At 61.8% G+C, this 57671-nt stretch carries 46 protein-coding genes, 2 tRNA genes, 1 pseudogene and 1 riboswitch (2 of these 50 running past the window's edge); of the genes and pseudogenes, 19 read left to right on the top strand and 30 right to left on the bottom strand.

All coding sequences use genetic code 11. The features are described 5' to 3' along the window. From ACFQ2F_RS12730 to ACFQ2F_RS12740, 3 genes are all read left to right on the top strand, one after another. Positions 1–318: the 3' portion of a glutamine synthetase family protein gene (locus tag ACFQ2F_RS12730; RefSeq protein WP_379090430.1), read on the top strand. Its footprint begins 1029 nt before the window's first position; 318 of the gene's 1347 nt are visible here — the last part of the coding sequence; the start codon falls outside the window, past its left edge; its stop codon occupies positions 316–318. Further along, positions 318–1625, top strand: coding sequence for an NAD(P)/FAD-dependent oxidoreductase (locus ACFQ2F_RS12735; protein ID WP_379090432.1), 1308 nt, complete (start codon positions 318–320; stop codon positions 1623–1625). Before ACFQ2F_RS12730 ends, ACFQ2F_RS12735 begins: the two co-directional genes overlap by 1 nt. A 119-nt stretch (positions 1626–1744) precedes the next feature. Further along, positions 1745–2455 (top strand): type 1 glutamine amidotransferase, encoded by a 711-nt coding sequence (locus ACFQ2F_RS12740; RefSeq protein ID WP_379090434.1) that lies wholly within the window; start codon positions 1745–1747, stop codon positions 2453–2455. Positions 2456–2463: 8 nt separating this feature from the next. Here the strand turns inward: ACFQ2F_RS12740 and ACFQ2F_RS12745 are convergent, their stop codons facing one another. From ACFQ2F_RS12745 to ACFQ2F_RS12765, 5 genes are all read right to left on the bottom strand, one after another. Continuing rightward, positions 2464–3894 (bottom strand): aldehyde dehydrogenase family protein, encoded by a 1431-nt coding sequence (locus ACFQ2F_RS12745; protein ID WP_379090436.1) that lies wholly within the window; start codon positions 3892–3894, stop codon positions 2464–2466. Between the two features lie 32 nt (positions 3895–3926). Then, complete coding sequence (locus ACFQ2F_RS12750) at positions 3927–5228, bottom strand: NAD(P)/FAD-dependent oxidoreductase (RefSeq protein WP_379090438.1); 1302 nt, start codon at positions 5226–5228, stop codon at positions 3927–3929. A gap of 23 nt (positions 5229–5251) precedes the next feature. Then, the gene (locus ACFQ2F_RS12755; protein ID WP_379090440.1) at positions 5252–6667 is read right to left on the bottom strand and encodes an aspartate aminotransferase family protein; all 1416 of its coding nucleotides are present in this window, start codon (positions 6665–6667) and stop codon (positions 5252–5254) included. Next, positions 6667–8043, bottom strand: coding sequence for a glutamine synthetase family protein (locus ACFQ2F_RS12760; RefSeq protein ID WP_379090442.1), 1377 nt, complete (start codon positions 8041–8043; stop codon positions 6667–6669). Before ACFQ2F_RS12760 ends, ACFQ2F_RS12755 begins: the two co-directional genes overlap by 1 nt. 133 nt (positions 8044–8176) lie before the next feature. After that, on the bottom strand, positions 8177–8863 hold the full coding sequence (locus ACFQ2F_RS12765) for a GntR family transcriptional regulator (RefSeq protein WP_379090444.1): 687 nt from the start codon (positions 8861–8863) through the stop codon (positions 8177–8179). Positions 8864–9026: 163 nt separating this feature from the next. On the opposite strand from ACFQ2F_RS12765, the gene ACFQ2F_RS12770 reads away from it, so the two are divergent. From ACFQ2F_RS12770 to ACFQ2F_RS12785, 4 genes are all read left to right on the top strand, one after another. Next, a complete protein-coding gene (locus ACFQ2F_RS12770; RefSeq protein ID WP_379090446.1) occupies positions 9027–10130 on the top strand; it encodes a polyamine ABC transporter substrate-binding protein in 1104 nt (367 codons plus the stop codon). Positions 10131–10205: 75 nt separating this feature from the next. Then, a complete protein-coding gene (locus ACFQ2F_RS12775) occupies positions 10206–11351 on the top strand; it encodes an ABC transporter ATP-binding protein (RefSeq protein ID WP_379090448.1) in 1146 nt (381 codons plus the stop codon). Positions 11352–11357: 6 nt separating this feature from the next. Continuing rightward, positions 11358–12254 carry an ABC transporter permease subunit gene (locus ACFQ2F_RS12780; protein WP_379090450.1) on the top strand — a complete coding sequence of 299 codons (897 nt, stop codon included), beginning with the start codon at positions 11358–11360 and terminating at the stop codon, positions 12252–12254. Further along, positions 12251–13165, top strand: coding sequence for an ABC transporter permease (locus tag ACFQ2F_RS12785; protein WP_379090452.1), 915 nt, complete (start codon positions 12251–12253; stop codon positions 13163–13165). The genes ACFQ2F_RS12780 and ACFQ2F_RS12785 overlap by 4 nt, the downstream gene beginning before the upstream one ends. Here the strand turns inward: ACFQ2F_RS12785 and ACFQ2F_RS12790 are convergent. The 3 genes from ACFQ2F_RS12790 to ACFQ2F_RS12800 form a co-directional block, all read right to left on the bottom strand. Beyond that, the gene (locus tag ACFQ2F_RS12790) at positions 13162–14103 is read right to left on the bottom strand and encodes a DMT family transporter (RefSeq protein WP_379090454.1); all 942 of its coding nucleotides are present in this window, start codon (positions 14101–14103) and stop codon (positions 13162–13164) included. The two genes, ACFQ2F_RS12785 and ACFQ2F_RS12790, sit on opposite strands and share 4 nt — an antisense overlap. Before the next feature lie 284 nt (positions 14104–14387). Beyond that, a complete protein-coding gene (locus ACFQ2F_RS12795; RefSeq protein ID WP_379090456.1) occupies positions 14388–15086 on the bottom strand; it encodes a sulfite exporter TauE/SafE family protein in 699 nt (232 codons plus the stop codon). Between the two features lie 67 nt (positions 15087–15153). Then, positions 15154–17094, bottom strand: coding sequence for a primary-amine oxidase (locus ACFQ2F_RS12800; protein ID WP_379090458.1), 1941 nt, complete (start codon positions 17092–17094; stop codon positions 15154–15156). Between the two features lie 475 nt (positions 17095–17569). On the opposite strand from ACFQ2F_RS12800, the gene ACFQ2F_RS12805 reads away from it, so the two are divergent. Beyond that, a complete protein-coding gene (locus ACFQ2F_RS12805; RefSeq protein ID WP_379090460.1) occupies positions 17570–18658 on the top strand; it encodes an AraC family transcriptional regulator in 1089 nt (362 codons plus the stop codon). A gap of 54 nt (positions 18659–18712) precedes the next feature. Here the strand turns inward: ACFQ2F_RS12805 and ACFQ2F_RS12810 are convergent, their stop codons facing one another. The 12 genes from ACFQ2F_RS12810 to ACFQ2F_RS12865 all read right to left on the bottom strand — a co-directional run bounded on the left by ACFQ2F_RS12810 (position 18713) and on the right by ACFQ2F_RS12865 (position 33176). Further along, positions 18713–19537 (bottom strand): ABC transporter permease, encoded by an 825-nt coding sequence (locus ACFQ2F_RS12810; RefSeq protein ID WP_379090462.1) that lies wholly within the window; start codon positions 19535–19537, stop codon positions 18713–18715. A gap of 13 nt (positions 19538–19550) precedes the next feature. Next, positions 19551–20471 (bottom strand): ABC transporter permease, encoded by a 921-nt coding sequence (locus ACFQ2F_RS12815; protein WP_379090464.1) that lies wholly within the window; start codon positions 20469–20471, stop codon positions 19551–19553. Between the two features lie 4 nt (positions 20472–20475). Beyond that, on the bottom strand, positions 20476–21552 hold the full coding sequence (locus tag ACFQ2F_RS12820; RefSeq protein WP_379090467.1) for an ABC transporter ATP-binding protein: 1077 nt from the start codon (positions 21550–21552) through the stop codon (positions 20476–20478). A 90-nt stretch (positions 21553–21642) separates the two neighbouring features. Further along, positions 21643–22653 (bottom strand): ABC transporter substrate-binding protein, encoded by a 1011-nt coding sequence (locus ACFQ2F_RS12825; protein ID WP_379090469.1) that lies wholly within the window; start codon positions 22651–22653, stop codon positions 21643–21645. A gap of 339 nt (positions 22654–22992) precedes the next feature. Next, positions 22993–24795: an allophanate hydrolase gene (gene atzF, locus ACFQ2F_RS12830; protein ID WP_379090470.1), complete on the bottom strand. Its 1803-nt coding sequence runs from the start codon at positions 24793–24795 to the stop codon at positions 22993–22995. Further along, positions 24792–28394, bottom strand: coding sequence for an urea carboxylase (uca, locus tag ACFQ2F_RS12835; protein ID WP_379090472.1), 3603 nt, complete (start codon positions 28392–28394; stop codon positions 24792–24794). The genes atzF and uca overlap by 4 nt, the downstream gene beginning before the upstream one ends. 10 nt (positions 28395–28404) lie before the next feature. Then, positions 28405–29037, bottom strand: coding sequence for an urea amidolyase associated protein UAAP2 (locus ACFQ2F_RS12840; protein WP_379090474.1), 633 nt, complete (start codon positions 29035–29037; stop codon positions 28405–28407). 11 nt (positions 29038–29048) lie between these two features. Continuing rightward, positions 29049–29864 (bottom strand): urea amidolyase associated protein UAAP1, encoded by an 816-nt coding sequence (locus ACFQ2F_RS12845; protein WP_379090476.1) that lies wholly within the window; start codon positions 29862–29864, stop codon positions 29049–29051. A 136-nt stretch (positions 29865–30000) separates the two neighbouring features. Further along, positions 30001–30771: an ABC transporter ATP-binding protein gene (locus tag ACFQ2F_RS12850; protein ID WP_379090478.1), complete on the bottom strand. Its 771-nt coding sequence runs from the start codon at positions 30769–30771 to the stop codon at positions 30001–30003. A gap of 2 nt (positions 30772–30773) precedes the next feature. After that, positions 30774–31592: an ABC transporter permease gene (locus ACFQ2F_RS12855; RefSeq protein ID WP_379090481.1), complete on the bottom strand. Its 819-nt coding sequence runs from the start codon at positions 31590–31592 to the stop codon at positions 30774–30776. A gap of 20 nt (positions 31593–31612) precedes the next feature. Then, the gene (locus tag ACFQ2F_RS12860) at positions 31613–32698 is read right to left on the bottom strand and encodes a putative urea ABC transporter substrate-binding protein (protein ID WP_379090483.1); all 1086 of its coding nucleotides are present in this window, start codon (positions 32696–32698) and stop codon (positions 31613–31615) included. Positions 32699–32784: 86 nt separating this feature from the next. Further along, a riboswitch (guanidine-I (ykkC/yxkD leader) is annotated at positions 32785–32893 on the bottom strand. A 206-nt stretch (positions 32894–33099) separates the two neighbouring features. Continuing rightward, positions 33100–33176, bottom strand: a tRNA-Pro gene (locus ACFQ2F_RS12865). A gap of 238 nt (positions 33177–33414) precedes the next feature. Between ACFQ2F_RS12865 and ACFQ2F_RS12870 the strand changes: the two genes are divergently transcribed. The 4 genes from ACFQ2F_RS12870 (at position 33415) to ACFQ2F_RS12885 (ending at position 36428) form a co-directional block, all read left to right on the top strand. Further along, positions 33415–33488: transfer RNA gene (locus tag ACFQ2F_RS12870), tRNA-Gln, on the top strand. Positions 33489–34663: 1175 nt separating this feature from the next. Further along, positions 34664–35413: a cytochrome b/b6 domain-containing protein gene (locus tag ACFQ2F_RS12875; protein WP_379090485.1), complete on the top strand. Its 750-nt coding sequence runs from the start codon at positions 34664–34666 to the stop codon at positions 35411–35413. A gap of 63 nt (positions 35414–35476) precedes the next feature. Next, complete coding sequence (locus tag ACFQ2F_RS12880; protein ID WP_379090487.1) at positions 35477–35863, top strand: DUF302 domain-containing protein; 387 nt, start codon at positions 35477–35479, stop codon at positions 35861–35863. 328 nt (positions 35864–36191) lie between these two features. Beyond that, entirely contained in the window at positions 36192–36428 is a 237-nt protein-coding gene (locus ACFQ2F_RS12885) for a hypothetical protein (protein ID WP_379090726.1), read from the top strand. A gap of 1041 nt (positions 36429–37469) precedes the next feature. On the opposite strand, the gene ACFQ2F_RS12890 is transcribed toward ACFQ2F_RS12885, so the two are convergent. The 4 genes from ACFQ2F_RS12890 to ACFQ2F_RS12905 form a co-directional block, all read right to left on the bottom strand. After that, a complete protein-coding gene (locus ACFQ2F_RS12890; protein WP_379090489.1) occupies positions 37470–37904 on the bottom strand; it encodes a PIN-like domain-containing protein in 435 nt (144 codons plus the stop codon). Next, positions 37901–38590, bottom strand: a complete 690-nt coding sequence (locus ACFQ2F_RS12895; protein WP_379090491.1) for a hypothetical protein — start codon at positions 38588–38590, stop codon at positions 37901–37903. Before ACFQ2F_RS12895 ends, ACFQ2F_RS12890 begins: the two co-directional genes overlap by 4 nt. Positions 38591–38785: 195 nt before the next feature. Further along, complete coding sequence (locus ACFQ2F_RS12900; protein ID WP_379090493.1) at positions 38786–39676, bottom strand: IS1595 family transposase; 891 nt, start codon at positions 39674–39676, stop codon at positions 38786–38788. Between the two features lie 511 nt (positions 39677–40187). After that, positions 40188–40511, bottom strand: a complete 324-nt coding sequence (locus ACFQ2F_RS12905; protein WP_379090495.1) for a hypothetical protein — start codon at positions 40509–40511, stop codon at positions 40188–40190. A 1260-nt stretch (positions 40512–41771) separates the two neighbouring features. On the opposite strand from ACFQ2F_RS12905, the pseudogene ACFQ2F_RS12910 reads away from it, so the two are divergent. Together ACFQ2F_RS12910 and ACFQ2F_RS12915 are read left to right on the top strand one after the other, a co-directional pair. Beyond that, positions 41772–42101 (top strand): annotated as a pseudogene (locus tag ACFQ2F_RS12910) (toxin-activating lysine-acyltransferase); the annotation flags it as partial. Between the two features lie 9 nt (positions 42102–42110). After that, positions 42111–42461: a hypothetical protein gene (locus ACFQ2F_RS12915; protein ID WP_379090497.1), complete on the top strand. Its 351-nt coding sequence runs from the start codon at positions 42111–42113 to the stop codon at positions 42459–42461. An 80-nt stretch (positions 42462–42541) separates the two neighbouring features. On the opposite strand, the gene ACFQ2F_RS12920 is transcribed toward ACFQ2F_RS12915, so the two are convergent. Next, positions 42542–43408, bottom strand: coding sequence for an aldo/keto reductase (locus ACFQ2F_RS12920; RefSeq protein WP_379090720.1), 867 nt, complete (start codon positions 43406–43408; stop codon positions 42542–42544). Positions 43409–43635: 227 nt separating this feature from the next. Between ACFQ2F_RS12920 and ACFQ2F_RS12925 the strand changes: the two genes are divergently transcribed. The 3 genes from ACFQ2F_RS12925 to ACFQ2F_RS12935 all read left to right on the top strand — a co-directional run bounded on the left by ACFQ2F_RS12925 (position 43636) and on the right by ACFQ2F_RS12935 (position 49146). Beyond that, on the top strand, positions 43636–44049 hold the full coding sequence (locus ACFQ2F_RS12925; RefSeq protein WP_379090499.1) for a hypothetical protein: 414 nt from the start codon (positions 43636–43638) through the stop codon (positions 44047–44049). Between the two features lie 109 nt (positions 44050–44158). Next, a complete protein-coding gene (locus ACFQ2F_RS12930; RefSeq protein ID WP_379090501.1) occupies positions 44159–45967 on the top strand; it encodes an efflux RND transporter periplasmic adaptor subunit in 1809 nt (602 codons plus the stop codon). Beyond that, on the top strand, positions 45964–49146 hold the full coding sequence (locus tag ACFQ2F_RS12935; RefSeq protein ID WP_379090503.1) for an efflux RND transporter permease subunit: 3183 nt from the start codon (positions 45964–45966) through the stop codon (positions 49144–49146). Before ACFQ2F_RS12930 ends, ACFQ2F_RS12935 begins: the two co-directional genes overlap by 4 nt. Here the strand turns inward: ACFQ2F_RS12935 and ACFQ2F_RS12940 are convergent. The 4 genes from ACFQ2F_RS12940 to ACFQ2F_RS12955 form a co-directional block, all read right to left on the bottom strand. Further along, entirely contained in the window at positions 49086–49628 is a 543-nt protein-coding gene (locus ACFQ2F_RS12940) for a tyrosine-protein phosphatase (protein ID WP_379090505.1), read from the bottom strand. The genes ACFQ2F_RS12935 and ACFQ2F_RS12940 overlap by 61 nt on opposite strands. A gap of 86 nt (positions 49629–49714) precedes the next feature. After that, on the bottom strand, positions 49715–50053 hold the full coding sequence (locus tag ACFQ2F_RS12945) for a DUF3240 family protein (RefSeq protein WP_379090507.1): 339 nt from the start codon (positions 50051–50053) through the stop codon (positions 49715–49717). Beyond that, positions 49984–53148, bottom strand: coding sequence for an efflux RND transporter permease subunit (locus ACFQ2F_RS12950; protein WP_379090509.1), 3165 nt, complete (start codon positions 53146–53148; stop codon positions 49984–49986). The genes ACFQ2F_RS12945 and ACFQ2F_RS12950 overlap by 70 nt, the downstream gene beginning before the upstream one ends. A 3-nt stretch (positions 53149–53151) precedes the next feature. Then, on the bottom strand, positions 53152–54231 hold the full coding sequence (locus tag ACFQ2F_RS12955; RefSeq protein ID WP_379090511.1) for an efflux RND transporter periplasmic adaptor subunit: 1080 nt from the start codon (positions 54229–54231) through the stop codon (positions 53152–53154). A 148-nt stretch (positions 54232–54379) separates the two neighbouring features. On the opposite strand from ACFQ2F_RS12955, the gene ACFQ2F_RS12960 reads away from it, so the two are divergent. Then, positions 54380–55033: a response regulator transcription factor gene (locus tag ACFQ2F_RS12960; RefSeq protein ID WP_379090513.1), complete on the top strand. Its 654-nt coding sequence runs from the start codon at positions 54380–54382 to the stop codon at positions 55031–55033. 1 nt (position 55034) lies between these two features. Beyond that, positions 55035–56393, top strand: a complete 1359-nt coding sequence (locus tag ACFQ2F_RS12965) for a sensor histidine kinase (protein ID WP_379090515.1) — start codon at positions 55035–55037, stop codon at positions 56391–56393. Between the two features lie 20 nt (positions 56394–56413). Here the strand turns inward: ACFQ2F_RS12965 and ACFQ2F_RS12970 are convergent, their stop codons facing one another. Beyond that, positions 56414–57671, bottom strand: partial view of a Glu/Leu/Phe/Val family dehydrogenase gene (locus ACFQ2F_RS12970; RefSeq protein ID WP_379090517.1) — the 3' portion only. 176 nt of this gene lie beyond the right edge of the window; 1258 of the gene's 1434 nt are visible here — the last part of the coding sequence; the start codon falls outside the window, past its right edge; it ends in the stop codon at positions 56414–56416.

The raw sequence follows: 57671 nt of genomic DNA on the forward strand, positions 1-57671 counted from the left end.
TTCGAACATCGCGTGGCCGGTGCGGACGCCAATCCCTATCTCGTGCTCGCAAGCATTCTGGGCGGCGCGCTTCTCGGCATCGAGCGCAAGCTAACCCCGCCGCCGCCCGTCGACGGCAACGCCTACGACGCCGATCTCCCACCCCTGGCCCAGGAGTGGGGGGCCGCGATCGAGGCGTTCAACGCAGGTTCCCATGTCATCGATATCTTCTCGCCGACCCTGCAGCGCATGTTCGTCGACTGCAAACGCCAGGAGCTGCACCGCTTCCGGCGAACGGTGACCGAGTTCGAACATCAGACCTATCTGGAAGTCGTGTAGTGGCGAAGCAGACGACATATGCCGGCGACGGCGAATATGTGGATAGCTATTACGCATATTCAGCGAATCCCGCCCCTGAGCGGCCTCCTCTGAAGGAAGAGGTGCACGCGCAAGTGTGCGTGGTCGGCGCGGGCTATTCGGGGCTGTCTGCCGCTATCACGCTCGCCGAGAAGGGCTACCAGGTGCGTCTCCTGGAAGGCGCAAAAGTCGGCTGGGGCGCCTCGGGCCGCAATGGCGGTCAGATCGTCAACGGGCTGAACGCCGGCCTGCAATCCTTCCGGAAACGCTATGGCGAGGACACGGCGAAATTCGTCGCCAGCGTCGTGCAGGAAGGCGGCGAGATCATCCGAGACCGGGTGAAGCGTTACGAGATCGCCTGCGACCTGAAGGACGACAACGTCTTCGCTGCGCTGAATTCGCGGCATATGCAGGAGCTCGAAGAGCGGGTCGCGGTCTGGGAGAGCTACGGGCTGCACCATCAGGAGCTGCTGTCCCGGGAGCAGATGCAGGAGTATGTGCGCTCCGACCTCTATGTGGGTGGCGTGGTCGACCGGTCCGGCGGCCACATGCATCCCCTCAACCTCGCGCTGGGCGAGGCGGCAGCCCTTGAGAGCCTCGGCGGCGTCATCCACGAGCACACCCCGGCGGTCCGCATCGACGACAGCGGCCCGAAGCCTGTCGTCATCACGCCCGACGGCAAGGTGACCTGCGATACACTGGTGCTGTGCGGGAATGCCTATCTCGGCTCCGTTGTGCCGACGCTCTCCTGGCGTGTCATGCCGGTCTCCACCCAGATCATGGCAACAAAGCCGCTGGGGGATGCGCTTGCCCACTCGCTGATCCCCTCGGACGCCTGCGTCGAGGACGTCCGCTATGTTCTGGACTACTACCGCCTATCGGCGGACAAGCGGCTCTTGTTCGGTGGCGGCACGGTCTATGGCGGCTCCGACCCGAGCGACATCAAAGCGAAGCTGATGAGCAACATGCTCAAGGTCTTTCCGCAGTTGAAGGATGTTCCGATCGATTTTGCCTGGAGCGGCAACTTCGCCCTGTCCTTCACCCGGGTGCCTCAGCTCGGCCGGCTCGGCGACAACACATATTTCGCGCAAGGTTATAGCGGCCACGGCGTGGTCGGCTCCCATCTCTTCGGGCGCATCCTTGGCGAGGCGATCGACGGGGACCGCTCGCGGTTTGACGTCTTCGCCAAAATGCCGTGGGTGCCCTTCCCCGGCGGGCGGCTCTTCCGGGTTCCCTATTCGACCGTGGGCTCCTGGTGGTATGCGCTCCGGGACAAGCTCGGAATCTGACGGGGACTTCCAGCCGCGGCATCAGGGGGGATTGTCGAGACGCCTCGCTTTCCCCAGATAGGCTGGAGCCCTTCGCCGCCAACCCATTCCGAAATACTCTGACTTATTGGATTACGCTTATGAAGATCGGCATTCTGGAGACCGGACACACGCCCGACGAAATTCGGGGATCCCAGGGCGACTACGACGATCTCTTCCGTGCCTTCCTGGCGGACAAGGGGCTCGAATTCGAAACCTATCCGGTGGTCGACGGCGTGTTTCCCGACAGCCCGAACGAGGCGGATGGCTGGCTGATCACCGGCTCCAAACATGGCGCCTATGAGGACCATCCCTGGATCCCGCCGCTGGAGGAATTCATCCGCGCGGCTTACGCGGACTCCATTCCCGTGGTCGGCATCTGCTTCGGCCATCAGATCGTGGCGCAGGCGCTGGGCGGCAAGGTCGTGAAGTTCGACGGCGGGTGGTCCGTCGGCGCGACGGAATATCATCTCAAAGGTGGCGAGGAGGCCCGGCTGATCGCCTGGCATCAGGACCAGGTCGTCGAGCTGCCGCCGGAAGCAGAGGTCGAAGGCTATTCGGAGTTCTGCCGCTATGCGGTGCTGCGCTACGGCGACAAGGCCCTGACCATCCAGCCCCATCCGGAGTTCACGCCGACATTCTCACGGGCGCTGCTCGAGGCGCGGGGGTCGACCCTGCCCTACGACATCGCGGAGAATGCCGCGGCGAGCTTCGACCTCCCGCTCGACCGGGAAGCGTTCTCCGAACAGATCGCCGATTTCTTCCGCGCATCCGTCGACCGGCTCAAAGTGCCGGCGAACGAAGAAGGCTGAGTAGCGGCTTACGGCATCGAGACGGCTTTGATCTCGCAGTAGTCTTCGAGGCCGAACACGCCGCCTTCGCGGCCGTTGCCCGACATCTTGTAGCCGCCGAAGGGCGAGCCGAAGCCGATATCGGTGCCGTTGATGCGCACCATGCCGGCACGCAGACGGCGCATGACTTTCTTTGCGCGCTCCGGATCGGCTGACTGGACGAAGGCGCAGAGGCCGTAGGGCGTGTCATTGGCGATTTGGATCGCCTCCTCGTCGTCACCGTATGAGATCATCACCAGGACGGGACCGAACACCTCTTCCTGGGCGATGGTCATGTCGTTGGTGACGTCGCCGAACACGGTGGGACGCACGAAGTAACCGCGATTGAATCCGCCTGGCAGACCCGGTCCGCCGGCAAGCAGCTTGGCGCCCTCGCCCATGGCCGTCTCGATCAGTCCCTGGACCTTATCGAACTGAACCTTTGAGACGAGGGGGCCGATATGGGGTCCCCGCTCCGTGGGTTGGCCGACTTCGAAGGTCTCCGCCATCTCGCCCGCCTTGGCCATGGCATCGGCGTACTGGCTTTCATGGACGAGCATACGGGTCGGGGCGTTGCAGCTCTGACCGGAGTTCATGAAGCATTGCGCGAGCCCCTGCTTGATAGATTTCTCCAGGTCGGCATCGTCGAGGATGACGTTGGGCGACTTGCCGCCCAGCTCCAGGGTCACGCGCTTGACGGTCTCTGCCGCATCCTTGGTGATCAGGCGGCCGGCGCGCGTGGAGCCCGTGAAGGACATCATCTGGATGTCCGGATGCTTGGAAAGCGCGGAGCCCACGGTGGGGCCGTCGCCGTTCACCAGGTTGAAGACCCCGGGAGGGACCCCGGCCTCGTCGAGAATCTCGGCGAAGAGCAGCGCGTTGAGGGGCGTCACCTCCGACGGCTTCAGGACCACGGTGCAGCCCACCGCCATAGCGGGGAAGACCTTCAGGGCGATCTGATTGATCGGCCAGTTCCACGGCGTGATCATGCCGCAGACGCCGATGGGCTCGCGGCGGATGAGATCGCCCTCGGTGTTGATGTGCTCGAACTCGAAAGCCTCCAGCGCGTCGATGGTCGCCTTGAGATGGCCGACACCGACAGCGGTCTGGGCCTTGTCGCAAAGGTCGATGGGCGCGCCGAGCTCTGAGCAGATGACGGCCGACATCTCGTCGTAGCGCCGCTCGTAGATTTCCAGGATCTTCTTCAGAAGCGCGATGCGCTCCTCCCGGCTCGTCTCGGAAAAGGTTGCGAAGGCGCGATTGGCGGCGGCGACCGCATCGTCGACATCCTCCGCCGTCCCCATGGCGATGGTCGCGATGACTTCCTCGTTCGCCGGGTTGATGACGTCTTCCGTCGTGCCGCCCTTAGGCGAGACCCAGGCGCCGTCGATATAGAACTTGTCGGTCTTGAGATCGGTCATAAAGCTATAGCGCTCCCGGAGAGGAGCGCCTCCTAGAGTTTGTCGCGCAGGGAGTACCAAGTCATGGCGACCGCCAGGAGCGGCAGGCGCATGGCCGGTCCTCCGGGGAAGGACGCGTTTGGGATGTCACTCATGATGTCGAAGCGGCCGGCCTGATTGGCAATGGCATCGGCGGCAATTTTTCCCGCCATGGTCGCCATCCCCACCCCGTGGCCTGAGAAGCCCGAGACCGACAGGATGTTGCGGTCGACACGATAGAAATACGGCAGGCGAGACCGGGTGATGGCCAGCGTCCCGCCCCAGGCGTAGTCGATGCGCGTCTCTGCGAGCTGCGGGAAGATCTCCAGCATGGGCTTGCGCACCGTGGCGGCAATATCTTCGGGGAAGCGATAGTTGTAGGTCTCCCCGCCGCCAAACAGCATGCGCTGGTCTTCGGTGAGGCGGAAGTAATTGACCACGAAGCGGCTGTCCGCGACGGCGTAGTCATTCTTGATGAGGGACTTGGCGAAGTTGTCGCCCAGCGGCTCGGTGACCACGATGTAGTTGTTGATCGGCATCACCTTCGCCGCGGCGCTCGGTTCGATATTGTTGTGATAGCCGTTCAGGCCGAGCACCAGATGCTTGGCGCTCACCACGGCCTCGTCCGTGCGCACCTTGACCGTCTCGCCGTGATCGAAGCCCGTCATGCGGCTCGTCTCGAAGATCCGCACGCCGGCGGCTTCGGCCATCTTCGCCAGGCCGAATGCGTAGCGGAGCGGATGGAGATGGACGGCACCCATGTTCAAGGAACCGGAGTGATAATCCGGCGAGCCGACTTCTTCGCGGATCGCGTGGCTGTCGAGGAAGCTGATCTCATCGTCACCGTAGATGGTGCGCATATGCTCGACATATGCCTTGGTGTCATCCGTGAAGCGCGCCCGGTGGTCGGCATGGATGATGCCAGGCTTGAGGCCGCAATCGATCTTGCCGCGCTCGATCAGCCCCTTCGCAAGGGCTACGGAGTCCTGGCCGATCTCCCATAGGATCTTGGCCTTCTCCAAACCGAACTCCTTCTCGAGCTCAGGCTGCTCGACCCGCTGGCCGCCACTGAGCTGGCCGCCGTTCCGGCCCGAGGCACCGAACCCGACACGGCTCGCTTCCAGCAGAACGACATCGAGGCCCTGCTCGGCGAGATGCAGCGCGCTGGAGAGGCCGGTGAAGCCGCCGCCGACCACACAGACATCCGCCGAGATCTCGCCTTCGGCTTGGCGGTACGGGCCGGGCGGCGTCGCGGTCGCGGCGTAGTAGGAGTCCGGATACTCTCCCGGACGGTCGTTGATGGTCAGAATGTCCATGGGTCGCGTTGCGCAAGCGCTTGTTAGGCGGCCTGCAGCAGACCTTCGCTTTGGATGCGGTCGTAGGTTTGATCGAGAGACTTCCAGACCCGTTCCATCAGCAAGTCGATCTCGTCCTCCGAGATGACAAGCGGCGGCGCGATGATCATGCGGTCGCCGACGGCGCGCATCACCAGTTGGTTCGCCATGCACATATCTCGGCACAGGAGCCCGACCGTGCCTTCTTCGGCGGCGAATTTTGCGCGGGATTCCTTGTCCGGCGTCAGGGCGATGGACGCGATCAGCCCCTTGATCTTGGCCTCGCCCACCAGGGGGTGCCCGGCCAGCGCCTCCCACTTCTCCTTGATGTAGGGGCCGGTCGTCTCCTTGACCCGGTCGACGATGCCTTCCTCTGAGAGGATGCGCAGATTCTCAAGTGCGACGGCCGCTGCCACGGGGTGGGCGGAATAGGTGAAGCCGTGATTGAACTCGCCGCTGTCGTTGATCACCGCGGCGACCTCGTCACTCACGAGCGAGCCGCCGATGGGCATGTAGCCTGAGGACAAGGCCTTGGCGATGGTGACGATGTCCGGGTCGATGCCATAGTGCTGGAAGCCGAACCACTCGCCGGTGCGCCCGAAGCCGCAGATCACCTCGTCGGCGATCATGAGGATGTCGTACTTCTTCAGGATGCGGTTCATCTCGGGCCAGTAGCTGTCCGGCGGGATGATGACGCCGCCGGCCCCTTGGATCGGCTCGGCGATGAAGGCCGCGACCTTGTCCTCGCCAAGCTCCAGAATCTTCTCTTCCAGCTCGCGGGCCCGGGCCAACCCGAACTCTTCCGGGCTCATTTCGCCGCCTTCGGACCACCAGTCGGGCTGATTGATATGCACGATGCCGGGAATGGGAAGACCGCCCTGCTCGTGCATGAGCTTCATGCCGCCGAAGGAGGCCGCGCCCACGGTCGAGCCGTGATAGCCGTTCCAGCGTGCGATGATGGTCTGCTTCTCAGGCTTGCCCTTGGCGGCCCAGTAATGGCGCACCAGACGGAGATTGGTGTCGTTCGCCTCCGACCCCGAGGTTGAGAAGAAGACATGGTTCAGATCACCCGGCGCCAGCTCGGCGAGACGCGTGGCCAGACGGATGGCCGGCACGTGGGATGTCTGGAAGAAGGTGTTGTAGTAGGGAAGCTGCTTCATCTGCGCAGCGGCGACGTCGGCAAGCTCATCGCGCCCGTAGCCGATCGCGACGCACCAGAGCCCCGCCATCCCGTCCAGGATCTCGTTACCCAGGCTGTCGCGCAGGAACACGCCGTCGGCCTCGGTGATGATGCGGACGCCCTTGGCGCCGAGCTCGCTACCATGGGTGAAAGGATGCAGGTGATGGGCCGCATCCATGCGCTGCAGCTGCTCGGTCGAATAGTTCAAGGTTGTGTTCACGGTCTTGGCCCCGTCCCTCATTACACGTTGAGCATCAGATGCTCGCGCTCCCACGGAGAAATCTCCTGCCGGAACTCGATGAGCTCGGCGTTCTTGATGGCTTCGAAGACGGTGCAGAACGGCTCGCCGAGAACGGCCCGGATGTCCTTTGCCGCCTCGAAACCCACTAGGGCCGCCGCCAGCCCGTCGGGCAGCACGCTGCCTTCACCCCAGACCTCACGGGTGGCCTCGGGGGTCGGCGCGGTCTCGTTCACCATTCCCAGATAACCGGCCGCCAGGCTGGCGGCGATGGCGAGATAGGGGTTCGTGTCGATGCCGATGATCCTGTTCTCGACGCGGCGGGATTCCGCATCGCAGATCGGAATCCGCAAGCCCGTGGTGCGATTGTCCTTCGACCACTCGACGTTGTCCGGCGCGCTCATGCGGCCGTTCAGGCGGCGATAGCTGTTGGCGTAGGGCGCGAGCAGCGGCATCACCTCCACGAGGTGCTTCTGGGAGCCGCCGATGAAGTGCAGGAACTCCGGCGACACCTCCCCCTTCTTGTCGGAAAAGATGTTCGCACCGGTCTTGATGTCCACCACGCTCTGATGGATGTGCATGGCCGAGCCCGGCTCGTCGCGCATGGGCTTCGCCATGAAGGTGGCGAAGGTGTTGTGCTTCAGGGCGGCCTCGCGGATGGCACGCTTGAAATAGAAGACCTCGTCGGCCAGCCGGAGCGGATCGCCGTGCAGCAGATTCAGCTCGATCTGCCCCGCCCCACCTTCCTGGATCATCGTGTCGATGTTCAGGCCTTGCGCTTCGGCGAAGTCGTAGATCGTGTCGATGACCGGGCCGTACTCGTCGACGGCGACCATGGAGAAGGACTGACGTCCGGAGGCCGCACGTCCGGTTCGCCCGATGGGCGGTTCGATGGGCTCGTTGGGGTCGACATTGGGCTTGGTGAGATAGAATTCCAGCTCGGGCGCCACAACCGGGCGCCAGCCGCGCTTCTCATAGAGGCCCACGACCCGCTTCAGAACGTTGCGGGGGGCGACCTCGATCGGTTCGCCACCACGGGTCTGCAGATCGCAGATGACCTGAAGGGTCACATCATCCGCCCAGGCCGCCGCGCAGGCCGTGCTCATGTCGGGAATCAGCGCGATATCCCTCTCCATCCACTGGTTCTCGATCTGATCGATCTCGACATAGTCGCCGGTGATCGTCTGATAGAAGAGGGAGTCAGGCAGATAGTAGATGGTGTTTGGCGAGAACTTCTCCGACGGCATGGCCTTGCCGCGGGACATCCCCACCATGTCGGGGATGATGCACTGAACCTCCTCCACCCGCTCGTCGCCGCGGAATTGATGGAAGGTCTCAGGAAGTAGGTCGAACCAGTCTGGCTTTGTAAAGCGGGTCACGCTGCACACACATCATAAAGGCATGAAAGATAAGGGCGCGGACACATGTCCGAACGCCGGGATATTGCTCGGCCGGCACCGCTTCGCCAATTGTGGATTGTTGCCATGCATAAATCTGATCAAAAAATTCCCGTCAAGAAATTTTGATCAAATCCTCCTTTTGCGCATCCCCCTCGAACAACCCGCTGCGGATGGTGTCGATCCCCTGGAGGATATCCTCCCGCATGGCGTCCTCGACCTTGTCGGGCCGGTTGTCCCTCAGCGCGGCCAGCGCCTGCTCGTGCATGTCGATCAGATTGAAGGTGCCGAAGCGACCGAACATCACGCGCAAGGAGGGGCCGGTCTTCAGCCAGAGCCGCTCCACGATGTTGATTAGCTCGCGCTTTCCCGATGCCTGATAGATGGCCATGTGGAAGCGATAGTTCTGGATCAGGTACTCGCGCACATTGCCGTGCTCGATCGCCGAGTTCAGGGCCTGGTCGATCATGTCGAGCTCATAGACCTTGCTAACGCCGATCTTCTCGGCCCCCCAACGCGCCAGCTTCGGCTCGATAGCCAAGCGCGCGAAGGCGAATTCCTCAAGCTTCGCTTCCGTCATGACCGGTACGCAGACCCGGCGATTGCCCATGAATTCGAGCGCGCCTTCGCTGGTGAGACGGCGGATCGCCTCGCGCACGGGGGTCATCCCGGCACCCAGAACATTGGTGAGGCCCTGGATGGTCACCGCTTGCCCGGGAGCCAGCTCGCCGTAGAGGATCATGTCCCGAATGAGCTTGTAGACCCGAAGATGTGCCGGCTGTTTCAGGTTACCGACCTCCAACTGCCCTTGCCATTTTGCGAAATAACCGCTCTGATTTCCTGGGTTTAGCCTCGGCCGTCAGCGTCGAAGCGGCACGACAGCCGTTTCGTCTTGCCACGCCAAACCAAATTTGATCAAATAATTTAGCGTAACTCGAAATCCAAGTCACGGAGTAGAGCACGACATGAGGTACATCTGGGTCATCTGCACCTGCCTGTTGGCATTCGCCGCCATGGTTCCCGCCAACAGCTCGCCCGCTTCTGCCGAAGAAGTCCACGTCTACAACTGGTCGGACTACATCGACGAGTCCCTGTTGAAGAAGTTCGAGGACGAGACCGGCATCAAGCTGGTCTATGACGTCTTCGACAGCAACGAAGTGCTTGAAACCAAGCTGCTCGCAGGCTCCTCGGGTTACGACGTCGTTGTCCCGTCCGCCACCTTCCTGGAGCGCCAGATTGAGGCGGGGGTGTTCCAACCGCTGGACTTTTCCAAGCTGCCGAACGCCGACAATCGCTGGGATGTGGTGATGGAGCGGCTCGAACCCTACGACCCGGGCAACAAGTATTCCGTCAACTACATGTGGGGCACCACCGGCATCGGCTATAACGTCGAGAAGGTGAAGGAGGCCCTTGGCGAGGATGCGCCGGTCAACAGCCTCGACCTGATCTTCAAGCCGGAGAATATGGAGAAGCTCTCCAAATGCGGCGTGATGTTCCTCGATGCCCCGACGGAGGTCATTCCGGCGGCGCTGAAATACATCGGCGAGGATCCCAATTCGAAGGATCCCGAGGTCATCGCCAAGGCCGAACCGGTGATCGCAGCGGTCCGCCCCTACATCCGCAAGTTCCACAGCTCCGAGTACATCAATGCCCTCGCGAACGGGAATATCTGCGTTGCGTTCGGCTGGTCGGGCGATGTCTTCCAGGCTCGCGACCGGGCTGCGGAAGCCGATAACGGTGTGGAAATCGGCTACAGCATTCCGAAGGAAGGTGCGCTGATGTGGTTCGACCAGATGGCCATCCCGAAGGATGCGCCCAATCCGGATGCCGCGCACAAGTTCATCAACTTCATGATGGACGCCCAGAACATGGCCGACGCCTCCAACTACGTCTATTACGCGAACGGCAACAAAGCCTCGCAGGAACTGCTCGAAGAGGACGTGATCGGCGACCCGGCCATCTATCCCGACGAGGAGACGATGGACAGCCTCTTCACCGTCTCCGCATACGACCCGAAGGTCCAGCGCGTGGTGACGCGGATGTGGACCCGGGTGAAGTCCGGAACATAGAGCAAGACATCAATTGCGCGGGACCCTTCGTCCCGCGCAATTCGTATTTGGGGTGGGGCTGCAAAAAAGAAGACGGTGATGGCTCAGAATGCTGCGACTGAAGGCTTCGCGCCTTGGAAAGATCCTGACGCAAATCCTCTAATCCGCTTTGAGAATGTTACGAAACGGTTCGGCGACTTTACCGCCGTCAACAATCTCAACCTGACGATCTACGAGCGGGAGTTCTTCGCGCTTCTCGGAGCATCGGGCTGCGGCAAGACGACGTTGCTGCGGATGCTGGCAGGCTTCGAAACGCCGACCGAGGGGTTCATCGTGTTGGACGGCCAGCGCATCAACGATGTGCCGCCCAACAAGCGGGCGGTGAACATGATGTTCCAGAGCTATGCGCTGTTTCCGCATCTCAGCGTCTGGGACAACATCGCCTTCGGCCTGCGCCGCACGAAGATGGAAAAGGACGCCATCGGCGACCGGGTTCAGGAGATGCTGCGGCTGACCCAGCTCGACACCTTCGCCCGGCGCAAGCCGCATCAGCTCTCCGGCGGCCAGCGTCAGCGCGTGGCGCTCGCCCGTTCTCTCGCCAAGGCGCCGAAGCTGCTGCTGCTCGACGAGCCGCTCGCAGCGCTCGACAAGAAGCTGCGCCAGGAAACCCAGTTCGAACTGATGGATATCCAGGAGAAGACGGGCACCACCTTCGTGATCGTGACCCACGATCAGGAAGAGGCGATGACCGTCGCGTCCAGGGTGGCCGTCATGAACAAGGGCGATGTCCTGCAGGTCGCAACGCCCGGCGAGATCTATGAAGCGCCAAAGTCGGTCTACGTCGCCGACTTCATCGGCGAGGTCAACATCATCGATGGGACCGTGAAGATTACGGGCCCCGAAGAGATCGCCATCCAGTACTCGGAAACGTCGCCGCCCATCCAGGCGACGGTCGATACGGAGGGCTTCAGCGACGGACAGAAGGTCTCGTACGCGATCCGACCGGAGAAGATCGGCGTCTCCTTGAACAAGGACGATCCGAGGCCGAACAAGGTCAAGGGCACGGTGGTCGACATCGCCTATCTGGGCAGCACCTCGACCTATCACGTGCGTCTTGATTGCGGCCAGATGGTATCCGCTCAGATGACCAATGTGCGGCGGATCGAGCACCGCGAGATCACCTGGGAAGACACGGTCTGGCTCAGCTGGAGCAAAACCGCCGGCCTCGTCTTGGTGAAGTAGCAGATCATGAACCTCCGCCGTCTGCTCATCGTCATCATTCCCTACGCCTGGCTGGTCGGCCTTTTCCTCGTCCCGTTCCTGATCATCCTGAAGATCTCGCTATCGGACACGGCGATCGCCATTCCGCCCTACACGCCGACGCTCGATCTCTCGGCGGGATGGCAGGGGCTGAAGGATTTCTTCTCCGAGCTCGATCTGGAGAACTACTACTTCCTGTGGACCGATAGCCTCTACTGGAAGTCGTTTGTCTCCTCCATCACCATCGCGACGATCTCGACCCTCCTCACGCTGCTGGTCGGCTTTCCCATCGCCTACGCCATGGCGCGCGCGCCTTCGGCCTGGCGGCCAACGCTCATGATGCTGGTGATCCTGCCGTTTTGGACGTCCTTCCTGATCCGCGTCTATTCGTGGATGGGGATCCTCTCGACCAACGGCGTACTCAACAATTTCCTGATGTGGACGGGGCTTATCGACTCCCCATTCCAGATCCTGAACACGCCCACGGCGGTCTATATCGGCATCGTCTACACCTATCTGCCGTTCATGATCCTGCCGATCTACTCCACCCTGGAGAAGATGGACATGTCCTTGCTGGAAGCGGCGGAGGATCTGGGCTGCACGAGCTTTTCCGCATTCTGGCTGGTGACCGTACCGCTCGCTCGCTACGGCATCATCGCTGGCTGTTTCCTGGTCTTCATTCCGGTGAATGGCGAATTCGTCATTCCCTCGCTGCTCGGCGGCTCGCGCACCATGATGATCGGCAAGGTGCTGTGGGATGAGTTCTTTAATAATCGCGACTGGCCGGTGGCGTCGGCGGTGGCCATCGTGCTGCTGCTGCTCCTGGTGGTGCCCATCGTGCTGTTCCAACGAGTGCAGCAGAAGCAAGAGGAGGCCGGGATATGAACAGGCCCCTTAGCTGGTTCAACATCACATCCCTGACACTGGGCTTTACGTTCCTCTACCTGCCCATGGTCATCCTGGTCATCTACAGCTTCAACGCCTCGAAGCTGGTGACCGTCTGGGCCGGTTTCTCGACCAAGTGGTATGTCCGGCTGCTGCATGACGAGCAGTTTCTAGACGCGGCATGGGTGACCCTGAAGGTCGCGGTCTTCTCCTCCACCCTGGCGGTCATCCTCGGCACCATGGCGGCCTATACGCTGGTGCGGATGCGGCGTTTCCCCGGACGTACGATGTTTTCGGGCATGGTCTATGCGCCGCTCGTCATGCCTGACGTGATCATCGGTCTGTCGCTGCTTCTGCTCTTCATCGCAATCGGCCTGGACCGCGGTGTCTTCACCATCGTGCTGGCCCATACGACCTTCGCCATGTGCTACGTGGCCATCGTCGTTTCCTCGCGCCTGACGAGCTTCGACGAGTCCCTCGAAGAGGCGGCGCTCGATCTGGGCTGCACGCCGTTCGATGCCTTCAAATCCGTGACCCTGCCGATCATCGCACCGGCGGTGATCTCGGGCTGGCTGCTCTCCTTCACCCTGTCGCTCGACGATCTGGTGATCGCTTCCTTCGTGACCGGTCCCTCCTCCACCACGCTGCCGATCAAGATCTTCTCCTCGATCCGGCTGGGCGTGAATCCGGAGATCAACGCGCTCTCCACCATCATGATCGGCCTCGTAACGGTCGGCGTGCTTGCCGCCTCGCTGGTGTCGCGGCACACCATCGCCCGGCGCGAGCGGGAAGCGCTGGAAGCCAATCTCGCCCCCGTCACAGAACCTGCGCTCGCCAGCGCGACCGAAGGCGTGGTTCGGGACGAGGAAGAAGAGGAAGCCGAGAAGAAAGCGAGCGAGGCGCGGGCCTAGAGCGGTGGCCGATCGCGTTTCATGATCATCTTCCGGTCGAAGCTCGCCGCCAGCAGGGCGACGACGATCAGAGCGCTGCCGGCCATCTGCATCGTGCTGATCGGCTCCCCCAAAAACGCCACCGCGCCACTGACGCCGAACACCGGGATGAGCGTCAGATAGAGGGCGGCCTTCTGCACCGGAATGGTTCTCACCGCATAGAGGTAGAGCCAGAAGGGCAGCGTGTGCTGCGCCAAACCCGAGAAGACCACGAACAGCCATTCGCCGGCCGTGGGCCAATCCGGCAGGCTTTCCCATCCGGCCCCAAGCGCGACCACGGTTACTGTGAGGATGATCACCAGACCGACGCTCTGCTGGAGGCCCGCCAGGAGCAGCGGCGGCGCGTGATTGGCCAACCGGCTGGAGAGCACCACATAGAGCGCGGCGAACAGCGTCGAGCAGACGATCAGCAGATCGCCGGCGGTGTGGACACCCCCTTCCCCGAAGCCGGTCGCGGTCACAAGCCCTGCGCCGATCACCGCCAGGACGATAGCCACGATATCGCGGCGGCGGCTCCGTTCTCGAAACACCAGGAAGAGGAGCGCCAGAGAGAGGACGGGCTCGGTGGCGCCAATGAGGGATGCGTTCGCGGCCGTGGTGAGCGCCAGGCCCTGCATGCCGACCACGTAGGAGAGGCCCGGCTCGAGCAGCCCGTTGAGCGCGGCGATGCGCATGGGGCGGCCGATCTTCGGCACGCCCTGGAGCCCCAGGACAATTGCCCAGATCACCGCGATGCTGGCGCAGAGCTGAACGGTAAGCAGAGAGAAGGGCGGCAGGATCGCCAGCGCGCCCTTGCTCATGACGGTCGCCAGGCCCCAGCAGGCGGCCGAGGCGATCATGGCAAAGGTGGCCACGCCGATGCTGGGCGCCGGCGGCAATTCAAGCGCACGCGTTGTCATGATCTGAAGTGCTTTTTTGGTCTGAGCTGCTCGCGCAGGTTCGGCGCAAGGCCGCCGAAATCGGTCCTGATCATTTCAACATCCGAAGGGAGGTCGCTTCGGCTTCTGCCGATGAAGGACCGCGCCTCAACTCCATCTTAGGGTGATCCGGCCGCCGAACTCCTATGCTGGTCCGCGGCCGATAAACTGATGCCCGGCAATCTAGCATCTGACGGGGCATTCGGCGCGCGGCAATGCGCGCTTTTTCGGGAATTGTCGCCGATCTCGACCGGCCCGCACCGCGATCAGTTCACGGCGCAGAAAGCCGTTCCGGCGCTCTGGAAGACGCTGAATGCAGCGAACGCGACCACGCCACCGCCGACGGCCATGCGGAGCCATTGCCTGTGCTGCAGAAGACCGCCTGCGCGGGCGAGGCTGCTGGCGCCGAAGGTGGTGGCGAGGATGGAAGGCATGGTGCCGACGGCGAAGCCAGCCATGAACTGGGCGCCCGCCTGCGCCGAACCGCCGGCCATGGCCATGAGCAGCGCGTTATAGACCATGCCGCAGGGGACGAAGCCCCAGACCATGCCCGCCACGAGGGGCGATGCGTCATAGAAGAGGCGCGAGGCTCCGGCGAGCCTGGCGGCCGCACCGGCCAGGTAAGTGTCGAACTGAAAGCGCCGGGGCAGCAGGCCGATGATCGAGAGCCCGACCCAGGCCAGCATGATGGCCGCGACGACCTGGAGCCACGCCTGGGCGCCGGCCAGGGCGGCAAGCTGGGCGAAGGCGCCGCCGATCGCGCCCACGGCAGCCCCGGCGATGACGTAACTCAGGGCACGGCCGGTCTGGATCAGGGTCATGGCGGAAAGCCGCGCGGCGACGCCCTCACCTGCCGGCGCCGTGGCCATGAGCAGGGAGGTGGAGATGCAGCCGCAGATAGCCGCGCAATGAGCGCTGCCGGCAAAGCCGATCAGAAGTCCGGTCAGAATAGCGATGCTATCCATCGGTTCTCTTCGTGGCTTCAGGAGACGGATCTCGGAAGACCCGCCTCCCTCCGCTCAGTCCCTGCCCTTAAACCTTGGCGTTGCAGCTGCCCTCGTTCACGTCCGGCGGCAGATTGATCAGCGGGTTGCCGTCGAAGAAGCCTGTCGGCATCAGCATGAAGCCCGCGGAGATGCAGGGCTGCACCGGGAAATCCTCGATCCGCACCGAGTGATGCAGGCCGAAGACGTGCCACAGCACGATGTCGGTGTTCTCGATGGACCGGCCCTTGGCGCTGAACTCGCCGAGGTCGTTGGTTCCGTCGGAATGGTTCATGAACTCGCCCGCCGGATAGCGCTCTTCGGAATCGAAGGCGGTGCACCAGACGTGGTTCTGGACGAAGTTCGCCCGCTTGCCCGAATGGGAGTCGGGATAGACGAAAGGTGTCACGCAGCTGGACGGCTCCAGCTTGTAGGCCGTCGGCGTGCCGGTGAAGTTCTTCTTGTTCGGATTGATGACCTTCCAGTAGCGCTGGGTCGGCGTGTTGATGCGCCGCCCCGCCTCGTTCTCCGTCTTCAGGACGGTCTCTTCCTCATAGAAGGCATTGCCCCACGGGTTCTGCGGTCCTTGCGGCTCGGCGTAGGTGTTGCACTCGACGAAGCTGTTCTCGTCGCCGTCGATCGCCATATCGAGCCGGGCGCAAAAGATATGCTGATGGATCTGGCCGACCACGCCGGGCATGACCTCGCGGCCGTATTTCGGCGGCTCGCCCGGCACGCAGGCGACCGTGTTGATGACGCCGGTGGCCTTGACCTCGAACTCCACCCGGCCGTCGGTGTGGAGATACCAGTAAAGGCCATAGTCGTAGTTGCCGACGGTGCAGATCGAAGAGATCACCAGCTTCGCGGCGCGGCGCACCTCGACCCGCTCGGTGCGGAAATCGGTGTGCTTCCAGGCAATGCCGGCATCCTCCTCGTGGATGCAGATGGCTTTCGGGATCGACCAGGGCTCGCCGTCCATGGTGTTCATGTGGACGTCGAGATATTTGATCACGCCGAGGCAGTCGCAGCCGAGCTCCAGGGAGTTGGCGAGTTTGCCGATGCCGTATTCGCCGACATCGAAGACATGCTTGCGGAAATGGCCGTTATCCGGCGAGCCGTAAGGCACCGTCATCTCCACCAGCGAGGCGCGATGGATGACGGGGCGGCCGTCGAACTGGATGTCGTGCAAGGTCACCGCCTCGCGGGCATTGAAGCCGATCACCAACGACCAGTCCCGCCAGACGAGCTTGCCGTCCTCGAACTTGAAGTTCACCCCTTCGGGCTGCTCCACGTTGATGGGCTTCGGCTTGGGCTTCAGCTCGTCAAGAAACTGCGGCTCGTAGTTCGCCTCCGTCATGGGGATTGGCGTGACGCCGTAATCGTCGACACGGATCACCTCGCTAGAGATGAGATCGACGACCGCATTCAGCCCTTCGATGGGATGGGCGTAGAAGTTCTCGTTCTCGCGCAGCCGCACCCAGGAGAAGACGTGGCAGAGATGGCGGTCCTCCTCGCCTTCGATGTCGAAATTGCCGGCCGACCACGGGTCGACGCAGACCTTCGACATGTCGTCGATGCCGCGCTTCTTGCAGCCTTCGATGAAGCGGGGATCGGAGCGGACGATGTCCTCGATAGCGAGGAACTGCTCGAGTTGGATCATGGGACGGCGTCCGGGCTGCGGCTCGGAGAAGAGGACCTCCTCGTTGTCGAGGGAGACGATCATCTTCGTCACATCGACCTTCGCGGCGCTGAAGACATTGACCCGCGCCTTGCGCTCGAAGGGCATGCCCGGCTTGAAATCCCGCACGACGCTCTTTTCGGGCTCCATCAGTTCGATGGTCTCGAAGCGGGTGTCGTCGCCGTAGGGCGCAGCTTTCTGCACGATCTCGGCGGCCTTGGCGATCTCCGCCGTGGTCAGAGGCTGCAGCGGATGCACCACCTTCCCCGGCTCGCTCGGCTTCACATCTGAATTGCAGCATGTCTCCAGCATCGGCTTGTCCCCTCTCGACTTGCAAGTAGCGGCCTTAGGAAGGCGGCGCGGACTAAGCCGCCATTAGCGATGCCCCGCGGGGGACACGCCCTTCGCGTCCCGGCGAGGCCCATCTGCCGCTGATCTTTGGCCAAGTATCTGAAAGGGTGCGGGCGCTGTAATTGACATTGCATGCCAAACGGGAGGCGCGCCCGCGACGCAACGGACAGCTCGCATTTCCTGCAGCGGACTCGCCGCTTCCGCTGCCTGATTTCGCGCCAAGGTCTGCTCAATCCTTGGAGAGGATGCGCTGTCCGCCACTGTCAGGTGAGCGCTCGAAGCGGCCTCGGCCGTAATGAAGGCGCGCTCGCAATGTCTCGGTTTCTAACGGCTTGCGGACCTTGCACGAGCCGCCTGTCCTCATCCCATCGCCCTCTGGCACGAGACTTGCGATTTCCCTTGGAGATATTGGCACGATGCTTCGGGACGTTCGGCCATGGAAACGTCAGGCGTGATCTCGAGTGCCATCCTCGATGGCATCCTTTCGACGATCGATACGCGGGGCATCGACCCTGCGGAAGTCTCGGCCCGGGCCGGGCTGGGCAACAGCTCGCTCTACGGCCAGTCGCATTTTCTGCCGCTCGTCTCCTTCACCTCGATCCTGGAGATGATGTCGGAGTTCAAGCACGATCCGGTGCTCGGCGCGCGGCTCGGCAAGAGCTTCGATTTCGGCACGCTGGGCGCGGTCAGCAAGGTCTTCCTCACCGCCCCGAGCCTGGGCGACGGCATCACCCAATTCATCCGCTATTTCCCGACGCTTCAGAGCAACACAGCCTGCGCGCTTGTTGTGAATGGCGATATCGCGCGGTTCTCCTATTCGATCGTCGACAACACCGTGAAGCACAAGGCTCAGGATGCGAACTTCACGGAAGCGACGCTCTGCTCGATGGTCGAAGCGGTGCTGGGAAAGGGGTGGAAGCCGAGCTACGTGGACCTGGCTCATGCCCCCGGCGACGACGCCTCGCTCTATGCCGAGACTTTCGCCTGCCCGATGCGTTTCCAGCGCCGGGACAACGCGATCCTGTTGCCGGCGAGCTGTCTGGACACGCCGAGCCCCCATCGCGATCCGGTGCTCAACCGCCGTCTGATCGCGGAGCTGGAGGACACGTTGCACCGAAAGGCGCTGCATGCGGATTTCGCCACCAGCGTGAAGGCCTGGATCACCTCGGCGCTCTGCCAGTCGGACAGCACGGACATTCATATCGCGGCGGCCGATTTCGGCATGAGCCAGCGGAACTTCCAGCGGCGCCTCGCGGATCTCGGCGTGAACTATGTGGGGTTGCGCAATACGGTCCGGGTGGAGATCGCCAAATGCATGCTGGCGCTGACGAACCTGCCGATCCCTGAAATCTCGGCTCATCTCGGCTATAGCGAGACCAGCGCATTCGCGCGCAGCTTCAGGAAGCTCGCCGACGAGACGCCGGCGCGGTTCCGGGAGGTCGCCCGGGCGGACCTGCATGCGAAGTCGGACGAGTCGGAGCAGCTGTTCCAGCTCCTCGACAACTGGCCCTTCACCCAACACTAAAGCTTTCAGGAGAGTCGCGTAGCAGGCGTTTCCGTCCTGCTCACACCGCTTCGCCTAGAGCGCGGCCTCGCCGGTGTCGGCGGCCGCGCCCTGACCCAAGGCGTTCTTGGTCCGGGAGATGATAATCCCGAGCACGATGAGCACCACCGAGAGCACGACGACCAGGGTGGCGATGGCGTTGACCTCCGGTGTGGCCTCGCGGCGCAGCAGGGACCACAAGGTCATGGGAAGGGTATTCTGGCGCCCGGTCAGGAGATAGGTCACGGCGATCTCATCGAAGGAGATGGAGAACGCGATGAGCATGGCGCCGTAGAGCGCCGTCTTGACGTTCGGCAGGGTCACCTTCCGGAACACCTCGAACTCGCTGGCGCCAAGATTGATCGCCGCCTCGCTCTGGCTTCGCCCGACCTGCTGCAGCCGTGCGAACACTTCCGTCGCAGTGATGCAGATGAGCGCGGTGCCCTGCCCCAGCATGATCGTATAGAGCGAGAGCTGGAAGCCGACGGTGACGTAGAAGCTGAGCAGCGCCACGCCGGTGATCACCCCGGGGAGCACGATGGGCAGCATGACGACGCGGCGGAACCAGGCCTTGCCCGGAAAGTCGTAGCGATCGAGCGCAATGGCCGCCGGCAGCCCTAGGGTCACGCTCAAGACCACCACGCCGGCCGCGACGAAGACGGACGCCCATAAGGAATCGATGACCTGCTGGTTGGCGAACACCTTGGCGTACCATTCCAGGGTGAAGCCATTGAACGGCAGGCCCGTATAGTTGCTGTCGTTGAAGGAGAACACCGCCATGGTGATGAGCGGTGCGTAGAGGAACAGCAGCACCGCGAGCGCGAGGCCTAGGACGAGGGCTTTATTTCCGAATGCGCGCATGGCTCCTATTCCCTCACAGCCTGATCTGGAACCGGTGCTCCAGGTAATGAGCGACCGAGATGAGGGCGAGGCCGAGAGTGATGACGACCAGCCCGATCGCCGCCGCCATGGGCCAGTCGAAGGCCACGCCCAGAAGATTGATGACGATGTTGGAGATCATCAGCGAGCTCGGGCCGCCCACCAGGATGGGCGCGACGAAGTCGCCGAAGCCGAGGGAGAAGGTGATCACGGCCCCCGCAAGTATGCCCGGCACGCTCAACGGAAACACCACCTTGCGGAAGACCTCCCACCGTGTCGCGCCGGCATTCAGAGCCGCATCGATGAGGGAGGTGGGGATGCGCTCCAGCTGCGCGTAGATCGACAGGACCGCGAAGGGCGTGAAGATGTAGACCAGGGTCAGGGTCACGCTGAACTGATTGTAGAGAAAGATCTTCAGGGGCTCGTCGATCAGACCTGCCCCCATCAGCAGCTTGTTGAGGATGCCGCCGGTGCCCAGGATGGTCTTCCAGGCATAGGCCTTCACAAGGTAGGAGGCCCACCACGGCACAATGACCAGCAGATAGACGAAGCGTTTCAGACCGTCCGGCGCATGAAAGGCCAGATAGAAGGCCAGCGGATAGCCGATGATGGAGGAGAAGACCGCCGTCAGCAGGCCGAACTTGGCCGAGCGCAGCAGCACGCTCAAATAGGGCTCGGTAGTGAAGACCTTGATGAAATTGTCCGCCGAGAAGCCCGGCACGAAGGTGACGTAGTCGACCGAGCCGAGGCTGTAATAGAAGAGCATCCCGTAGGGGATGATCATGAAGACGAAGAACCAGAGCGTCGGCGGCAGCACCCAGAAGAGCATGCGGCGACGGTCGATGCGCTTGGCTTTCGCGAGGCCGGATTCGCCCTCTTCCGGCACGTAGCTGTCGTTATAGGCCAGGTCGGTCACCGGGCTACTCCGGAAGCAGCCGGACGTCGTCGGGGGAGATGAACATCTCGATCTCGCCGCCAATGCCGTCCGGCACGTCCTGCTGGAACACGTTGATCTCGCCGGCCTCCCCACCAAGCTCAACGACGAACTCGTGCTTCGCGCCGAGGAAGAGGCGCTCGCCCAGAACGCCTTTCAGGGCGTTGGCGCCGTTTGTGGGCTTCCCGCCGATGGTGATGCGGTCGGCGCGCATCATGACGCCCACTGCGGCACCGGGCGCGATGCCATTGCTGCTGCACCGCAGCGTTTGGCCGTTTGCGAGTTGCACCTCGGACTTGCCGTCGGCTGCACTGAGCACGGTGCCGGGAACCACGTTGGCCCGGTCGATGAAGCGCGCGACGAACTGGCAGTTGGGCGCCGAGTAGATCTCCTCCGGCGAGGCGGCCTGCATGACCCGGCCGCCATTCATGACGACGATGCGGTCGCTCATGGCCATGGCCTCTTCCTGGTCGTGGGTCACGTAGATGAAGGTCTTGCCGAGGTGGCGATGGATGCGCTTGATCTCGACCTGCATGGTCTTGCGCAAATTCGCATCCAACGATCCCAAGGGTTCGTCGAAGAGCACGATATCCGGCTCGGTGATCAAGGCACGGGCGAGCGCTGCGCGTTGCTTTTGACCGCCGGAAAGCTGATGGGGCTTCTTCGCGCCGTGATCAGCGAGATGGACGAGATCGAGATACTCGCCTACGCGCCGCTTGATCTCGGCGGCGTTGTATTTGTGGCGATGACGCTTGAGATGAAGTGCGAAGGCGACGTTGTCGGCGATGGTGAGGTTGGGGAACAGGGCGTAATCCTGAAACACCATGCGCATGTCGCGCTCGGCCGGCTGGTCGTAGGTGATGTCGGCGCCGTCGCGCAGAATCTCGCCGCTATCGGGGCGCTCCAGCCCGGCAATGCAGCGCAAGGTCGTGGTCTTGCCGCAGCCGGAGGAGCCCAGAAGGGTAAGAAACTCACCCCGAGCGATGGAGAGATCGATGCCGTCGATGGCGGGCTTGCCGCCACCGTAGGTCTTCCTGAGCTTGCGAATTTCGATATAGGACATGAGCCGCTTCCGCCGAAAAGGAGGGGCGGGCGCGAAGGAAGGCGGGGTGCCGATACCGGACGTCCGCCTCGCCTTCGACCCTAGAGAAACCTATTGGGCCGCTTTGACCTGGTTCCAGATCTCCAGGTACTTCGCCCGCTGCTTGACCGGCTGCCACCAGCTCACGGTCTTCAGGGTTTCCGGATCGCTCATGCCCAGCGCTTCGAAGGAGTCCGTCTCCTCCGGCGTCAGCTCATCGATCAGTTTCGTGTTGGCATAGCCGAAGCCGGTGACCTTGTGGCCGAGGGCCTGAGCCTCCGGCGAGGACACGTAGTCCAGCCATTTGTAGACACACTCATTGTCCGAGGCGCCCTTGGCGATCATCCAGCTATCGCTCCAGCCGCCGCGGCCTTCCTTGGGCTCGACATCGATGATGTCGCGGCCTTCCTCGTTGAGCTTCACCAGGGTTTCTTCCCAGGAATTGCCAGCCACGACCTCCTTGCCCTGCATCAAGGTGCCCATCTCGGAGGTGGTGAACCAATATTTGCGGATGTTGGGCTTCAGCTCGAGCAGCGCTTCTTTGACCTTCGCGAGCTCCTCGTCGTTCATGTCGTAGATGTCTTCGATGCCGAGATAGCGGCCAGCCGTGTAGACGGTCTCGATATCGTCCCACATGGCGATCTTGCCCTTGAATTTCGGATCCCAGAGGAAGCCGAGACTCTCCGGCGGGCTATCGACCGCATCGGCGTCGACAAGGATGCGGATCACACCCCAGGCGTATGGCACGCCGTAGATCTCATCGTCCTTGGTCAGCCAGGCGGGCGACTCGAAGGCCGGGAAGAAGTCCTTCGAATTGGGCACCTTGCTCATGTCGACGGGATCGACGAGGCCCGCATCGATGAGCTTCATGGTGGTGTCGTTGGAGGGCGAGATCAGATCGTACTGACCGCCGCCGGCCATCAGCTTGGCGAAGAACTCGTCGTTGGAGCCGACATAGACGGCGCTGACCTCGCAGCCCGTGTCTTCCGTGAACGGCTTCACGAAGCTGTCGTCGGCATAGCCTTCCCAGGCCAGCATGTTCAGGGTTTGGGCGTGGGCGGACGCCACACCGACAACGCTCATGAAAACGCTCGCCAAAACCGCTTTTGCGGTATTTTTCTTTCCTAGCACAGACACTATCCCTCTTATTTCGCGCAACCTGCAGTAAACATCCCGACCTTCCGTCAAGACGACTTGCAATCGCGCTTCATTTCACGCACGAAAACTTGGACCGAACAAAGCTTCGGCGACGATCCAGCCCTTTTTTGCTGAACCTGTTTCCGTCATTGTTAGAGAGAGTACAGGCCGGTAGCGCTGTGTAATTGACAATTCATGCCAAATCGCGCCGAGGCGCTGCCCTACGTGAAGGGCAGTCCAGAGAAATGGGAGGTGGCGGGTGGGCGGGCGCTCCGGAGAGACGCCTTACGCGTCGGACGCTTTCAGGTAGTTGCGCCAGCCGCCGTATTCGGTGATCTCGCGCGCACCGTCGAGGCCGGATGGCTCGCAGATGAAGCCGCTCACGTCCGTCCCGTCGGAGAGCGCGACCTTTCCGATCCCGAGCGGGGCCGGGATCGCGAAGGTGAAATTGGCGAACCCGTCCGGCGGCACGGCCCAGATTTCGACCTCAATCCCCTCTCCCTCAAAGGCGGTATCGCGGGCGAGGCCCGGCTTCGGAGGCTTGGTGTTCGCCAACGCATAGAACCGGTAATTGGGCCCGGTCTTGGTCTGGCGCAGGAACCGGCCCTTCAGATCGGTGAGCTGGTGATTGAGGGGCTGGCCCCTCAGATGGGCGCCGACCACGGCGATCTCCATCCAGCCCTCAGGCTTCTTGGGCGCCAGTGCCGTCTCCGGCGGCAGGGTCATGCGGTCCGCGCCCGTCTCGGGAAGAAGCGCGCGATGCAGCCGGTCGCCGAGATAGGCCAGATCACTGTCGCTGAAAGCCGGACCGACGAGGGTCACGCCGAAGGGCATGCCTGAGGGGCGGAAGCCGGCCGGCACCGAGACGGCGGCGCAATCGAGCAGGTTCACGAAATTGGTGTAGGTGCCGAGCTTCGCCGTCAGAGCCACGGGATCGTCGAGCAGATCCACAATTGTGGGCGCGATGGGAGCGGTGGGCAGCAGGATGGCATCCATCTTCTCCCAGCGTTCGGCCATCTCGCGCCGGGCGGCCGAAAGAGTCTCGAGCCCATCGAAGAGATCGGCCGCGCTCCAGCTCTTGGCATCACGGATGATCTTACCGACCACGGGATGCACGTCGTCTTCGTGATCGTCGCAAAACGCGCCGACCGCCGCATAGCGCTCCGCCACGAAGGGGCCGCCATAGAGAAGCTGGGCGATGTCGCCGAGGGGCGTGTAATCGATCTCGACGACCTTCCAGCCGAGGCCGGTCAGAGCATCGACCGCCTTCTCGTAGAGTGCAGCAGCCTCGTCGTCGCCATGGAACAGGCGGCTCTCTTCCGACGGCACACCGATGACCGGCCGCTCCACCTCGAGCCCGGTCTCCTGCATGCGACGGCTGAAGGGATCGCCCGCGTCGTAGCCTTGGGCGATGCGCCGGACGAGATCGGCATCGCTCATGTCGCGTGCGAAGACGCTGATGCAGTCGATGCTCTGGCAGGCCGGCACGGCGCCGCTGCCTGAGATCAGGCCGCGGGAAGGCTTCACACCGACGATGTTGTTCATGGCGGCGGGCACCCTGCCCGAGCCTGCCGTGTCGGTGCCGAGGGAGAACGCCACCAGACCGGCCGCAACGGCGACCGCCGAACCGGAGCTCGAGCCGCCGGAAATGTGCTCTTCGCTAAAGACCGAATGAGGGATCGTATGGGGCGTCCGCGTGCCGGAAAGCCCGGTCGCGAACTGATCCATATTCGTCTTGCCGATGGGGATCGCGCCCGCCTGCTTCAGTCGCGCGACGCAGAATGCATCCCCCTCAGGCTCGTAAGAGTAGGCCGGGCAGCCCGCCGTGGTGGGGAGCCCCGACACATCGATATTGTCCTTCACCGCGAAGGGGACGCCCAGCAGCGGCAGGTCCTCGCCGGCTTCCGCCCGGGCGAGATGAACCTTCAGTTGCGCCAGGGCCTCATCCAATGGCGTGAGCGCAATCCAAACGCCGTCGTCGCCGCGCGCGTCTATCGCCTCATAGGCTTCGCGGAGTGTGTCTTCAGGCGCGACCTCGCCGGAGCGGTGGGACGCGGCCAGGGCTGTGATCGAAATGGGCGGCATCACTCTTTATCCATCAGCACGACCAGCACCTCGCCTTGGGCGGCCGGGCTTCCCTTCTTCGCGCGCACCTCGTGTACCACGCCATCGCGGTCGGCATGAACCGGCACTTCCATCTTCATGGATTCCAGGACCAGCAGAAGGTCGCCCTCCTTAACCTCCGAGCCGTCCTCCACCTTCACCTCCCAGACATTGCCGGGCATCGGGCTATAGGCGGCGGTGGCGCCTTCGGGCAGCGGCTCTTCGACATCCGGTGTCGCGGCGAGCTCCGGCTCTGGCTGATGGGTATCGAGGCCTGCCGCTTTCCAGCGTTCGCGCTCCTCGGCGAAGGCGGTCTGCTGCTGCTCCCGGAATGCGGCGATGCTGTCGGCATTCTCGTCCAGGAAGCGGCTGTGCTCCGCCAGGCTGAACTCGGCGTCCTCGATCTGAAGCTCGGCCTTGCCGGCCCGCATGTCCTCCCGCCGCTTCATGAGCTCGTCATGGCTGACGGGGAAGAAGCGCACCTGATCGAAGAAGCGAAGCAGCCAGGGTTTGCCGGGCTCGAACACGCCCGTCTGGCGATAGGTTCGCCACACCGGCACGGTACGCCCGAAGAGCTGATACCCGCCGGGGCCTTCCATGCCGTAGATGCACATATAGGCGCCGCCGATGCCGACCACGTTGTCGAGGGTCCAGGTGCGAGCCGGATTGTATTTCGTGGTCACCAGCCGGTGCCGGGGATCCAGCGGCGTGGCGAGCGGCGCACCGAGATAGACGTCGCCCAGCCCCAGCACGAGATACGAGGCTTCGAAGACGATGCGCTTCACCTCCTCGATTGAGGAGAGGCCATTGATGCGCCGGATGAACTCGATATTGGACGGGCACCACGGCGCGTCGGGGCGGACCAGCTCCTGGTAGCGCTCGATGATCCGGTGGATCGCCTCGTCGTCCCAGGAGAGCGGCATGTGCACGATCCGGGTCGGCACAGTGATCTCGTCGATGGGCGGGAGCGAGGCCTCAAGCGCCGTCAGCTCCTTCAGCATGTCGGGCAGCGCGATGACCCGCGGATCGAAATGGACCTGGAGGGAGCGCACGCCCGGCGTCAGATCGATGATGCCGGGAAGCTTCGCATCGGCGATGGCCTGCATCAGCACGTGGACCCGGAAGCGCAAGGCGATGTCGAGCACCGGCGGGCCGTATTCGATGAGAATGTTGTCGTCGCCGGTCCGCCGGTAGACGGCCGGGATCTCCTGATCCTCGATGCGCTGGAGCACCGGCTCGCCACGTTCAGCGCTGCCGCCGGCAGCCACGGCCGGGGCAGAGACCGCGCCGAGGGTTTCCACCGCACGCTCCTGGGCCTTCAAGAGGTCCGCGGCGTGGCTCTCGCTGATGGGATAGAATCGGACCGTATCGCCGGCGCGAAGCTGACCGATCTTCCAGAGCTCGGCGCGGGCCACCACGGCGGGGCAGACGAACCCGCCGAGGCTCGGCCCGTCCGGGCCCAGAATGATCGGCATGTCGCCGGTGAAATCGATGGCGCCGACCGCATAGGCGTTGTCGTGGATGTTAGAGGGGTGCAGCCCCGCCTCGCCGCCGTCGTCCCGGGCCCATTCGGGCTTCGGCCCGATCAGCCGCACGCCGGTCCGGTCGGAATTGAAGTGGACCTCGTAGGGCTCGCTGAACAGGGTTTCGATGTCGCCTTCGGTGAAGAAATCCGGGGCGCCGTGGGGGCCGTAGAGAACGCCGATCTCCCAGGAATTGACAACGTCTGGCTGGAGGTCTGAGGGAACGGGAGTCGGCTCCTCGCCCGAGACATCGTCACCAATGTGCAGCACATCGCCGGCGCGCAGGACGCGGCCCGAGTGACCGCCGAACTGACCCAGGCGGAAGGTCGATTTGCTGCCGAGATAGGGCGGCACATCAATGCCGCCGCGCACGGCGAGATAGGCCCGTTGTCCGGCATCCGTGATGGTCCCGAAAGAGAGCGTCTGGCCGGCTTTCACTTCGACCGGCTGCCAGGGCGCGATGTCCTCATCGTCGAGGGTGGCAGGGATCGCGGCGCCGCCGAACGCGATCACCGTATCGGTGCCGAAGCGCAAGGTCGGCCCGTTGACCGTGATCTCGAGGGTTGCGGCATCCGAGGCATTCCCCAGTGCGCGGTTGAGCAGCCGATGGGAGAAATCGTCCATGGGCCCGCTGGGCGGGACGCCGATATGCCAGTAGCGCAAGCGGCCCGGGTAATCCTGCACGGTGGTCTGAGCGCCCGGCGCGGTGACGTCGATGCGCGGCGATTGCAGGGTGAAGTCGGCCAGATATTTGGTCGTCACCTCGCCCGCATCGAAGTTGGGATCGGCGAGGATACCGCGCAGGTAATCCAGGTTGGTCTGGATGCCGCCGATGCGGGTTTCTTCCAGCGCCGCTTGGAGGGTCTTGAGAGCTTCCTCTCGGGTCTCGCCATAAGCGATCAGCTTGGCGAGCATGGGATCGTAGAAGGCCGGAACATCCGTGCCCGGCTCGATCCAGCCATCCACCCGGATCGTCTCGGGGAAGATCGCCTCGCTGATCTCGCCGGCGCTCGGCTGGAAATCCTTGCCAGGATCCTCGGCATAGACGCGCACCTCGATGGCCGCGCCTTCCGGCGTGCGCTCCAGGGTCTCAAGCGGCGGCAGCTCGCCCGCGGCCTGTTGGATCATCATCTCGACGAGGTCGAGGCCTGTGACGAGCTCTGTCACCGGATGCTCTACCTGGAGCCGCGTGTTCACCTCCAGGAAGTAGAACTCTTCCGTCTTCGCGTCGTAGATGAATTCCACCGTTCCGGCGGACGCATAGCTCACGGTCTCGCCGAGCTGCTTGGCGGCCGCATAGAGGCTCTGGCGCACCGCGTCGGAGAGGTTGGGCGCCGGCGTCTCCTCGACCACCTTCTGATTGCGCCGCTGGAGCGAGCAGTCGCGCTCGCCGAGCGTAATCACATTGCCCTTTCCATCGCCGAAGATCTGCACCTCGATATGGCGGGCCGAGGCGATGTACTTCTCCAGGAAGACGTCCGCATCGCCGAAGTTGTTTGCGCCGACGCGGCGCACGGCTTCCAGGTTCTTTGTCAGCTCCTCATCGCTATTGCAGAGCATCATGCCAATGCCGCCGCCGCCCGCCGTGCTCTTGAGCATGATGGGATAGCCGATCTCGTTCGCCGCTTCTTTGGCCTCTTCAGGCGACTTGAGAAGATCGCTGCCCGGCACGAGCGGCACGTTCGCCTCGGCTGCGATGGCCCGCGCCTCGTGCTTCAGGCCGAAGCGCCGGAGCGTATCGGGCGACGGGCCGATGAAGGTAATGCCCTCCTTGGCCAGCGCCTCGGCAAAGCCGGCATTCTCGCTCAGGAAGCCGTATCCCGGATGCACCGCATCGGCGCCGGTTTCGCGGCAAGCGGCAAGTACCTTCTCGACGTCGAGATAGCTCTCCGATGCGGCCGGCGGGCCGACGCAGATAGCCTCGTCCGCCATGCGGGTGTGGAGCGCATGGGCATCGGCTTCGGAATAGACCGCGACGGATGCGATGCCCATCCGCCGTAGAGTGCGGACGATACGGCAGGCGATCTCGCCGCGGTTGGCGATGAGGACCTTCTTGAACACGGCTACCGCCCTACTCGTCCCAGACGATGAGCCGGATGGGCGTGGGGTTGTAGCCGTTGCAGGGATTGTTCACCTGCGGGCAGTTGGAGATCATCACCAGCACATCCCGCTCCGCCTTCAGGTCAATATGACTTCCCGGATCGGAGACCCCGTCCACGATGGCCAGATGGCCGTTGGGCTCCACCGGCACGTTCATGAACAGGTTGATGTTGCAGGTGATGTCGGCCTTGTGCATACCGTTCTCGGCTGCCGCGTGGAGGAAGTTGTCGCGGCAATTGTGCATGTGCTTCTTGTCGTGGCCGAAGCGCACGGTGTTGCTCTCCGCGCTGCAGGCACCACCAAGCGTGTCGTGATTGCCGACGGTGTCCTCGATCACCGTCATCAGAGGCTCGCCCTCAGTCGAATAGAGCTTCGTGCCGGTGGTGATGAAGATGTTCTTCTGGGCGAGGATCGTCTGCTGATGGTCGTAGCGATCCTCGTGGTCGTAGGCGTCGTAGATCAGCGTATCGACAGCCTGGCAGCCGCCCAGATCGACAATGCGCAGCACCTCGCCCTTCTTGACGATGTGCCACCAGGGCATGCGCTCAGGATGGGTAACGTCGTATTTGGCCGTCGATGGATCGCGGGGCATTGCTTCAGTCATCTGTCGCCTCCTTACCGTCCGAGCTGCGCCATGAAGCTGCGCGTATTGTCGAAGGCGCGCTCCGCTTCCACGGTCTCGTTGTCGAGGGGGAGATCCCCATCCTGCTGCCACACACTCAAGCTCATGGGCGGCGGGTTGAACTCGCTGTCGGGGTTGAGCGGGTGGGGGCAGTTGGACAGCGCCACCAGCACGTTCATCTCCGCCCGGAGATCGATGAAGTCGCCCGGCCGGCCGGAGCCTTCGACGAAGCTCAAGGACCCGTCCTCCGCCACATCGACGCCGGCGAAGAAGGCGATGGAGGGCACGATGCTTTCCCGGCCCAGACCGAACTTGGCCAGCGCCAGCTCGAAATTGTCGCGCGAGTTCCGCAGAAACGGTTCACCGCCATACTTCGCGGCCGTTGGCTTCGGCGCCGAGCCGCCCAGGATCAGGTCGTGATGACCGTTGGTGTCCTCGATGATGGAGAACAGCGCCCGGCCCATGTCGGACAGGATCAGCATGGATTTGCCGAGGAAGGCATTCCACTGGACCTTCGCCGTATCGGGCGTGTTGAGCCGCTCCTCCGGCAGGTCGAAATTCACCGCCACCATGGAGAGGCTGCCGCGCCCTTCCGGATTGATCAGGCGCAGCACCTGCCCTTTGCGGACCACGAAGGAGGTTTGCCCGCCGCCTTCCAGAGTCTCCGAATAGACGATCTGATCGTCGTTCAGCGTCTTAGGCGTTGCGAGCTCCGCATCATCCAGGGTCCGCCGGCGCGCGGGCGCAGCACGGCCCTTGGCGCGCAAGGCGTCATAGGTCGAAGCGTTATCGGGGGATTGATCGGTCATGGTCGGGCTCCTCCGCGTTTGGAATTGCGGGTCGTCCCGACAGGGCTCTTGCGCCATTTACGCAGACCGGGTCGTCCCGGCCGAGCCAAGGCGTAATCTATACCCTGACGGGGCGGTGAAGAAAAGGGGGCGAGGCTCACAGCACGTCCCCTTCGGCAAGCTCGATGCCGCGATGACGGTTCTCGCGGCGGCGTGTGATCGCAATGTCGTGGGTGATGGATGCGCCGTAGAGCCCCTGCTCTTCGGGGCGGTTGCGCCGGCGGTCCAGGGTCACCAGACGGGTGCCGAGATAGAAGGCTTCCGAGAGATCGTGGCTGACCATGAAGATGGTCGTCTTGCTCTCCTCCCAGATGCGGATGATCAGATCGTGCATGTCTCCGCGGATGCCGGGATCGAGGGCGCCGAAGGGCTCGTCCAGAAGCAGGACCTTCGGCTTTGTGATCAGCGCTTGCGCAATGGCGAGGCGCTGCTGCATCCCGCCGGAAAGCGCCGAAGGATACTTGTCCTCCGAGCCGTCCAGCCCCACCAGCTCGATATACTGCTCCGCCTTTTCGATGGCGCGGCGGCGCGCGCCGCCGAACAGCTTCCCGACGATCGGCGACTGAATGAACTCCAGGCCGAGCGCAACATTCTCCCGCACGGTGAGATGAGGAAAGACCGAGTAGCGCTGGAAGACCACGCCCCGGTCGGGGCCCGGCTCGGGCGGCAGAACCTTGCCGTCGAGCAGGATCTCGCCGCGGCTCGGTTGCTCCTGGCCCAGAAGCATGCGCAGGAGGGTGGACTTGCCGCAGCCCGAGGCGCCGACGATGAGGTTGAAGGAGCCGGGCTCGATCTCCAGGTTGATGCGCTCCAGCACCACCTGCCCCTGATATTCCTTCCAGACGTCTCGGATTGAAATGATGCTCATGGCTAGCCTCGCCCTCCCTGGAACCAGGGGAAGAGACGGCCCTGCATCAGGCGAAGCGTTGCGTCGATGATGACGGCGAGAAGCGTGATCCACGCCACGTAGGGCAGGATCACATCCATCGCCAGGAACCGGCGCAACAGAAAGATGCGATAGCCGAGCCCGCTCTGAGAGGCGATGGCTTCGGCGGAGATCAGGAACAGCCAGGCCGCCCCCAGACTCAGGCGCACGCTGTCGATCAGCCGCGGCCAGATCTGCGGCAGCACGACCCTGAAGATGATCTGCCAAGTGTTGGCGCCCAAAGTCTGGGCCTTGATGATTTCCTCCTTCGGCAGCTCGGCCACCCGGAGCGCGATATCTCGCGTCATGAACGGGGCGACGCCGATGGCGATCAGGACGATCTTCGCCGTCTCGCCGAGACCGAAGACGATGAACAGAATCGGCAGCACAGCGAGCGGCGGGATCATCGCGATGGTCGCGACGAACGGCGCAAGCGTGGCCCGCACGACCGGCAGGATGCCGATGCAGATGCCCAGGATAAGGCTGACGATCGTGGCGCTCGCGACACCTGCGAACAGCCGAACGAGGCTGGCATAGGTATCGGTCCACAGGAGATAGTCCCCTGTGCGCTTGTCCGGCTCGAACGCCATACGATCGATGGCATCCAGCATGGCCGTCCAGCCCGGCAGCAGCTTGTCGTTCGGATTCTCCGCAAGCCGCTCCGCCGAACCCATGGCGTAGAGGATGATGACGAGAGCGAAGGGGAGCAGGGCCAGGACCAGGGCCGGACCCCGCTCCACCTTCGTGTTGATCAGTCGACGCATTGGATAAAGCCGCTAAGCGCTTAGAGCTTCCCGTCGGCGGCCATCTGCATGTAGTCGGTGTTGAACCGGAACTTCACATTGTTCTCGTCGCCGAGAATGCTGCCATCCGGAAATTCGATGCCGACGACGTCGGGGCTCGGTGCGCCCTCGCCCAGCAGCCCGTGGTCGAACAGGAAGGAGCGGACATTGTCCATGATCTCCTTCGCGTCGGCGCTCTTGGTGAACTCGACGCCTTCCGCCGGGTCGTAGAACATCTTGGTGGTCTTGAGCTGAGACTCGTAGCCCTCAAGATCGGTGCCGGAGGCCTTGGCCATGGCTTCGCGCGCGGCTTTCCCTTCATCCGTGTCCGAGCTCATGAGCTCCATGGTCTCGTACCACGCACCGACGAGCGCTTTGGCGAACTTGGGATTGTCTTCCAGCACCTTCGTGTTGATGGCGAGCATGTCCATGATCTCACCGGGGATCTGGGAGGAATCGAACACGTTGTGTGCGTTCTCTTCTTCGAGGATCTGACCCGACATCGGGTTCCAGGTGACGACCGCGCTGATATCTGGGGTCTTCCATGCCGAGATCATGTCGGCGTCGGAGGTGTTCACCACGGTCACGTCGCGTTCGGACATGTCGACGGTCTCAAGCGCGCGGGCCAGCAGGTAATGGGAGACCGAAAGCTCCACCAGATTGACGTTCTGGCCCTTGATATCCTCCAGCTTGTCCTTGTCCTTCAGGATGATGGTGTCGTTGCCGTCGGAATAGTCGCCCATGATGAGGACGGATGTATCGACACCGCCCACCGCCGGGATGGCGAGCAGGTCCATATTGGTCAGCGTCACCGCGTCGTAAGCGCCGGCCGTGTATTGGTTGATCGACTCGATATAGTCGTTGAACTGGGTCACCTCGATGGTGATGTCGTACTTGTCGGCCCACTTCTTGATGATGCCGTTATCGGCCGCATAGCCCCAGGGCATCCAGCCGACATAGATCGACCAGGCCATCTTGAAGGAGTCCTTCTCCTGAGCCTGTGCCCCGCTGGGTGCGAGCGTGCCGAGAATGAGAGCCGCGCCGAGAGCGACGCCGCCAAAGAATTTCGTGATATTCCGGAATTGCATGACAACCTCCGACTGCTTCCAAAAAACTTTTTGTTCGGAGGCCTCCGGGGGAACGAGAAGCGTTCTGATGCTATCCGCATCCAGAGGCCTCCCGGGCTTTTGTCCCGCCGTGTACCCGATCTGCGCCATCGGGCTGCTGCTCTCGGACCAGACGATGCACCGCGAAGCGCATCCGGAACCCTAGCTGCCGTTACAGTGCAGCAAGACCGATGCCAGATGGCAGATCCTCAGTTTTCAAGGAATTTCGTGCGGATTCGAGATATGCCGCCAGAGCGATGCACAAAATATGTGCAGCATTCTGTTTTATTCGGCAGTGGCTAATTGGGGCGCTGCGTGCTCGCGCCATAGCCTCGGCCAGGCCTGCATGGGCATTGCAAATCGATCTGCGCGGGAAATCTCAATGGTCGGAGTGGCAGGATTTGAACCTGCGACCCCCTCGTCCCGAACGAGGTGCGCTACCAGGCTGCGCTACACTCCGTATCCGTGAGAAGCGTCCGTATATAGACGGTTGCCTGTGGCCCTGCAAGGCGCTGTGAACAGAAGCGTAAAAGGGGGCGTAAGACGGTCGTGCGAAAGCGTTTTCACCCCGTTGCGGGCGCTTCTCGCAGACTGTATGGTCCGGCCTTCGCAAGGCGCCGGGCGATGCTCACATAGCGCGCACCGTCGCCCGCCGGCTCTGCCGCCGGCGCAAGGCGGAACCGCCTTCGAAAAATTGTTGGGGCGTGGCCAAGTGGTAAGGCAACGGGTTTTGGTCTCGTGATCCCAGGTTCGAATCCTGGCGCCCCAGCCACCCAGTCAGGCTGTCTCCCATTCTCCGCGTCGCGGCCCTAACTAGGCGCCGAAAGGCCGGCCGTTCCGCCACTTCTTACCAGTAGGCGGGCGCACTCCGTGACAAGAGAAAGCTCTCAGCCGGCAAACAGCCAAATATCGAACGACTTTTCTCTACCGGCGAGTTTCGAGGTCACGGTTTGCGCATGCGAGATGCTGTGCAGATCGCTAGAGCATCAAACGTGTCCTTAGGTTCGAATCTGATGCTCTCAGCCACCCAGTCTGGCTGTCTCCTATTCTCCGAACCGCTGGGCCGACTGACCGTCGAAAAGGGCGTCGTTCCGCCACTTACTGGCAGCCCGCAGACCCACTCCGTGACATGAGAAAGCGCCGCATCAGCGGCCGGCCGAAATTCAGGGGAGTTTTCTTCGCGCGCGACTCCCGAGGTCACGGTTTGCGCATCCGAGATGCTGTGGAATTCGCTAGAGCCGGGTTTCTTCGGGTTCGAAGCTGATGCTCCGAGCCACTCAGTCGTGGCTTTTCCTGCTCCCTACAAGCACTACCTAAACCGCCCCGCAGACGTGCGAAATTGCGCTGCTACGTGGCGCTGGTCTTGCCTCGCGAGAGCCGGAGACGAGTACCCCCGCCGATTGCAGGGACGTCTAGTGGCTTCTTTCAGTGGCCCAGTTTGCTGACGCGTCCGCCGCGCATGATCATGGTAACCACGTCACCCGCGCATATTTCCTGACTGCAATCTTACGTATACATTAGCCGCTCGGGAGGGGTGTCAGTTGTTCTGGTTGCTCGTCATCGGCGGTGTGATCTTGTGGCTCGTCTATCGTGGCTCCAAAGCCCCGAAAGTGGAGCATGGCGCCGCGCGGCTAGACGTCGTCGCTGGTCAGGGTTCGTCCCCGTCATTCGAAAGCCAGGAGCTGTCGACTCAGGGCGGGCGCGTCTCGCGAAGGACGTCGGCTCCGGCCCGCTGGGTCCCCGTTGGACAGACTGTCAGTGTGGCAGGCTTCACGATTACTTCTGGAATGGGTCGCAGTTTCGCGGGGCACAGGATTCTCCCGATTTGCAGGTGGATCAGAGCCTGAATGCTTTGCTCGGCAACACATCAATGGCGCACGCTGATTGATCCAAGCTAGGTGCGGGCCTATGCTACTCCGGCGTGCCCCAGCAAATCGAGGGAACCAAATGCCGGTTAACGCGCCGATCCAGCCCGAGTATCGGGGATACACTGTCTGGGATTCGCCCACGAGGTGGTTTCATTGGATCAATGCACTGGCCGTTCTCGGCCTACTGGTAACCGGATTGGTGATCCTCACCGCCGGACAGCTGGGCCTCTCTTCAGAGGGCAAAATAACCTTGAAGGAAACCCACGCGCTATTCGGCTATGTCCTGGCCCTGAACTTGCTATGGCGCTTCATCTGGGCATTCTTTGGAAATCGCTACGCTCGCTGGAAAGCCATTTTGCCCGGCGGACGAGGCTACGGTGCAGCTTTACGTGCATATGCTGCCTCCTTCTTGACAGGCGAGCCGGAGCAGTATGTCGGACATAATCCTCTTGCGCGCATCGGAGTGACAATGCTGTTGTTTCTCCTTTTGGTTCAGACGGTTACTGGACTTGTGCTCGCGGGGGCAGATCTCTATTGGCCACCCTTTGGCGGGCTCGTTGCCGATTGGGTTGCGGCACCTGGGGTTGACCCCGGAACCCTCGTGCCAGGCACGAAGGATCTGATCGACGTGACGGCCTACCAGGCAATGCGCGACCTTCGTGGTCCTATAGTAGAGACCCACGAGATTGTCTTTTATCTGATCGCAGTTGGCGTCGCGCTGCACCTGATCGCTGTCGTGGTCACCGAAATTCACGAAGGCGGCAGCATCGTTTCGGCAATGTTCACCGGGCGCAAGATCCTCACTAAGAAGCCACCTGACGAGGTGTAACAACCCGTTGCTACGTCCGAGGTGTGTGGTTCCGAGATGGGGACTCAAGCCAAGGGGACTCGAATGAATTACCACTTCAGCAAGCACGTCGACCTGCCATTCGACGAGGCCATCGAAGCAGTAACCAAATCGCTCGCCGAGAGAGGGTTTGGTGTTCTGACAAGAATCGACGTCAAGGCCACGCTAGAAAAGAAGCTCGACGTCGAGTTTCGCCCTTACACGATCCTCGGGGCGTGCAATCCGGACTTTGCCTATCAGGCGCTTCAACATGAAGACAAGATTGGCACGATGCTCCCCTGCAATGTAATCGTGCAGCAGCGCGATGACGGCATTGTAGAGGTTTCAGCGGTCGACCCAGTGGCCTCTATGCAGTCCGTCGACAATCCAGAGCTCGGGTCGATCGCCACGAATGTGCGCGGCTTGCTACAGGAGACGATCGAGGCGCTTTGAGCAAGAAGCGGAACCCGCAGCTTCTTCGGTAACCCCTACTTCAATGCAAAGCAAGGCGGCAGCACGATAAGCACGTCTGGGCTCTAGTGATGGGCTGGCGACTGCCCCAAGGGCGGCGTGCACCTCCTGCCACACCTCCTCAGGCAAGTCCCGACCGTCACTCGACCAGACCCAACTGGGCATCGATTGGCCTTGGCTCTTGACCCTCAATCGCGGGAAGCTACCTCCGACACTGTTCACTCTGATTGCGCTTCTTCTGAAGATATCCTTCGCGTTTTACTTCTCAGCTCGGGGCGGATCCTGAAGGACGAATTTGGAACGGAGAAAGATGTTCGAAGACAACCAGAACAGCATCACCCTGCCTGGCGCGATCGCCATGGGAACCGGCGTCATGATCGGGGCCGGCATCCTGGCCCTGAGAGGTCAGATGGCGGAATTCGCCGGACCCCTTTTCCCGCTCTCCTTCCTCTTATTCACAATACCGCCGGGGTGCCGGTTGCCGCAGGCGCTCTGTTTCCCTTCTTCGGCATTCTCATCAGTCCGATGTTCGCTGCCTTCGCAATGAGCGCCTCGTCGATTTCTGTGGCGCTCAACTCGCTGCGACTTCGGCGGGCAACGGTGTGAGACGCGTCAGGACCGATCACCAGATCGAAAGGTTCAGAGGACAGGCCAAACGACTCTACTAGATCGCGCTGAGTGGCGAAGTCGTCAGCGGGCCGGCCCCACGTTGCCCAAATAATCAATCCTCCGCGCGCGGATGCGCACCCTGGCTCGTCGATTTGCCTGATCGAGATATAAGATTCGCTGTTAGCTCACTAGGGAACTGAGCCCAAAAACGGTGGTTTCGCTGCGCACCGGCTCCGCGGGCGGCTCGCTATTGGCGAATTTCCCTGTACTTTCGCGGCTAACAGCGAAAACTTTCGGGGAGACCGGTTCGCTCCAGTCTCGCAGCACAGCCACCCACCTGGTAGGGTTTCATTCTCTCTCAAAGGTTGTTGCGCGCTCGCCGCGACGACCATTCGTCTCGTGCCCGGCGCTGTCGCACCTCGACGACGAACCTGTTTTGGCCATGAGTGCCTCTATCATGAGTGCTCCCGTGAGTGGGGAGCACACGAATGCGAAGATTACGCGCTCGACCAGTGTCACTGACGAAAATTCCGTAGATATATCTTTGTAGTAGACGTGCCGACTGCGTCGCTGAGTAGGAATCTCGGGCCAAGACGTGGCCGAATTTTGCTTCGCCACGGTGTGCGTCCACTGCAAAGTCTCTGGAGAGAAATCAGGCCGATTGAGGTCGCGATTCCTGCCCAGTGCGAACAGGCTTTTTAACGTACCACCACATAAAGACCAGTACGGGCAACATGTACGGAGTATAAGACAAGGTGAAATCGACTGGACTCATATACACGTTCCCCTCAGGAGGATCGGTGTACCAAGTGATTTCGGGTGCGATAGTATATCTAAGATAAATCGATGCCATATAAACCGGATATGGCACGATATATACATAAAGAGGAACTCGACCCAACAATCTTTGACAAGTGCATGCTAAAGCAATCAGGAAAATTATAGTAAAAGAATACGGGATTATCCCCTTGACCCAAGTTTATAGAACCTGATCTGGACGGGCGCTGACATCTCGGAGGGGTTTCCAGTTCCACAGATACGGTATTTCCCAGCAGGAACCTGCTGATGCAGTCGCTATGTGCTCATCAATCTTTGGCCACCACCGGAGCATCATGGCTGCTTTGACAAAGCAGTTGGCCCTTCCCCACCTAGGCTCAAAAAAAATCGTGATTAGACCGGCCCTGGAGAGGGCTAGGCGCTCGTGCGGCTTCTGCCGCATCTGAGTATCTCCCGAAATCACCACCTCTCCACCGTCTTCGGCGAATCGGATGATCCAGTTCTTGTCACCCTTCTCGCCGTCTGGCCGGTATTGTTTAGCGTGGACTATCTCGTGAGCAATTATCTGCCTGTCAGCGAAGGCTTGAAAAGCTTCCACCAACACAATTGGGAGGCACTCGTCTAGAACGACCTTCACAGCGCTCGCTTGAGAAGCGTCTCAAATCGCACCGCTTCTTTGACTGTTTCTGGGTTGACGCCGTACCAGCGAGATACACTCTCTTCTGTTTCGCCCTCTGCTAGGAAGGCGTCAAAGAGTATCCGTGTGGGGACGCCGGATTCATCCATTATCGGCTGGCCGAACGCCTGCGCAGCTCTGACAATAACGTTTGGTGCCTCATACCTCCGGGGATGCCATGCTTTCGCATCGCCCTGCGGATCGTATTCCACCCCGTCAATCAATGACTGCACAATAATCTCGTGCATCGCCCAGTTTTTGGCTTGCAGATCGTAAAGAACCCTATCTTCGGTTGCTTCCGCAGCCTCTACAAAGATTCTTTTCCCGTCAGTCTTGAAGATCGCGTTCGTTGCAAAGGGGTGAGGATGCTTAAGAAGCTCCTTCGCTTCCGTGAGCATCTCACGGATGGCGCGAGTTTGAACACCGATGCCGGAGAACGCGGCGACAAACCGGACCTCCATTAGATTGGTGAAGCTCAGGGCAAATCTTTTCTCTGCCCATCCCACTTCATTCTCTAGAAGCGGGTCGGCCTTCGTCCTCGGATAGCCAGCCAGCCAGCCCCGTACTTTCTGCGGCGCGACCTCTAGCAACCGCGCAGCATCCGGCACAGTGTAATACCCACCGAGAAGGTCGCTCATATCATTCATTTCACGGGACCTCCGATTTGATGCTACACTGATTTGCAGGCACCACCTAGCATCGAGGCAAGATGGCGGGTACACGATTAACCTTACGTTCTGCGCTCAGTTCCGGCCGATTAGATGAGTTCGTTTCTCAGGAAGAGGCGAGAGGGATCGGCCCTGCAAACAGGGCCGATGTTGATCGGACGCTGAAGGCCCTGATCACACACGAGCAATCAGAAGATCGAACATCGCGTTCTGCATCTCCCGGTGGTTCGACCGGAAAGCGAACTCGTTGAGATAGCGCTGCATGTATTTGCTCGACACGTGAATGTGCGTCGAGCGAACGCTGATCTTGAACAGCCGCCAGAAGCTCTCAATCGTGTTGGTATGGTGCCATGCGCCGTGCCGGTAGTCGTAATAGGCGAACTCCTTAGCGCCGTGCTTCACAACACCGTGCTTGTAGCCATCACCCTCTAGTAAGCCGTAGCTCATCAGCTCATCCGTCGAGACGGTGGAGCCTTCCTCGACGTTCTTGAGCACGTGACGGCGCAGCGTGTCCTTGCGGACGTTCTCGACCGGGACGGCGACGATACGACCGTCACGCTCAGCCATGCCGAATACCACGGTCTTACCGGGAGCGCCGCGGCCACGCTTACCGCCAGAGCGCTTGCCTCCCACGTAGGCCTCATCCGCTTCGACGTGGCCTTGCAGCATGGCGAAGCCTTCCGCCTTCTCCATCAGCTTGCGGATCTGTTGGCCGATCCTCCAGGCGGTTTTGTAGGTGACGCCGAGCGTACGCTGAAGCTCTTTGCCGGACACGCCGTGGCGCGTCGTGACAAAGAGGAAGATCGCGTAGAACCAGCTCTGGAGCGGCGTACGAGTGTCCTGAAAGATGGTGCCTGCCAGCGGGTGAATGTGATGGCCGCAGTGAGCGCAGGCGTAAGCGGGACGTCCCGTGATCCGATGGAACGTCGCGTCACCGCCGCACTTGCCGCACTCATGACGAAGGCCATAGCGGACGGCCATCACGTGCTCAAGGCACGCATCGTCATCAGGAAAGCGCTTGAAGAAGTCGCGAACGGAAAAGGCTGGTGATTTGCTCTTGCTCATACCCAGTAATATAGGGCATCAGCGTACTTGGGTCAAGGGGATAATACCGTATCACTATGGAGCTAAACACAGAAACAGCGGCAATTTTCACGCCTACTCCGGCAACCCTTCGCCAACTTTTCTCCGATTGTGCTGATTCTGCGCTCACTTGCGAACCGCCATTAGCCGAACAGGCAGATCAACGATTTCAAATAACTGCATGTTTCAACCGTCAACTGAGCCGTTAAGAAGCGACGGCAGTCGCATACTCGCATTGGAACTCGCCGTTCTCAGCCGCCAGAGCACTAATGCCACCACAGCCATAGCTAGCATGCGTTAAATCTCATGGGCCAGTGTCATGGGGTGACCACTTCGCGCTTTCCGCGACGACCGATTCGGATCCTGCGCGGCGTTGCCGGCCTTCGACGGTGAGCCTGTCCTGGCCCATTGGAGGCGCGAGTCTGGATCCCTCAATGCGTGGGCGCACCATGTCCGACATGCTCTATCTCCCTCGCATCAGCCAGCATGCCTACTAGCTGCCCCATACGGTTATGGTTCCAGAGTTCTTCTGCCCGTTTTCGAACCCTGGGCTTTCGATTTCTATATTTACGTCTTCAAAGTCAAAGCAACTTGGAACCGACTCAATACCGTAAGGCTCTTCATAATAGTTTATATAAAATATTCTGTAGCTCCGGTCTCCGACCAGAACTATCGGCCAAACCAAATCACTTGATGCATAAGATCTATTTCTAAAATTTTCAGCAGCAATTTGAAATTGATCTTCGTTAATAAGTAAATCAAGTCCATAAATATCAAAAACGGCAGATATATTTATAGTCGGAATGCGGAAAAGCATTATCCGTACTTGCTTTCAATCCTCTACCATTTCGGATCAAAAATTCAAAATATAAGTTATCCAAACTTTTATCGTAGGCTCTTTCGCCAATCCATAAATTGATCCATACAGCTTGATAAGCAGCATACAAGACTGCAGCAAACAGCAATATATATAGCGTAGCCTTGTGTATTGGTGAGCCTAAAGCATCATTGGAGTTGGCGCGTGACTATTGGATAGGCCAGCAACAGATGCGACCGATCGTTTACGGCGGCTGACCTATTCTTTCCTCCCTCTAGTTCTTGCGTTCAATCCGGATTAAAACGGTGCCGTAACATGAGTATTGTTCGTGTCTACCAAGACAGTAGTAGTTCCAGTTACAGAAAAAGGAGAAACTGCAGTGGGAGATATAGTCCAACCCAGAGAAACACCAACTGACTGAAACTGAGTCTGATGTACGCCAGACTTGCTTGCCATGTCGGCTCTGATATCTGCCCATGACTGTTTAGCCTGGTCAACTAGGCCCGGAATCTGGTCCAGTATCGAGTCGGGTATAATGTAGTCTGCATTTGACATTTTGGTGTCCCCTAAAGCTTTAGGTGTTCTATGATTTCGTCACTAAGTACCAAAACGAAAATGTCAATGTTGCTATAGTCGTTACCAACGCCATCTGAGAAAAGAACAGTCTTTCCTTAAAGTCTCTATCCTCCAACTTTCGAAGGTAAAAGCCTATGTCATAGACTCCACGAGCGCTCCAGAATAACTTTGACGTAGAGGGGGAATGTCCATTCCTTTTCTTGTAGTAATCAATATATTCATGCTCAAATTTGAAAAACAGAAACTTTGATAGGGCGCAAGTAAAAATTCGCACGAATAAGATTATTGCGATTATTAAGCTAACGACAATAATAACTACTAGCATATTTGATTTGACTGGATTGTTTGTCGAGTGGATGGTCCGTAACTGAGCTCATGGACCATTTTTTCCCTATCTACGAGCGCTCCTGTTCAATAACAACCTAAAAGTCACCGTTAGCATGCCTGACTAGTTCAGAGTGCAAGCGGAGCCTCGAAGGCATGGGCATGGTGCCTCGCGTTGATGTGCGCACAACCACCACTAGCATGTCTGGCAACGCACCAGCGACGCAAATCATCGTTTTTTGCCGCAAAAGGCGCAGCCGATCGTTTCCCGCCGGTCGGTGGTGAAGACACGTGAAGATTGTTATCGAATCCCGACACTATCTTTGATAGCACAATCTAAGCGGGTCGGGACACCAGCAGGTCTTCATCTCGGACCTCGAGTGGTTCGTCATGCCGCCCATTCTTCTGCGCCAGTTCCGCCTGTTCTACGCACAGAACAAGCCGGTCGGCGTGGTGCTCTGGGGACGCGTCAATGAAGAGGTCGAGGCGCGGCTTGCCGCCGGCACCTCCAAGCTCCGCCCGCAGGAATGGAACTGCGGCGACCGGCTTTGGGTGGTCGAGGTGATCTCCCCCTTCGGTGCGCCCGTGGAGATGATCCAGAACTTCAAGGCCAACGTCTTCCCCAACGAAGAGCTCCACTACGTGGCGGTCTCAGGCGAGGGAAAGTCGGAAGTGCAGGTGGTTCAATAGGTGAGTGTGATGAGCAATGATGAAATAAAGTCGTCACCGCAGAAGTCAAAATACACGATTACGGCAGATGAGGCCATTCGTTATGCGAAGGAAGCCCTGAAAAACGAAGAATTCGTTGCTCTGATTAGAGACCATATGGCTAACCCAACTCAGACTGATGAAGAATCCGAAATACAGCAGGCCCAGATAAGCAGAATTGCTCGAGAATATGCTTTGTCAAGAGGTATGCCCTATCCGTATCAAGCGGCCTACAAGATTGCACTAGGTTTTGCTGAATCAGTTTTAATAGGCCGAAGGAAGAGCTTGGATAGTGAAGAAGTGCGAGAACGGCTAAGTAATTCGTTTTTTATCGAGGAATAAATATAAGATGGATAACTCAAAGGTTATATTTCTCGATACGAGCGTTGAATGCAAAGAAGCTCCAGCGTTGCGAAACGCGGCTACGCTGGAAAGGCGCGGTCGAGGTCGGCCAGATCCTCTTCGCTTAGCTTCAGGCCAAGGGCGGCGGCATCTTCGCGGATATGCTCCAGCGTTCCGGATTCGGGGATGGAGATGGTCTCGCCGTTGCGCATGGTCCAGGCGATGGCGACCGCCGCAGGCGTCACTCCATGCCGGTCCGCAACTTCCGCCAGAACCGGATTGTCCAGGATATGGCCGCTTCCCGTTCCGAGCGGCGAATAGGCCATGATGGGCACGCCTTCGCGCACGCTCCACGGGATGAGGTCGGCTTCGATGCCGCGCGTGGTCAGGCTGTAATCCACCTGATTGGTGGCGCAACCGCCGCCGCCGTCGATGCCGAAAAGCTCCTCCATGTCCGCGACGCCGAAATTTGAGACGCCCCAGCGGCGGATCTTGCCTTCTTCCTTCAAAGACTCGAAGGCGTCCACCACGACATCGAGCTGGCGCACGCCGCCGCGCCAATGGAGCAGATAGAGGTCCAGGAAGTCGGTCTTCAGGCGCTTCAGGCTGCCGGCGCAGGCGCTGCGGATATCCTCAGCGCGCGTAGCATTGGTGGGCAGAACCTTCGAGACGAGGAAGACCTTCTCCCGCTGGCCCGCGATGACAGTCCCGACCATCTCTTCGGATGCGCCGGAGCCATACATCTCGGCGGTGTCGATCAAGGTCATGCCGAGAGACAAGCCAGTCTGCAGGGCTTCCTTTTCCTGCTCGATCGGGTGGCGTCCCTCGGCGAGCTGCCAAGATCCCATGCCGAGCGCCGGAGCGTTGCCGCCGCCGGGCAAGCTCACAATCTGCGGTGTCGGCTCCCCATGCGCCGCGCCGCCGCCGGACCCACCGTCCGCACTCATCGCCGCGAAAGGTCTTCTGGTGATGTCCATCATGATGTCTTCCTCGATTGCAGGGTTGTGGGCGCCGGCGCAGACAGGTTGCCACATATCCCCTCGCCTCGAACAGCGTACCAACCGCCGCGCATGCGATGATCGCACGCCGGAGAACGGCAAAGCGCGCCGAGACTGACATGACCTCAAGACTTATTGACTTGACCGGAGGAGGGACAGCCGAATAATCGGCACCGATGACGAAGCTTCGCGCCATATTGGTCGGTCTTATCGCGCTTTCGCTCGCCGCCTCGCCTGCTGCGGCGGCCCACACGATGAGCGCGATGATGGCCGGCATGTCGTCCGAAATGACGGCCCACGGCATGGACCACGGAACCACCCATGGGGCTCCCGGCATGTCGGCCGCTATGGAGCATCACATCTCTCACGACGATTGCTGTCATGGGAGCGCGACGCCCTGCGAGAAGCCAGTCAAGAGCGACTGCGACCAATCCGGCGCTTGTCTGGCGAAATGCTCGGTAATTCAGGCGGCCACCGTGAGCGCCACGGATATGCCCCGTCCGGCGCTTCTTCCCTTGCGGGAGGAGCTGGTGGCCGACAGCCTGCAATCCACCTCCGAAAACCCGCCCTTCCCGCCTCCTCGCCTCTAAATCCTTGAGAGAGCGCTTTCCGTACCCGCCTGGCTTAGGCCGCGGGCGATAGCGTGCACGTGTCCCTGCCTCACGCAGGGCCCCCAACAAGGATTTTTGGAGGCGCAGAATGAAGCGTCTGAACAGCTTGGCGCTGCTGGCTGCCGGCATCGCCGCCGGTCTTGGCGGCAGTTTGCTCTATTCCGGGTATTGGCCCGAACCGAAGCCCGCCACCGCGGCGGAGCAGCACGATCACGGTGAGGCTCCGCCCGAAGCGGCCGGTCACGACCATGCCGATCACGATGCCGCCGACGGCGAGCATTCCGGTCACGACCATACGGGCCACGGCTCCGATCACGATCAAGCCGAGAACGGCGAGAACGGCCGTGAGGTCCTCTATTACCGTGACCCTATGGGTTCGCCGGACACCTCCCCCGTGCCCAAGAAGGATTCCATGGGCATGGATTACATCCCCGTCTATGCCGATGAGGGCGACGAAAAACCGGATGACGCCGGGCATGATCATCAAGGCGAGGACGGTCAGGCCGGGATGGATCACGATGCCGAAGGCCACAAGGCCGACGAGCATTCCGGGATGGATCACGATTCCATGGACCATGGGTCCATGAGCGGCGAGTCCATGGACAGCGATGCCATGGACCACGACTCCATGGGCGGCGATGCCATGGATCACGAGGATTACAATCACGGCGAGGCGAGCGACGAGAAAGGAAAAGGCGAGGCGAGCAGCGACGCCGACGGCGAGCGGGAGATCCTTTATTACCGTAATCCCATGGGCCTGCCGGATACGTCCCCGGTGCCCAAGAAAGACTCCATGGGGATGGACTACATCCCCGTCTATGCCGACGAGGCCGAAGGCGGCGACACGGTCAAGGTCAGCCTCGACAAGATCCAGCGGAGCGGCGTGAAGACCGAGAAAGTCGGCCGCAAGGCCCTCTCCCGTGAGGTGCGCGGCGTCGGCACGGTCGAGCATGACGAGTCGACCATCTCCGTCGTCACCGTCCGTTCCGATGGCTATATCGAAGATCTGTTCGTCGACCGCATGGGGCAGCATGTCGAGGCCGGCGAACCGATGTTCCGGTTCTACAGCTCGCAGATCCAACTGGCGCAAGTCGACCTGCTGGTGTCGTTGCGCAGCAGAAGCCGCACGGGCTCCGACCGCGAGGTCGAAGGCGCTATCCAGAAGCTGCGCAATCTCGACGTGCCCCAGAGCCGCATCGAAGAGGTTATCGAGACGAAGAAGAACCCGAGAACCCTCGATTGGCCGGCGCCCGCAACCGGTCACGTGATGAGCAAGGATGTCCTGAAAGGGCAATTCGTCGAGGCGGGCGAGGAGTTGTTCCGCATCGCCAATACCGACCATGTCTGGGTCATTGCCGAGGTCGCCGAAGCCGATATCGGGGAGGTCGCCGTAGGCGCGCCGGCCACCGTGACCCTGCGCGCGTTCCCCAACAAGCCCCACGAAGGCAAGGTCACCTTCGTCTATCCGCACATGACGAACATGCAGACGCGGACCGTTCCCGTCCGCATCGAGTTGCCCAACCCGGACGGCGATATGCGGCCTGGCATGTATGCCGACGTGGTCTTTCATCGCGGTGCTGAGGCACCCGACGTCGTTGCCGTGCCGGACGATGCCGTGATCGACAGCGGCGCCCGCACGGTGGTGCTGATCGCCAAGGGCGGGGGCCGCTTCCAGCCCCGTGAAGTGAAATTGGGCCGCCGGGGTCAGAACTATGTCGAGATCCTGGAAGGCGTCTCGGAAGGCGAAGAGGTCGTGACCTCCGCCACCTTCCTCATCGACTCGGAGAGCAAGCTGAAGGCGGCGCTGCAGACCTTCGACCAGGACAAGCCCGTCGAGGGAATGGCCGGCGAGGGAATGGCTGATGAGGAAATGACCGAAGAGGGAATGACCCAATGATTGCCAGGATCATTCGCTGGTCGGCCCGCAACGTCTTTCTGGTCGGTCTCGGCACGATCTTCGTCACCTTCCTCGGCATCTACGCCGTCACCAAGGTGCCGCTGGACGCCATTCCGGATCTGTCCGACGTCCAGGTGATCGTGTTCACCGAATATCCGGGCCAGGCGCCGCAGGTGGTGGAGGATCAGGTCACCTATCCGCTCACCACGGCCATGCTCACCGTGCCCAAGGCCCGCGTGGTGCGCGGCTTCTCCTATTTCGGCGTCTCGTTCGTCTACGTGATCTTCGAGGAGGACACCGACATCTATTGGGCGCGCTCCCGCGTGCTGGAATATCTGAGCGCCGCCGCCCAGGACCTGCCTTCCGGCGTTACGCCGGAACTCGGCCCCGACGCGACCGGTGTCGGCTGGGTTTATCAATACATCGTCCAGGGGGAACAGCAGAGCCTCGCCGAGCTGCGCACCTTGCAGGACTGGTATGTCCGGTTCGGACTGGCCAAGGCGCAAGGCGTCGCCGAGGTGGCGAGCGTCGGCGGCTTCGTGAAGCAGTACAGCGTGGTCGTCGATCCAAGACGACTGCAGGCTCTGAACATCCCGCTGGAGAAGATCCGCGAGGTCATCCGCGAGAGCAATATCGATGTGGGCGGCCGCACGGTGGAGATGGCCGAGCACGAATACATGGTGCGCGGCCGCGGCTACATCAAAAACATGTCCGACCTCGAAGAGATCGTCGTGAAGAACGATTCCGGCGTGCCGGTCCTGCTCAAGGACGTGGCGCGCGTCGAGCTCGTGCCAGAGGAGCGCCGCGGTCTCACGGAGTTGAACGGCGAAGGCGAGGTCGTCTCCGGCATCGCCCTGCAGCGCTTCGGCGAGAACGCCCTGTCGGTCATCCAGAATGCCAAGGAGCGCTTGGCCGAAGTCGCGCCCAGCCTGCCCGAGGGCGTCACCCTGGAGACCGTGTACGACCGCTCCGACCTGATCTACCGCGCCATCGATAATCTGCGGAACACGCTCATCGAAGAGAGCATTATCGTCGCTCTGATCTGCGTCATCTTCCTGATGCATGCGCGCAGCGCGCTGGTGGCCATCATCACGCTGCCGCTCGGCGTGCTGATCGCCTATATCTGCATGTGGGGCTTGGGTCTGTCGTCGAACATCATGAGCCTCGGCGGCATCGCCATCGCCATCGGCGCCATGGTGGACGCCGCCATCGTCATGATCGAGAATGCGCTGAAGCATCTGGAGCGCGCGCCCGAAGGCAAGCCGCGCACTGAGGTGCTGATCGAGGCCGCGACGGAGGTCGGACCAGCGCTGTTCTTCAGCCTGCTCATCATCACCGTCTCCTTCCTGCCGATTTTCGCCCTCGAAGCCCAGGAAGGCCGGCTCTTCAAGCCGCTCGCCTACACCAAGACCTTCGCCATGGCGGCGGCCGCCCTCTTATCGGTGCTGGTGGTGCCTGCGCTCATGGTGATCTTCGTGCGCGGCAAGATTATTCCGGAGCGGAAGAACCCGGTGAACCGCTTCCTGATCTGGATCTACCGCCCGGTGATCGAATTCGCCTTGCGGTTCAAGGCCCTCGTGATCGTGGTGGCCATCGCCGTGCTCGCGGTCAGCCTATGGCCGGCCTCCAAGCTCGGCAGCGAGTTCATGCCCAATCTCAACGAAGGCACCCTGCTCTATATGCCCACCACCCTGCCCGGCATCTCGGTGACCGAGGCGGGCGAGCTGTTGCAGACCCAGAACAAGATCATCAAGACCTTCCCGGAGGTGGACTCCGTCTGGGGCAAGGCGGGGCGCGCCTCCACGGCGACCGACCCCGCGCCCATGGAGATGTTCGAGACGGTCATCAATCTCAAGCCGGAGAGCGAATGGCGCGACGGGATGACCCTCGACGGGCTCATCTCCGAGATGGATGACTCCCTGCAGTTCCCCGGCGTCTCCAACGCCTGGACCATGCCCATCAAGGCCCGCATCGACATGCTGTCCACGGGCATCCGCACACCGGTCGGCGTCAAGGTCTTCGGCACAGATCTCGGCGAGATGGAACGTCTTGCGCGGGAGATCGAAGCCGCTATCCGCACCGTGCCCGGCACCACGAGCGCCTATGCCGAGCGCGCCATCGGCGGCTACTACATCAACATCGACCCCGACCGCAGCCGGCTTGCCCGCTACGGTCTGATGGTCGGCGACGTGCAGGACGTGATCGCCACGGCGCTGGGTGCCCAGCCGGTGACCTCCACCGTGGAGGGCCGCGAACGCTACAACGTCGCGGTCCGCTATCCGCGAAACTACCGCAACGATCCCACGGCCATCGCGAACCAGGTGCTGATCCCAACACCGGCGGGCGGCACCGTGCCGCTGGGCGAAGTCGCCAAGGTGAGCTTGTCTCAGGGGCCGACCATGATCCGCACCGAGGATGCTCAGCTCGCGCTCTATATCTTCGTGGATTTCCGGGACCGCGACATCGGTAGCTTCGTGGCGGATGCGCAGAAAGCCGTGTCCGAGCAGGTCGATTTTCCCCTCGGCTATTACGTCTCTTGGAGCGGGCAATACGAATACATGCAGCGCGCCAAGCAGCGGCTTCAGATCGTCGTGCCGCTCACGCTCCTGATCATCTTCCTGCTGCTCTATCTGAACTTTCGACGGCTCACCGAGACCCTTATCGTCATGCTGTCGGTGCCCTTCGCCCTGGTCGGCGGTTTCTGGCTGATGTGGTGGCTCGGCTTCAACCTCTCCGTCGCCGTCGTTGTGGGCTTCATCGCGCTGGCCGGCGTCGCGGCGGAGACCGGCGTGGTGATGCTGATCTATCTCGACAGTGCCCTGAAGGAGCTGAAGGCGAAACGGGAGCAAGAGGGCGAGCCTTTCACGATGGGAGACCTCTACGCCGCCATCGAGACCGGCGCGGTCGATCGTGTCCGGCCGAAGATCATGACCGTGGCGGCCATCATGGCGGGACTCTTGCCCATCATGTGGAGCCACGGCACGGGCTCGGAGGTCATGCAGCGGATCGCCGTGCCGATGATCGGCGGCATGGTCTCCTCCACCGTGCTGACCCTCGTGGTGATCCCGGTGATCTACGCGTTGGTCAAGGGCATCGGCCTACCGCGAACGGAGCCTCCTCAGGAGTCCGGGAAGCCCAGCCAGGGCTCCAGCTCCTCGAAGGCTTCGTCCATGGCGTAGACGCTAAGGAAGGGCAGCGGGACGTGGCCGTAGGTCGGGGAGAGTTGATCCTCGGCCTCTATCTCCCCGAGCTTTGCGATCGCCGCGACGTAAAGAGCCGCGGCGAGGCCGGAGCGGTCGGCGCCGGAGTGGCAATGGATGAGGAGCGGCTTCTCGGCCTTCTCCATCATGGAGATCAGCTCCGCCGCCTGCTCCTGGGACAGCCCACGCTTGGAAGACATCCTGAAATTCAGATGGGTGATGCCGAGCCGTTCGGACGCTGCGACCTCCGCATCGTACCAACGCCTGCCGACATTCTTGCCGCGCAGATTGATGATGGTCTTGATGCCATGGGCTTTCTGATACCGGGCGATATCCGCAGCACTCGGCTGGCCCGACCGGTAGAACTCGCCATCGATCACGCTGCGGAAATTGCCCGACAGTTCGAGCATCCCGAGATAGGCCCCGAGAAGGCCGATCATGACGAGGACTGCGATGCTCATCCTCCTCACCCGCAGGCGAAAAACCGACGTCGATCCTTTCAAATCTCCCATACGCTGATACCCCCGAAACTTTAGCGCTCTGATGTCTATGAACTCTGTGCGGGCGGGTCGGCCGGCCGCATCTGGCCAAACCCGTCGACAGGTTCGGTCCAATAGGTCAAATGCGGGACGGCCCCCTTCGCCGCGATATCGTCCAGGAGATCGGCGGCGACCTTTCGGTCCAGGACAGCCACGATCATGCTGCGCTTTACGCGACCGCGAACCCGTTCGCTGACCGTGGCATCGCCGAAACCGAAGCCATGGCCCTCGACCGTCCAGGTCGTGAAACCTGCGAGCGGCGGATCGAGGCTCAGCATCAATTCGGTGATGTGAGTGGCGCTGTCTGGCGGGCAGACGAATGTGAGCTTGCAAAGGGATTGGTCCATACGAGCGTTCCCTCGGATGTTTGTGATGAGGCTTTCGCGACGCCGAAGCGCCGGAACAGGATGGGCAGAAGGATGAGCGTGAGCGCGGTCGAGGTGACGAGCCCGCCGATCACCACGATCGCCAGGGGCTTCTGGATCTCGGAACCCGGACCGGTGGCAAACAGGAGCGGCACGAGGCCGAACGCGGCGATGCTGGCCGTCATCATCACGGGCCGCAGCCGGCGCACCGCCCCTTCGAACACGACGTCACGGATCGCGAGCCCGTCCGCGAGCAGCTCGTTGAAGTGGCTCACGAGCACCAGACCGTTGAGCACGGCGATGCCGAGGAGCGCGATGAAGCCGACCGAAGCGGGGACGGACAGGTATTCGCCGAGCATCCACAAGGCGAGCATGCCGCCCACCATTGCGAAGGGCACGTTGGCGAGGATCAGCAGCGATTGCCGGATCGAGCGCAAGGTCGCGAACAGAACCCCGAAGATGAGAAGCAGCGCGATTGGAATCACGATGGACAGGCGAGCGGCGGCTCGGCGCTGGTTCTCGAATTGGCCGCCCCAGACGAGCCGGTAGCCTTCAGGGAGCGGAACCTGCTCTGCGACGGCCTTCTGGGCCTCCTCGACGAAGCCGACCAGGTCGCGCCCCGTGACATAGGCTTGCACGACGGCGAAGCGCGACGCGTTCTCGCGGTTGATCTTGATCGGACCCGCGACACGCTCCAGGGAGGCAACATCGCCGACCCGCACCAGACCGCCGTCGCCGGCCGCGAACTGTGTCATGGCGAAGATGTTCGGGTCCTCCCGGACCGAGGGCATGCCGCGAATAACGATGTCCGTACGCCGGCCCGGCTCCGCGACGATTCCCGCCCTGGCGCCTTCGACGATGGAGCGCAGCTCATCCTGCAGGCGGGTGACGGAGAGGCCCGTACGTCCTGCCGTCAGCCGGTCCACGTCGATCTGCATGTAGTCGACGGTGTCATTGGCAACCGTGGACACCTCGGCGGCGCCGGGTACCTTGCGCAGGGTCGTCTGAATGTTTGCCGACAGCTCGGATAGGGTCTCCAGGTCGGGGCCGAAGATCTTGATGGCCAAATCACCCCGCGATCCGGTCAGCATCTCCGCGGTCCGCATCTCGATAGGCTGGGTGAAGGCGAACTCATAGCCGGGCAGGTCGGCCATGGCGGTGCGAAGCTGTTCGATCAGCCACGTCTTGTCGGGCACGCGCCATTCGTCCTTGGGCTTCAGGACCAGGAACATGTCCGTCTCGTTGAGCCCCATGGGATCGAGGCCCAGCTCGTCGGAGCCCACACGGGCAACGATGCGCTCGACCTCGGGCACCTTATCCTTCAAGGCCCGCTCGATAAGCAGATCGCCGTCGATGCTCGCGTCCAGATTGATCGAAGGATACTTGGTGACCTGCATGATCACCGAGCCCTCATCCATGGTCGGCATGAAGGTCTTGCCGATGGCGCCATAAGCGATGACGAGCAGCACGAGGCCGGCCGCGGCGAACAGATAGACCGGCAGCGGAAAGCGCAGGCAGCCCTTCAGCAGGACGCGGTAGCCGCGCGTCATCATGCGCATCAGCCACGGATCGGAGTGCGCGCCCGATTTGAGGACGAATGACGACAGCACCGGGATTAGCGTCAGGGAGAGGACCAGCGAACCGGCGAGCGCCATGATCATGGTCAGCGCCACGGGCCCGAACAGCTTGCCCTCCAGCCCCGTGAGCGAAAGGAGCGGCAGAAAGACCAGGCAGATGATGACGATGCCGGCGCTCACAGGCGTGGCGACCTCACTCGCGGCCCGATAGACCTCGTGGAGCTTCGGCACCTGCGCGCCCGGCTTGGCGTGCTGAAGGCGCTCGACGGTATTCTCCACCACGACCACCGCGGCATCGACGATGAGGCCGATGGCGATTGCCAAGCCGCCAAGGCTCATGAGATTGGCGGTCATGCCGAACCACCGCATCATGAGGAAGGTCACCAGCGCCGCGAAGGGCAGCGTGACGGCGACCACGAAAGCGGCCCGGAGATTGCCGAGGAATAGCACAAGAAGAATGACGACCAGGATGGTCGCTTCCATGAGCGCCTTGCCCACGGTGCCGACCGCGCTGGAGATCAGGTCGGAGCGGTCGTAGAACATCTCGATCCGAACGCCCGGCGGGAAGCTCGGCTTAAGGTCTTCGAGCATCGACCGGACGGAATCGACGATTGCGCTGGCATCGGCACCGCGTAAGGACAGCACCAGCCCCTGTACGGCTTCGCCCTTGCCGTCCTCGGTTACGGCGCCGTAGCGCGTCAGGTTGCCGATCTTGACCGATGCGACATCGCTGAGACGAAGCACGCGGTCACCATCCATCTTCAGGACGATCTGCTCCAAATCGCTGGGCGTGGTGATGGCGCCCTCGGACCGCACGACGAGAGCCTTCTCGCCTTCGCTGAGCCGGCCAGCGCCGTCATTGCGGTTGCTTGCCTCGATGGCAGTCGCCAGATCGGAGACGCCAAGCCCGGCGGTGGCGAGGGCCGCGCTATTGGGGGTGACCTCGAAGGTGCGGACCATGCCACCTAGCGCATTCACATCCGCCACGCCCGGAATGGTCCGAAGCGCGGGCCGGATGGTCCAGTCCAGGAGGCTCCGGCGCTCTTCCAAAGAGAGGTCGCCGCCTTCGATGGTGAACATGAAGACGTCTGAGAGCGGCGTGGATACGGGCGCGAGACCGCCGGTAACGCTCGCCGGCAGATCGCCGCGCACGCCGGCCAGCCGTTCCGCCACCTGCTGGCGGGCCCAATAGATGTCCGTGCCTTCCTCGAAATCGAGGGTGATGTCGGCTACGCCATATTTCGCTGCCGACCGCAGGATGGTCTGTCCGGGAATGCCGAGCAGCTCCATCTCGATGGGAGTGATGACGCGGGTCTCGACCTCCTCCGGCGTCATGCCGGGCGCTTTCAGGATCATCTTCACCTGAACGGGTGAGATATCCGGGAACGCATCGATGGGAATGGTGCGGAAGGCATAGATACCCGCAGTCGCGACGAGCGCGTAGACCAACAGCATGAAGACCCGCTGGGTCAGAGAGAATTCGATCAGGCGGCTCAACATCGCTTAGTCCCCCTGCAGCATCTGCTCAAGCTGCGGGAGGCCGCTGGCCGCGACTTCCGCATCCGGCGGCAGGTCGCCAACGATGGTGGCAACTTCAGGCGACCTGCCGCGGAGCTCCACCGTCTGGATGGTGAAGCCGTCGTCGCAACGCACGAACACAGCGCTCTTCCCGGCGATCTGAGCCACGGCCTTGGCCGGCACCGATACGGCCCCTGTCACGGCAGGCCGCTGGAGCTGGATCGACACAAGCTGGCCGGTCACCAGACCACTGTTGGTAGGAATTTCGGCGTAGAGGAGCGCCGATCGCGTCATGCCCTGAAGGGCAGAGCCGACCGATACGACGCGGCCTTCGGGGCCGCCGATCACCTGGATCGCCATGCCCGGCTCGATCTGCGAGACGAGGCTTGCGGGAATTTGGGCCTCGACCCAGAGCCGGTCGCTCGTGTCCACGGTCACGACCGGGTCCATGGTGTCGATCATTTCGCCCGGCATGGCGTTGACCTCGGCGACCGTGCCGTCCTTCGCCACGGAGATCGAATACTCGCCGTCCCGTCCCAAGATGAGTCCATTCAAGGAGAGTGTCTTCTCATGCTGCTCGATGACCGCTTGGATCTTCGCCACCTGGGCCTCGGCCTCCATGGCGAGGAGCGGGCTTTGGAGGTTTTTGTCGGCCAGCAGACGCTTCCGCTTGGCGATGGCCTCGGCCATCTGAAGTTCGGCCTGGGACTGGGAAAGTTGGGCTTGGACGTCCAGCAGCTCGCGGCTGGAGATGGTCGCCACGGGCGTCCGGCCATCGACCTTCTCGCCGGGCAGAACGTGGACCTGGGTCACGGTGCCGGCAAAAGGCGCCGTTGCCACGAGGCGGGAGTTCAAAGGCGGGATCACGGTGGCGGGGAGCACCGCGATCGCCTCGACCTCCGCCGGGCGCACGGCCTCCACCTTGATGTCGAGGCTTTGCATCTGCGCTACCGTCAGGGCCACGGTCTTCGTCTCGGCCGAAGCCGGGGCGGTGCTGACCGCGGCCGCGGCCAAAATCAGAACCCTCGTCAAAGACAACAGGCGCATGGCGTGCTCCGTTCTCACTTTCAAATTTCTTGTGTGAGGAGCTCTTGGAACACGGAGCTGAAACCAACCTGAACGGCGGTCCGGCCATGACGACAGGGCTCTTCAGGTTCATTTCAGCTAACGCGTGCTAGACGAGCTAACGAATTGAAGCTCGAGGACGCCCGAAATGCGCATCCTGCTTGTCGAGGATGATGAGGATATCGCCCAGCGGCTGATTGACGGCCTGACCCAGGCCGGCTTCACGGTGGAGCATGCCGCCAACGGACCGGACGGCTACACCATGGGCCTGGACGGCACCTATGCGGCCGCGGTCCTGGATCTCGGCCTGCCGCAGATGGAAGGGATCGATGTGCTGAAAGGTTGGCGCTCCGCCGACAGCAAGCTGCCGGTCCTGATCCTCACCGCACGCGGCACATGGGCGGAGAAGATCGTCGGCCTGAATGCCGGCGCCGACGACTATGTGACGAAGCCATTTCACGTACCGGAGGTCGCCGCACGCCTGAAGGCGCTGATCCGGCGCTCTTCGGGCTTGGCGAGCGCGATCCTGACCCATGGCGGGATCGAGCTCGATACCGGCTCCAACCGCGTCATGGTGGACGGAAAGCCCGTGGAGCTCACGGCCAGCGAATTGAAGATCCTGACCCATTTCCTGCATCGTATCGGCCGGATCGTTTCCCAGGCGGAATTGACCGACCAGATCTACACCCTGGACGAAAGCCGGGAGTCGAACACCATCGAAGTCTATATCAGCCGGCTCCGGCGAAAGCTGGGGGCGGACCGCATCAAGACGATCCGCGGCCTCGGCTACCGGATGGACTAGAATGCTGAAGCGCAGCCTCAAGGGACGATTGATCGCCGCGGCCACGCTGTGGATCGCCATCGGCATGATCGGCGCCGGCGTGACCTTGTCGGCTGTCTTCAAGCGGCATGTCGCAGAGCAATTCCATGACGAGCTGTACGTCCATCTCGCCGAGCTGCAGCGGCTTTCGGAATTCAGCCCAGACGGCACCCTCCATCTCCAGCGGCCTCTCAGCGACCCGCGCTACGACGTCCCTCTTTCCGGCTTCTATTGGGAGATCCAGAAGGAGGACGACGTGCTGGCCCGGTCGGAATCCCTGGAAGGCCCGCCGCTTCAGTTGCCGGACGACACGCGCCAGGATGTCGGGGTGCACACCCATATGATCGAGGGGCCGACGGGGCCCCTGATCGTGGCGGAAAAGACGGTCTGGAAAAATCCGGGCGCCGCCCCCGACCGCTTCATCATCGGCACGGACGAGAGCCAGCTCGATGCGGTGGTCGCGAGCTTCAACCTGACGCTGGCCGTTGCGCTTGCCATCTTCGGCCTGTCCCTGGTCGCCGCCGCCACGCTTCTGATCCTCTATGCCCTAAAGCCCTTGGGTCAGTTGCGAACGGCCCTGTTCGATGTGCGCCACGGCAAGGCGAAGCAGATGAGCGGCCAGTTTCCGGCCGAGGTTGTGCCGCTGGTCGACGATCTCAACACGCTGCTCGCCTCGACGTCCGATCTCATTCAACGGGCCCGGACCCAGGCGGGCAACATGGCCCACGGTCTGAAGACGCCGCTCGCGGTCATCACCGACGAGGCCTATCGCCTGGAGGACCAGGGCCAAACCCAGGCGTCTTCCACGATCCTCGAAGAGAGCCGGAAGATGCAGGCCCATATCGATTATCAGATCGCCCGGGCGCGCGCCGTGGCCATGCGCTCCACCCCCGGCGTCGTGGCCGAAGCGCGGAAGGCAGCCCTGGAGGTCGCCTCGGCCTTGGGCCGGCTTTACGCCGCCAACGAAACCCAGATCGATGTGGATGTGCCGGAAGGAGCGCTCGTGGCCTGCGATCCGGCCGATCTCAACGAGATGCTGGCGAACCTGGTCGACAATGCCTGCAAGCATGCGAAATCGACGGTCAAGATCGCCTGGACCGATGGAGCGGTCGCGGCGCTGACGGTCGACGATGACGGTCCCGGTCTTCCGCCGGAGGCCCGGGAAGTCGTGTTCAATATCGGCGAGCGCTGGGATTCCCGCATGCCGGGATCCGGGCTGGGTCTCGGAATCGTGCGCGATCTGGCCCGTCTCTACGGCGGCGACGTCAGACTGGAGGACTCCAGTCTCGGCGGCTTGCGCGTCGAGCTCCTCCTGCCGTCAAAAAGCGAAGCCGAGGCCTGAACCCGGTCGGCTGCCGCCGGTCAGATGCCGATCGCCTCGTAGAACCCCTTGATGCGAGTCAGCGCCAGGACATAGCCGGCCGTGCGGAGATCGCTGATATCGGGATTTTCCTCACGAAGCTCCGACATTTTGGCGAATGTGGAGCGCATCTTCTCTTCCAGACCTGAGCGCACCAGATCGAGCTCGGTGCCGCCGGTGGCAAAGCTCGCCTTCTGCTCGTCGGTGAAGCGCTTGCCGAGCGCCTCTTCCAGCCCTTCGACGAGGCGGGCCTGCTCGTGCTCACGCTGGCGCCGCTGCATCAGCCCGAACGCCATATGGGTGATGTTCTTCACCCACTCGAAATAGCTCACCGTCACGCCGCCGGCATTGGCATAGAGATCGGGGATGATGACGATGCCGCGATCGTTGAGGATTCGGTCGGCCTCGAAGGTCACCGGGCCGTTGGCGGCCTCAACGATCAGCTTCGCCTGGATCCGTTCGGCATTGCCTGTGTGAATGACGCTTTCGAGGGCGGCGGGAATAAGAATATCGCACGGGTCTTCCAGGGCCTTGGCGCCATCTTCGGAATAGCTCCCGCCCGAATAGCCCTTCACCGCGCCACCGGCATCGAAATGCGCCTTCAGCGCCTCGATATCCAACCCGTCATCGTTCTTGATCACACCGTCGCGTTCGATCACCGCAACGATCTTGCAGCGGTCCTCGGTGAGGCACTTGGCGGCGTGATAACCCACATTGCCGAAGCCCTGGATGATGACCCGGCAGTCCTTGAGGGCTCTCGGCAGCTCGGTCCGGTTCAACTCGCATTCGGTGTTGAAGAACTCCCGTATCGCGTAATGCACGCCCCGCCCGGTCGCCTCGGTACGGCCGTCGATGCCGCCCGCCGCCACGGGCTTGCCGGTGACGCAGGCCACGGCATTGATTTCCTGCGGGTTCATGCGGAGATATTCGTTGGCCATCCAGACCATGGTCTGCTCGGACGTGCCCATGTCGGGCGCGGGCACGTTGAGAGCCGGGCTGATGAAGTTCTGCCGGGCGAGTTCCTGGGTGAAACGGCGGGTGATGCGTTCCAGCTCCGCCTCGCTCCACTCGGAGACATCGATCTTCAGCGCGCCTTTGGACCCGCCGAAAGGCAGCTCCATCAACGCGCATTTGTAGCTCATGAGTGCGGCCAGCGCCTCGACCTCCTCCTGGTCCACATTGGGCGCATAGCGGATGCCGCCCTTGGCCGGAACCGGGTGGTTGGTATGCACCGACCGCCAGCCCTCGAAGGTGAACATT

Source organism: Methyloligella solikamskensis, assembly GCF_042676065.1.
Taxonomy (GTDB): Bacteria; Pseudomonadota; Alphaproteobacteria; order Rhizobiales; family Methyloligellaceae; genus Methyloligella; species Methyloligella solikamskensis.

Excerpts from the sequence above, each read along its gene's own strand:
- ACFQ2F_RS12945 (WP_379090507.1), bottom strand. The coding sequence starts at position 50,053 with ATGGACCAATCCCTTTGCAAGCTCACATTCGTCTGCCCGCCAGACAGC.
- ACFQ2F_RS12875 (WP_379090485.1), top strand. The coding sequence starts at position 34,664 with ATGCCGGTTAACGCGCCGATCCAGCCCGAGTATCGGGGATACACTGTC.
- ACFQ2F_RS12795 (WP_379090456.1), bottom strand. The coding sequence starts at position 15,086 with ATGGATAGCATCGCTATTCTGACCGGACTTCTGATCGGCTTTGCCGGC.
- ACFQ2F_RS12785 (WP_379090452.1), top strand. The coding sequence starts at position 12,251 with ATGAACAGGCCCCTTAGCTGGTTCAACATCACATCCCTGACACTGGGC.
- ACFQ2F_RS12855 (WP_379090481.1), bottom strand. The coding sequence starts at position 31,592 with ATGCGTCGACTGATCAACACGAAGGTGGAGCGGGGTCCGGCCCTGGTC.
- ACFQ2F_RS12820 (WP_379090467.1), bottom strand. The coding sequence starts at position 21,552 with ATGTCCTATATCGAAATTCGCAAGCTCAGGAAGACCTACGGTGGCGGC.
- ACFQ2F_RS12800 (WP_379090458.1), bottom strand. The coding sequence starts at position 17,094 with ATGCTGGAGACATGCTGCAATTCAGATGTGAAGCCGAGCGAGCCGGGG.
- ACFQ2F_RS12840 (WP_379090474.1), bottom strand. The coding sequence starts at position 29,037 with ATGACTGAAGCAATGCCCCGCGATCCATCGACGGCCAAATACGACGTT.
- ACFQ2F_RS12925 (WP_379090499.1), top strand. The coding sequence starts at position 43,636 with ATGACGAAGCTTCGCGCCATATTGGTCGGTCTTATCGCGCTTTCGCTC.
- ACFQ2F_RS12940 (WP_379090505.1), bottom strand. The coding sequence starts at position 49,628 with ATGAGCATCGCAGTCCTCGTCATGATCGGCCTTCTCGGGGCCTATCTC.
- ACFQ2F_RS12960 (WP_379090513.1), top strand. The coding sequence starts at position 54,380 with ATGCGCATCCTGCTTGTCGAGGATGATGAGGATATCGCCCAGCGGCTG.
- ACFQ2F_RS12895 (WP_379090491.1), bottom strand. The coding sequence starts at position 38,590 with ATGAATGATATGAGCGACCTTCTCGGTGGGTATTACACTGTGCCGGAT.
- ACFQ2F_RS12805 (WP_379090460.1), top strand. The coding sequence starts at position 17,570 with ATGGAAACGTCAGGCGTGATCTCGAGTGCCATCCTCGATGGCATCCTT.
- ACFQ2F_RS12905 (WP_379090495.1), bottom strand. The coding sequence starts at position 40,511 with ATGCTTTTCCGCATTCCGACTATAAATATATCTGCCGTTTTTGATATT.
- ACFQ2F_RS12740 (WP_379090434.1), top strand. The coding sequence starts at position 1,745 with ATGAAGATCGGCATTCTGGAGACCGGACACACGCCCGACGAAATTCGG.
- ACFQ2F_RS12935 (WP_379090503.1), top strand. The coding sequence starts at position 45,964 with ATGATTGCCAGGATCATTCGCTGGTCGGCCCGCAACGTCTTTCTGGTC.
- ACFQ2F_RS12790 (WP_379090454.1), bottom strand. The coding sequence starts at position 14,103 with ATGACAACGCGTGCGCTTGAATTGCCGCCGGCGCCCAGCATCGGCGTG.
- ACFQ2F_RS12915 (WP_379090497.1), top strand. The coding sequence starts at position 42,111 with ATGAGCAATGATGAAATAAAGTCGTCACCGCAGAAGTCAAAATACACG.
- ACFQ2F_RS12750 (WP_379090438.1), bottom strand. The coding sequence starts at position 5,228 with ATGGACATTCTGACCATCAACGACCGTCCGGGAGAGTATCCGGACTCC.
- ACFQ2F_RS12780 (WP_379090450.1), top strand. The coding sequence starts at position 11,358 with ATGAACCTCCGCCGTCTGCTCATCGTCATCATTCCCTACGCCTGGCTG.
- ACFQ2F_RS12850 (WP_379090478.1), bottom strand. The coding sequence starts at position 30,771 with ATGAGCATCATTTCAATCCGAGACGTCTGGAAGGAATATCAGGGGCAG.
- ACFQ2F_RS12880 (WP_379090487.1), top strand. The coding sequence starts at position 35,477 with ATGAATTACCACTTCAGCAAGCACGTCGACCTGCCATTCGACGAGGCC.
- ACFQ2F_RS12920 (WP_379090720.1), bottom strand. The coding sequence starts at position 43,408 with ATGAGTGCGGACGGTGGGTCCGGCGGCGGCGCGGCGCATGGGGAGCCG.
- ACFQ2F_RS12860 (WP_379090483.1), bottom strand. The coding sequence starts at position 32,698 with ATGCAATTCCGGAATATCACGAAATTCTTTGGCGGCGTCGCTCTCGGC.
- ACFQ2F_RS12885 (WP_379090726.1), top strand. The coding sequence starts at position 36,192 with ATGTTCGAAGACAACCAGAACAGCATCACCCTGCCTGGCGCGATCGCC.
- ACFQ2F_RS12745 (WP_379090436.1), bottom strand. The coding sequence starts at position 3,894 with ATGACCGATCTCAAGACCGACAAGTTCTATATCGACGGCGCCTGGGTC.
- ACFQ2F_RS12755 (WP_379090440.1), bottom strand. The coding sequence starts at position 6,667 with ATGAGGGACGGGGCCAAGACCGTGAACACAACCTTGAACTATTCGACC.
- ACFQ2F_RS12810 (WP_379090462.1), bottom strand. The coding sequence starts at position 19,537 with ATGCGCGCATTCGGAAATAAAGCCCTCGTCCTAGGCCTCGCGCTCGCG.
- ACFQ2F_RS12770 (WP_379090446.1), top strand. The coding sequence starts at position 9,027 with ATGAGGTACATCTGGGTCATCTGCACCTGCCTGTTGGCATTCGCCGCC.
- ACFQ2F_RS12845 (WP_379090476.1), bottom strand. The coding sequence starts at position 29,864 with ATGACCGATCAATCCCCCGATAACGCTTCGACCTATGACGCCTTGCGC.
- ACFQ2F_RS12930 (WP_379090501.1), top strand. The coding sequence starts at position 44,159 with ATGAAGCGTCTGAACAGCTTGGCGCTGCTGGCTGCCGGCATCGCCGCC.
- ACFQ2F_RS12965 (WP_379090515.1), top strand. The coding sequence starts at position 55,035 with ATGCTGAAGCGCAGCCTCAAGGGACGATTGATCGCCGCGGCCACGCTG.
- ACFQ2F_RS12950 (WP_379090509.1), bottom strand. The coding sequence starts at position 53,148 with ATGTTGAGCCGCCTGATCGAATTCTCTCTGACCCAGCGGGTCTTCATG.
- ACFQ2F_RS12900 (WP_379090493.1), bottom strand. The coding sequence starts at position 39,676 with ATGAGCAAGAGCAAATCACCAGCCTTTTCCGTTCGCGACTTCTTCAAG.
- ACFQ2F_RS12825 (WP_379090469.1), bottom strand. The coding sequence starts at position 22,653 with ATGAGCGTTGTCGGTGTGGCGTCCGCCCACGCCCAAACCCTGAACATG.